At 44.3% G+C, this 57671-nt stretch carries 49 protein-coding genes and 1 tRNA gene (2 of these 50 running past the window's edge); 32 read left to right on the top strand and 18 right to left on the bottom strand.

The features are described 5' to 3' along the window. Positions 1-1176 carry the 3' portion of a PQQ-dependent sugar dehydrogenase gene (locus tag ACKWCA_RS04995; protein ID WP_413977040.1) on the top strand. The gene continues 99 nt to the left of window position 1, outside the view, so the window shows 1176 of its 1275 coding nt (coding positions 100-1275); the start codon falls outside the window, past its left edge; the stop codon is at positions 1174-1176. Positions 1177-1204: 28 nt separating this feature from the next. Here ACKWCA_RS04995 and ACKWCA_RS05000 read toward each other — a convergent pair whose 3' ends face one another. The 10 genes from ACKWCA_RS05000 to mce all read right to left on the bottom strand — a co-directional run bounded on the left by ACKWCA_RS05000 (position 1205) and on the right by mce (position 9509). Beyond that, a complete protein-coding gene (locus tag ACKWCA_RS05000; RefSeq protein ID WP_413977041.1) occupies positions 1205-2623 on the bottom strand; it encodes a purple acid phosphatase family protein in 1419 nt (472 codons plus the stop codon). A gap of 568 nt (positions 2624-3191) precedes the next feature. Next, complete coding sequence (locus tag ACKWCA_RS05005; RefSeq protein WP_413977042.1) at positions 3192-4064, bottom strand: dienelactone hydrolase family protein; 873 nt, start codon at positions 4062-4064, stop codon at positions 3192-3194. Positions 4065-4392: 328 nt separating this feature from the next. Next, positions 4393-5184 carry a hypothetical protein gene (locus ACKWCA_RS05010; RefSeq protein ID WP_413977043.1) on the bottom strand — a complete coding sequence of 264 codons (792 nt, stop codon included), beginning with the start codon at positions 5182-5184 and terminating at the stop codon, positions 4393-4395. 202 nt (positions 5185-5386) lie between these two features. After that, complete coding sequence (locus ACKWCA_RS05015; RefSeq protein WP_413977044.1) at positions 5387-5668, bottom strand: hypothetical protein; 282 nt, start codon at positions 5666-5668, stop codon at positions 5387-5389. Between the two features lies 1 nt (position 5669). After that, positions 5670-5963 carry a hypothetical protein gene (locus ACKWCA_RS05020; RefSeq protein ID WP_413977045.1) on the bottom strand — a complete coding sequence of 98 codons (294 nt, stop codon included), beginning with the start codon at positions 5961-5963 and terminating at the stop codon, positions 5670-5672. A gap of 217 nt (positions 5964-6180) precedes the next feature. Next, positions 6181-6654: an SRPBCC family protein gene (locus ACKWCA_RS05025; RefSeq protein ID WP_413977046.1), complete on the bottom strand. Its 474-nt coding sequence runs from the start codon at positions 6652-6654 to the stop codon at positions 6181-6183. Positions 6655-7013: 359 nt separating this feature from the next. Continuing rightward, positions 7014-7595 (bottom strand): hypothetical protein, encoded by a 582-nt coding sequence (locus ACKWCA_RS05030; protein ID WP_413977047.1) that lies wholly within the window; start codon positions 7593-7595, stop codon positions 7014-7016. Between the two features lie 198 nt (positions 7596-7793). Continuing rightward, a complete protein-coding gene (locus ACKWCA_RS05035; RefSeq protein WP_413977048.1) occupies positions 7794-8444 on the bottom strand; it encodes a hypothetical protein in 651 nt (216 codons plus the stop codon). A 530-nt stretch (positions 8445-8974) separates the two neighbouring features. Next, a tRNA-Ile gene (locus ACKWCA_RS05040) sits at positions 8975-9048 on the bottom strand. A 56-nt stretch (positions 9049-9104) separates the two neighbouring features. After that, positions 9105-9509 (bottom strand): methylmalonyl-CoA epimerase, encoded by a 405-nt coding sequence (gene mce / locus ACKWCA_RS05045; protein ID WP_413977049.1) that lies wholly within the window; start codon positions 9507-9509, stop codon positions 9105-9107. Positions 9510-9560: 51 nt separating this feature from the next. Between mce and rbfA the strand changes: the two genes are divergently transcribed. Then, positions 9561-9953, top strand: coding sequence for a 30S ribosome-binding factor RbfA (gene rbfA, locus ACKWCA_RS05050; protein ID WP_413977050.1), 393 nt, complete (start codon positions 9561-9563; stop codon positions 9951-9953). A 1-nt stretch (position 9954) separates the two neighbouring features. Further along, positions 9955-11154 carry an ABC transporter permease gene (locus ACKWCA_RS05055; protein WP_413977051.1) on the top strand — a complete coding sequence of 400 codons (1200 nt, stop codon included), beginning with the start codon at positions 9955-9957 and terminating at the stop codon, positions 11152-11154. A 50-nt stretch (positions 11155-11204) separates the two neighbouring features. Here the strand turns inward: ACKWCA_RS05055 and dusB are convergent, their stop codons facing one another. Then, positions 11205-12209, bottom strand: coding sequence for a tRNA dihydrouridine synthase DusB (gene dusB / locus ACKWCA_RS05060; RefSeq protein ID WP_413977052.1), 1005 nt, complete (start codon positions 12207-12209; stop codon positions 11205-11207). Positions 12210-12450: 241 nt separating this feature from the next. On the opposite strand from dusB, the gene ACKWCA_RS05065 reads away from it, so the two are divergent. The 10 genes from ACKWCA_RS05065 to ACKWCA_RS05110 all read left to right on the top strand — a co-directional run bounded on the left by ACKWCA_RS05065 (position 12451) and on the right by ACKWCA_RS05110 (position 23739). Beyond that, positions 12451-15723: a DUF1553 domain-containing protein gene (locus ACKWCA_RS05065; protein WP_413977053.1), complete on the top strand. Its 3273-nt coding sequence runs from the start codon at positions 12451-12453 to the stop codon at positions 15721-15723. A gap of 5 nt (positions 15724-15728) precedes the next feature. Further along, positions 15729-17210 (top strand): DUF1501 domain-containing protein, encoded by a 1482-nt coding sequence (locus ACKWCA_RS05070; RefSeq protein ID WP_413977054.1) that lies wholly within the window; start codon positions 15729-15731, stop codon positions 17208-17210. A 169-nt stretch (positions 17211-17379) separates the two neighbouring features. Beyond that, on the top strand, positions 17380-18537 hold the full coding sequence (locus ACKWCA_RS05075) for a hypothetical protein (protein WP_413977055.1): 1158 nt from the start codon (positions 17380-17382) through the stop codon (positions 18535-18537). A gap of 96 nt (positions 18538-18633) precedes the next feature. Next, positions 18634-19407: a prolipoprotein diacylglyceryl transferase gene (locus tag ACKWCA_RS05080; RefSeq protein ID WP_413977056.1), complete on the top strand. Its 774-nt coding sequence runs from the start codon at positions 18634-18636 to the stop codon at positions 19405-19407. After that, entirely contained in the window at positions 19379-20770 is a 1392-nt protein-coding gene (locus ACKWCA_RS05085) for a radical SAM protein (RefSeq protein ID WP_413977057.1), read from the top strand. Before ACKWCA_RS05080 ends, ACKWCA_RS05085 begins: the two co-directional genes overlap by 29 nt. After that, on the top strand, positions 20770-20961 hold the full coding sequence (locus ACKWCA_RS05090) for a hypothetical protein (protein WP_413977058.1): 192 nt from the start codon (positions 20770-20772) through the stop codon (positions 20959-20961). The genes ACKWCA_RS05085 and ACKWCA_RS05090 overlap by 1 nt, the downstream gene beginning before the upstream one ends. A gap of 91 nt (positions 20962-21052) precedes the next feature. Continuing rightward, positions 21053-21253 carry a hypothetical protein gene (locus ACKWCA_RS05095; protein WP_413977059.1) on the top strand — a complete coding sequence of 67 codons (201 nt, stop codon included), beginning with the start codon at positions 21053-21055 and terminating at the stop codon, positions 21251-21253. Positions 21254-21274: 21 nt separating this feature from the next. Further along, on the top strand, positions 21275-21481 hold the full coding sequence (locus tag ACKWCA_RS05100; RefSeq protein ID WP_413977060.1) for a hypothetical protein: 207 nt from the start codon (positions 21275-21277) through the stop codon (positions 21479-21481). Positions 21482-21579: 98 nt separating this feature from the next. After that, positions 21580-23376 carry a translation elongation factor 4 gene (lepA, locus tag ACKWCA_RS05105; protein WP_413977061.1) on the top strand — a complete coding sequence of 599 codons (1797 nt, stop codon included), beginning with the start codon at positions 21580-21582 and terminating at the stop codon, positions 23374-23376. 129 nt (positions 23377-23505) lie between these two features. Then, positions 23506-23739, top strand: a complete 234-nt coding sequence (locus tag ACKWCA_RS05110; protein WP_413977062.1) for a GTP-binding protein LepA — start codon at positions 23506-23508, stop codon at positions 23737-23739. A 15-nt stretch (positions 23740-23754) separates the two neighbouring features. On the opposite strand, the gene ACKWCA_RS05115 is transcribed toward ACKWCA_RS05110, so the two are convergent. Together ACKWCA_RS05115 and ACKWCA_RS05120 are read right to left on the bottom strand one after the other, a co-directional pair. Beyond that, positions 23755-25599, bottom strand: coding sequence for a cation:proton antiporter (locus ACKWCA_RS05115; RefSeq protein ID WP_413977063.1), 1845 nt, complete (start codon positions 25597-25599; stop codon positions 23755-23757). A gap of 107 nt (positions 25600-25706) precedes the next feature. After that, positions 25707-27911, bottom strand: a complete 2205-nt coding sequence (locus ACKWCA_RS05120; RefSeq protein ID WP_413977064.1) for an amino acid permease — start codon at positions 27909-27911, stop codon at positions 25707-25709. 109 nt (positions 27912-28020) lie between these two features. Between ACKWCA_RS05120 and ACKWCA_RS05125 the strand changes: the two genes are divergently transcribed. Genes ACKWCA_RS05125 through ACKWCA_RS05140 form a run of 4 tightly spaced genes read left to right on the top strand, consistent with a single transcriptional unit; the run spans position 28021 to position 33298 of the window. Next, positions 28021-28881: an MBL fold metallo-hydrolase gene (locus ACKWCA_RS05125; RefSeq protein WP_413977065.1), complete on the top strand. Its 861-nt coding sequence runs from the start codon at positions 28021-28023 to the stop codon at positions 28879-28881. Continuing rightward, complete coding sequence (locus ACKWCA_RS05130; RefSeq protein WP_413977066.1) at positions 28865-29770, top strand: SMP-30/gluconolactonase/LRE family protein; 906 nt, start codon at positions 28865-28867, stop codon at positions 29768-29770. The genes ACKWCA_RS05125 and ACKWCA_RS05130 overlap by 17 nt, the downstream gene beginning before the upstream one ends. Before the next feature lie 17 nt (positions 29771-29787). Beyond that, complete coding sequence (locus ACKWCA_RS05135; RefSeq protein ID WP_413977067.1) at positions 29788-31419, top strand: S8 family peptidase; 1632 nt, start codon at positions 29788-29790, stop codon at positions 31417-31419. Positions 31420-31438: 19 nt separating this feature from the next. Further along, positions 31439-33298 (top strand): M1 family metallopeptidase, encoded by a 1860-nt coding sequence (locus ACKWCA_RS05140; RefSeq protein ID WP_413977068.1) that lies wholly within the window; start codon positions 31439-31441, stop codon positions 33296-33298. Between the two features lie 61 nt (positions 33299-33359). On the opposite strand, the gene ACKWCA_RS05145 is transcribed toward ACKWCA_RS05140, so the two are convergent. Both ACKWCA_RS05145 and ACKWCA_RS05150 read right to left on the bottom strand, forming a co-directional pair. Continuing rightward, positions 33360-34559, bottom strand: coding sequence for a succinylglutamate desuccinylase/aspartoacylase family protein (locus ACKWCA_RS05145; protein WP_413977069.1), 1200 nt, complete (start codon positions 34557-34559; stop codon positions 33360-33362). Positions 34560-34562: 3 nt separating this feature from the next. After that, positions 34563-36413: a CBS domain-containing protein gene (locus tag ACKWCA_RS05150; RefSeq protein ID WP_413977070.1), complete on the bottom strand. Its 1851-nt coding sequence runs from the start codon at positions 36411-36413 to the stop codon at positions 34563-34565. Between the two features lie 5 nt (positions 36414-36418). On the opposite strand from ACKWCA_RS05150, the gene rnpA reads away from it, so the two are divergent. Continuing rightward, positions 36419-36922: a ribonuclease P protein component gene (rnpA, locus tag ACKWCA_RS05155; RefSeq protein WP_413977071.1), complete on the top strand. Its 504-nt coding sequence runs from the start codon at positions 36419-36421 to the stop codon at positions 36920-36922. After that, the gene (locus tag ACKWCA_RS05160; protein WP_413977072.1) at positions 36915-38543 is read left to right on the top strand and encodes a S41 family peptidase; all 1629 of its coding nucleotides are present in this window, start codon (positions 36915-36917) and stop codon (positions 38541-38543) included. The genes rnpA and ACKWCA_RS05160 overlap by 8 nt, the downstream gene beginning before the upstream one ends. A 2-nt stretch (positions 38544-38545) precedes the next feature. Here the strand turns inward: ACKWCA_RS05160 and ACKWCA_RS05165 are convergent, their stop codons facing one another. After that, a complete protein-coding gene (locus tag ACKWCA_RS05165; RefSeq protein ID WP_413977073.1) occupies positions 38546-39082 on the bottom strand; it encodes a DinB family protein in 537 nt (178 codons plus the stop codon). Between the two features lie 47 nt (positions 39083-39129). Here ACKWCA_RS05165 and ACKWCA_RS05170 point away from each other — a divergent pair, with 47 nt between their 5' ends. From ACKWCA_RS05170 to gloA2, 3 genes are read left to right on the top strand one after another with little or no spacing between them, the layout of a single operon-like run. Then, positions 39130-40014 (top strand): SMP-30/gluconolactonase/LRE family protein, encoded by an 885-nt coding sequence (locus ACKWCA_RS05170; RefSeq protein ID WP_413977074.1) that lies wholly within the window; start codon positions 39130-39132, stop codon positions 40012-40014. Then, complete coding sequence (locus ACKWCA_RS05175) at positions 40011-40793, top strand: SDR family NAD(P)-dependent oxidoreductase (protein ID WP_413977075.1); 783 nt, start codon at positions 40011-40013, stop codon at positions 40791-40793. Before ACKWCA_RS05170 ends, ACKWCA_RS05175 begins: the two co-directional genes overlap by 4 nt. A 1-nt stretch (position 40794) precedes the next feature. Continuing rightward, on the top strand, positions 40795-41181 hold the full coding sequence (gene gloA2, locus ACKWCA_RS05180; protein ID WP_413977076.1) for an SMU1112c/YaeR family gloxylase I-like metalloprotein: 387 nt from the start codon (positions 40795-40797) through the stop codon (positions 41179-41181). Positions 41182-41187: 6 nt separating this feature from the next. Here the strand turns inward: gloA2 and ACKWCA_RS05185 are convergent, their stop codons facing one another. Next, positions 41188-42069: a 3-keto-disaccharide hydrolase gene (locus tag ACKWCA_RS05185; protein WP_413977077.1), complete on the bottom strand. Its 882-nt coding sequence runs from the start codon at positions 42067-42069 to the stop codon at positions 41188-41190. 99 nt (positions 42070-42168) lie between these two features. Here ACKWCA_RS05185 and ACKWCA_RS05190 point away from each other — a divergent pair, with 99 nt between their 5' ends. Beyond that, positions 42169-44268 (top strand): glycoside hydrolase family 20 zincin-like fold domain-containing protein, encoded by a 2100-nt coding sequence (locus tag ACKWCA_RS05190; protein ID WP_413977078.1) that lies wholly within the window; start codon positions 42169-42171, stop codon positions 44266-44268. A gap of 215 nt (positions 44269-44483) precedes the next feature. Here the strand turns inward: ACKWCA_RS05190 and ACKWCA_RS05195 are convergent, their stop codons facing one another. Beyond that, positions 44484-45590, bottom strand: a complete 1107-nt coding sequence (locus ACKWCA_RS05195; RefSeq protein ID WP_413977079.1) for an acyltransferase family protein — start codon at positions 45588-45590, stop codon at positions 44484-44486. Positions 45591-45676: 86 nt separating this feature from the next. On the opposite strand from ACKWCA_RS05195, the gene ACKWCA_RS05200 reads away from it, so the two are divergent. From ACKWCA_RS05200 to ACKWCA_RS05240, 9 genes are all read left to right on the top strand, one after another. Next, positions 45677-46822, top strand: coding sequence for an SGNH/GDSL hydrolase family protein (locus ACKWCA_RS05200; protein WP_413977080.1), 1146 nt, complete (start codon positions 45677-45679; stop codon positions 46820-46822). Between the two features lie 13 nt (positions 46823-46835). Further along, positions 46836-48332: a S10 family peptidase gene (locus ACKWCA_RS05205; RefSeq protein WP_413977081.1), complete on the top strand. Its 1497-nt coding sequence runs from the start codon at positions 46836-46838 to the stop codon at positions 48330-48332. 10 nt (positions 48333-48342) lie between these two features. Beyond that, positions 48343-50373 (top strand): glucosidase family protein, encoded by a 2031-nt coding sequence (locus ACKWCA_RS05210; RefSeq protein ID WP_413977082.1) that lies wholly within the window; start codon positions 48343-48345, stop codon positions 50371-50373. 10 nt (positions 50374-50383) lie between these two features. After that, positions 50384-51307 carry an MBL fold metallo-hydrolase gene (locus tag ACKWCA_RS05215; RefSeq protein ID WP_413977083.1) on the top strand — a complete coding sequence of 308 codons (924 nt, stop codon included), beginning with the start codon at positions 50384-50386 and terminating at the stop codon, positions 51305-51307. Between the two features lie 5 nt (positions 51308-51312). Further along, a complete protein-coding gene (locus ACKWCA_RS05220) occupies positions 51313-52176 on the top strand; it encodes a fructosamine kinase family protein (RefSeq protein WP_413977084.1) in 864 nt (287 codons plus the stop codon). 36 nt (positions 52177-52212) lie between these two features. After that, positions 52213-54354, top strand: coding sequence for an outer membrane protein assembly factor BamB family protein (locus tag ACKWCA_RS05225; RefSeq protein ID WP_413977085.1), 2142 nt, complete (start codon positions 52213-52215; stop codon positions 54352-54354). Between the two features lie 6 nt (positions 54355-54360). Beyond that, complete coding sequence (locus ACKWCA_RS05230; RefSeq protein WP_413977086.1) at positions 54361-55422, top strand: Gfo/Idh/MocA family protein; 1062 nt, start codon at positions 54361-54363, stop codon at positions 55420-55422. A gap of 4 nt (positions 55423-55426) precedes the next feature. After that, on the top strand, positions 55427-56920 hold the full coding sequence (locus ACKWCA_RS05235) for an acyl-CoA synthetase (RefSeq protein WP_413977087.1): 1494 nt from the start codon (positions 55427-55429) through the stop codon (positions 56918-56920). Positions 56921-57101: 181 nt separating this feature from the next. Continuing rightward, a protein-coding gene (locus tag ACKWCA_RS05240) for a sodium:solute symporter family protein (RefSeq protein WP_413977088.1) crosses the window boundary here: on the top strand, positions 57102-57671 show its beginning. Its footprint extends 963 nt past the window's final position; only the first 570 of its 1533 coding nucleotides appear in the window; the start codon lies at positions 57102-57104; its stop codon lies beyond the right edge, outside the window.

Here is a 57671-nt window from a genome sequence, read left to right on the forward strand (position 1 = left end):
CCTGCAGCGCCCATCAATGAAACCCTGTTAGAGGCGCCTGAAGGCTTTTCGGTATTCGAAATCGGTACCGAATTAGGCGCTGTTCGACATTTGACCGTAGCCAATAATGGGGATGTCTATGCCAATCGCTCCGTACTCAAGAACGGAAAGAGCATCGTTCGGTTAAAATATACCAACACCGAGGAATCTCCTTATGAACAAGAGGAATTTGCCGAAGTTCCCGGAACTGGAATCTTGGCAACGGATAACTACCTGTACGCCTCTTCGAATTCCGGTGTGCATCGTTATGCCTTGAACGAAAACCATGAAATTGTCGATGCTAACAATCCACAAACAATCGTAGATGGCCTCATCGATATGGGACGCGACAATGCCAAACCGTTTACTGTCGATAGTGATGGCAACCTTTATGTCACCATCGGTTCGTGGAATGATGCCTGTCGCGATACGGAATCGGATGCGGGCATGATCCCTTGTACGCTCTTGGATTCTGCTGGGGGTATTTGGAAATTCAAGGCGGATCAGCTCAACCAGACCTATGCCGATGGCACCCGATATGCTACCGGTCTTAAAAATGCTGTTGGCATCACATGGAACTTCCAGACCAACTCTTTATTTGCCACCGATCACGGACGGGGCGGGTTGCACAATTTTTATCCGGATCTTTATAGCAAAGAACAAGACGATGCACTGCCTGCCGAAACTTTTTACGAATTACAGGAGAACGACAATGCCGGTTGGCCCGAAACCTATTATGACCCTATCCAAAAGAAACGGATTCTCGCACCGGAGTATGGCGGTGACGGAATACAATCAGGAGGCGAAGATGCCATTGCCCCCATCATGGCATTCCCTGCACATTTAGGTCCGAATGACGTGTTGTTCTATACCGGTGACCTATTTCCGGAACGTTACAAGAATGGGGCCTTCATTGCTTTTCACAATCAATCGAAACCACTTAACAAAGGCTTCTTTGTAGCCTTTGTTCCCTTTAAGAATGGAGCTCCTGATGGCGATTGGGAAATTTTCCTCGATAACTTCGCGGGAATGGATTTGGCCAACCCAACGGAAGGCGACGGACTGAAACATCGCCCCTGCGGACTGGCTCAGGGGCCTGATGGCGCCTTGTATGTCTGTGATGACTTTGGCGGCAGTATTTTTAAGGTAACGTATTAGCAGCAGGAGACCGCCTCCTTAACCATTGTTACTCTTCCTTTATAAAGTCCTTTCGTAGTCGAACCGGGCTGTCCGGCACCTTGTTGATCAGCTGCCTTTTCCCGTTCTTTTTAACCAATTCAAAGGCATCATACAGTGTTCCGATAGGTGTGTACGCGCCATACGTAATCGTGTCTTCAGAAACTGTTATGATTTGGAACAATTGGGTGAACTCTCCCCTGCGTACCATCCAATCTTGGTCTTTTGATTCGTACATTTTAGGTCCGCTTACCGAAACGGCATACATGGTTCCCACATCATTGACAACGGTCAGTCCCTTTCCTTCATTCTCGGCAAAGCCCCTGGAATAGGTATGATCATGGCCCTGCAAGACCAAGTCGACCTTATAGGTATCTAGTAGTGGTTTTAGCGTCTCCCGGAGCACTTTGTTGTCTCTCCCCTTGGCCGTAGAGAAAATGGGATAATGCAAGGTGATGGCCGTCCATTTTTTGGTATTGTTCCGTAATATCGAATCAAGCCATTTCACCTGGACCTCACGCGATTCTTCATACTCATCGAACGCCACCGCGTCTAGTGAGATCATTTTCAAATTTTGGTAGTCGATGGCATAACAGGTCTCTTTTACGGCGGTTGTTGGTCCGTTTTCAGGCAAGGTAAACTGGGGTTTCCATAAGGAAGACAAGACCCCGTCTCTATATTCGTGGTTTCCGGGAGTCATTATACTAGGAATCGTAGCATGGATGAAACTTCCGGCATAAAACCATTCGCCCCATTCCACATTGGCATCCCTATCGTTGATCAAATCCCCGGCATGTAACATAAAATCCACATCGGGGAATTGACGGTATGAATTGCGGATAACACGTGACCACATGGATTTTACACTATTCTGGGCATCCCCAAAATAGATAAAACTGAAGGGTTCGTCAGCGGTATCACTTGCGGTGGTCGTCTGAAACCACTCACTCCAAGTCCCCAACGCTTTCGATCCATCGCCTACCCGATACACATAAGTGGTATTGGGCTGAAGTCCTGAAACCACGGCCGAGTGAAAAACAGCCTTGACCAAGGGTTCTCGACTGTTCTGATTTTCAAATCGCTCAGAAACCGCTTTCACATGGCGTATCCCACTTAACAAAAACCCAGGGCCATCAGTGGCCTCGGCAATCTCTACATATCCCGTAGCTATTTGCTGGTCAGTACGCCAATTTACGGCAAAACTATGGGCAGGGTCTGCCGTAAGGTTCGCGATGATCCGATCCGGGGTTTTGGAAGGGAACAGCAGCTTATGTGAAACTATGCTGTCATGGCTATGATAATGTGAATGTCCTTCTGCTACGGGCGTCTGACCGTAAGCCGTATCGTGGTTTAGAAAAGAAGCGAGTAACAGCGCGATCAGGCTACCTACACCAGAAAAAAACCGCACGTTCATTGGATTTGATTTCATACGCACTAAAGTAGTTTTATTTGGAATACAAGGCCAACTTTCAATGCCATGTTGTTGTTAAGAAATTGAAATAGTTGGAAAGGTGGTTTTGTGGGCCGGGTTACACAGTCAAGAAAACAAATTGTCGAAATCAACACTTGGCAAATGGTACTATCTAATTTTGAATAGTCCTAAAAAGCGTAGATTTTTCGGGACTACTTGTAACGGTTTGGCTATGAACAGTATGGGAGCAAACTAGCGTTTGCTTTCCGCTAAGCTCAAAGCGAAATCTTTTTGCCTGCCTGCCGGCGAGGCAGGTTTTGTTTTTTTCCTGTCTAAAGCAAAATCCCATCCCGATAGCGATAGCGATTGCGGTCTTCATAAAAATACACAAATCCTGTGATCCTGCAGGCAGGGAGGTAAGCCCGAAGCCCGTATTGTTTATAGGTTGTGTTGTGAGTAGTTATTTTGTATTTATTTTATTCCGATGCTTTTATGATTTTCGGATTTCTAAAGCATTAGTAAAAAAAGTTTTCCGTTCTTATGAATGTTCAATAAAATTCTAGTCCAGCAGTTTCCAGAGCTGATTCTATAAATTGCTTTTCACGAATGCAATTACATCTTGTTCGTATTTTTCGAGTGCTTCATCATTTGCTCCTTGATAAGCAACAAATGCAATTGTATCGCCTCTTCTTACCGTAACTTTTTCTAGAGGGCCTTCAAATAATAAGTGTCCTGCATTTTCATAAAAAATTAGTTTAATAGGACGATTTTTTTCTTGAAGCGATTTCGTCCAACTTTCTATTGAAATAGGTGAAGTAGGGTAAGTTCTTGCCCACACATAATCTGTAGCTGATTTTCCGGCCCAGGTATCTAATTCACCAAAGGGAATAATTGTGGGAATCTTGAAATCTCCAAGAGGATATCCTGTAGCTGCCGGAGCTTCCGATATAATTCCCTTAATATTATTGTTTTTTAGCTCACTACCTGCATATAAAACCACCCTGCCACCATTTGAGGCGCCATAAAGGAAAATATTTTGATTATCCCAACGGTCATCATTTGCAGCATAGTCAACCGCTCCTTTGAAAACATTCCAAATTAGATTTTGCTTGCCATTGTTTGTTACTTTACGAGTAACAAATTCCCAATCTAAACCGTTCATTTCGTATGCATCAAATGATATAGTAGCAAAACCATTTCTCCTAAACATCTCAACCCTGGCACGGTCATCGTCGCGATAACCAGCACCACCATGTGCGTATATTATTATAGGTGCTTTTTTTTCTTTATCAGGAATCCAAATATCAACGGACTTGTGGTCGTGTTCAAATTCCGAAAATGGTTCTAGGGTCGTATACCAGCCTCTTGAACCTACTTGTTTAAGTTCTGCCATTTGAGGAACAACTTTGCATCCAAAAATTATGAATGCAAAAAAGAGAATGAACAGTAGTTTTTTCATTGTATCGGTCTTTGAAGATATCTTAAAGACTGATTTTTTTATAAAGCGTTGCAAAATTGTTTGCAACCTTAATCTTTGCTTGTTTTATTGTTTGACAGCTGGTCCAAATAGGGTTTGTAGATTCAATCGTCCCCTTTTTTGTAATTACCCACAACGGTTGGGCTAAGCGTAGTGCGGAGGCAAGGAAACTTTTCGTTTCCGTCTACGCACGAAGCTAAAGCTTATTGTTTTGCTTTTTCTTTTTTTTGTCCAAAGCTAAATCCATAAGATTTAGCGACATTCTAAATATACTCAAACATTCCTTTTAGCTCTAAAGCCCTCATTACGTTTAGGTTTTGTCAGCAATAGTTTTTATCTCTTTACCAGCTAAGGTTTCGAAATTATAATAAGTATTAGTCTCGTACATTCTGAAGACTTTTTTTAAATCGCTTTGATTAATTCTTTGAATAAGTTTTTGAATTTCTTCATCTGAAATTGACTTATCCGCAAATACTCTCAAATGCATGTCAGATTCTAATTTTAGTTGATGATATTCATCTAATGGCTTGAGGTTTTGTTTGAATTTAATAATGTCGTTTTTAATTGAATCTAGTCCATTACCATATTCTGAGACAATAGCACTTTTATTATTAATGGTTCCAATAAAAATTTTAAGACCATATTCACTAGATAGACCAATACGTTCAACTTTGGTGTCATTGGGTAATGTAAATTTCACTCCACTTTTTTTACTCAAGAAATCAAAATAGTTTTCTGCTCTTAGTAAGTTGAAATTTCTATCTATTGTTGAATCGTTAATCTTTTTAAAGGAAAGAGTATTGTTGTTTTTAGAAAGAAAATATTCTATAAACATTGTTTTTGTTGAATCTTTTTTAAAAGTCTGATAAGGCCATTGTTCAATGTAATCAAATTCAATTTTGGATTCGTCCGCTGTCCATTTTACAGTCTGAGTATTGCCCTCCATAAATATTAGACTATCTGGGTGAAAGTACATTCTGGTAAATCCATCATTCTCCAGTCCGTACCACTTTCCATTTATTTCTTTTTCAAAAGAATTTTGTCCACACGATAAGAGTGTCAATATTGGGCTAAGAATCAATATGTAAATTTTCTTTTTCAAAATTATTGCTAACGTCTCGGCTATGATTAGTGCGGTGCGGAAATCCGAGGGATTTCCAGCTAAACGCTAAGCAAAAGCTTTTGGTTTTCTTTTTTCTTGTCCAAAGCTAAATTCATAAGATTTAGCGACTTCATAAATATACACAGACCTTTCGGTTAAGCCCTAAAGTCCACATTACGTTTAGGCTTTGTTGTAACACGTTTTATTCCGCAAGTATTGTGTCCGTCATTTTTGTTAAGTCTTCGGCTAATATTTTGTCCAACCCGAAATCTTTTGCTAATTCTAGATATTTGTCCAAGTCTCCGTTGTTTATAATAGCTGTAATTTCTTGCTTTAACTCTACAAATTCTTTTTCGCCTTCTAGTTCTTTATACATTTCAATCTGTTCTTTTACACCATCTGTATCGAATTCTGGAAAGTTAACAGATAACATTGCAACCCAATGACTGAATAGTTGTTCAGGATATTTTTTATCGAGTTTCATTTTATCTATTAGAGTATATTTTTCCCGTTATTTTGTTTGGAATCCAATTTCGTAAATCATCAATTTCTTTTTCATTTAGGCAATCAATCATAACCCCAACATTAGGTTTTCCTTCTTCAACTCTAATTCCAGTATCAATTCCCTTTATTTTTCGGTCTAATATTTGTCCGTTAAAGTCAAATCTGATTAAATCTCCAGTCATAAAATCGCCATCCAAAATATGACCTGAGAAAACAATTCCTCTTCCAGTTATTTTAAAAGTATCGTGAATTTGGTATGTTGCAATATGTTTCATTAAATGTGTTACAACGGCTGGGCTAAGCGTAGTGCGGGGGCAAGGAAACTTTTCGTTTCCGTCTACGCACGAAGCTAAAGCTTATTGTTTAGTTTTATTTTTTCTTGTCCAAATCTAAATCCATGAGATTTAGCAACATTATAGACTTACACAGACCTTTCGGTTTCGCTCTAAAGCCCGCATTACGTTTAGGTTTTGTTAGCATACGTACTTTTTTCTACGCAACTATTTTTTTCCATTTGTCCGTTTCCGCAAAGTCTTTTACGATTCTATTCCGTTCCGTTAGTAAGTCCGTCATATATTTTAGTAAAAACAGCTTGTCCGCCAATTTTCCTAGGATTCCAAAAGGTGATTCATAGTCAAAATAGTCCGTCATCAAAGTCTCTCCATTCAAGTCCTTAAAATGATGTTCGTGTCTGAAACTTTTGAAAGCTCCTTTAACCATTTCATCTACGAACAGATTTGGGCGTTCAAATTCCGTAATCTTTGAAGTCAATTTTTGATAAATTCCAAAGTGTTTTGCTCTCCACGTAACCGATTCATCCATTCCAATTAGTCCGCTGGTTTTTCCAGCGATTGCAGTTTCGTTTGTATGTTCCGTAGAGATTTTATGTAAGTCAATACTCCTTGAAAGGTCGAATACGATTTCTTTGCTTGCTTTGATTTCTGTTTTTAGTGTGATTTTTGGCATTTAACCTTTCAGATAAAGTATTAATATAAATAACAAAACAGTTCCTAATCCAACTTCAAAAGAATATTTGTGCCTACGATAGTCTTTCCAATTTCCTTTAAACAAGTTGAAAGCCCAAATCACTAGACCGCCTAAACTGCTTAAATTTCCAAATCCTCCTCCCATAGGTTTTTTTTCAGTATGTGTGCTAACGGTTCGGCTATGATTAGTGCGGTGCGGAAATCCGAGGGATTTCCAGCTAAACGCTAAGCAAAAGCTTTTGGTTTTCTTTTTTCTTGTCCAAAGCTAAATTCATAAGATTTAGCGACTTCATAAATATACACAGACCTCTCGATGCAGCCCTAAAGTCCGCATTACGTTTAGGTTTTGTTGTATGCAGTTTTTCTTCCAATATTTTTATGTCTCCAAACTTCATATAAATAACAATCAGCGTGATGTTCAGCAGGATTGTTAATCGGCAATTTCGTTTGAATTTTTTTTACTTTCTCGTAATCAGAAATCAGACCGAATTCATTTAAGTCAGTTGGTGCAAATGTTTCGTCAAATCCGCCACAATTAGTTAAAGCACTAATGTCTCCATCTTTTTCAATTAGGTCGTATCCGACAAATTCAAATTCAGTTTCTAATTCCGCTTTTTGTTCGTTCGGTTCTTTGATTACTGCTAAAAAATTAAAGTGGTCTAAATCCTTTACTTTGCTTAAAACATATTCTCTGGAATTGAAAAATACAGTTACTATGTTTTCATCAGTTACGATATAATTCCAATTGTCTTTTGAGTCAAAATCAGGTTTAAACGCAAGTCCATTAAGCATCCCATCAAGGGAGACTAATTCGGTCAGATGAGTCAGTTTTGACCATTCTATATATTTCCCCCAACTGAATTCATCTCCTGTTTCGGAATCATAAATTTCTAACGCGGTATAGTATATTTCGTTGGTCATTCAAATTGCATACAACGGCTGGGCTATGATTAGTGCGGCGCAGAAATCCGACCGATTTCCAGCTACGCGCTAAGCAAAAGCTTTTGGTTTTGTTTTTTCTTTTTTTGTTCGAAAGCAAAATCCCAAAGATTTTGCGACCTCATAAATATACACAGACCTTGGCGTAAAACCCGAAGTCCGGATTAATTATAGGCTTTGTTACCACACGTTTTTATTTATTCCGATTAGTTTTTTTATTACTTGATTATATCGGAACATAATTCTAATTTTTTCACGAGTTGGGTCAAAATAGTACCTGTACTTTACTCCGTATTCAGCCTCTATTTGTTTTCTTCTTTTTGCTGACTCCTCTGATGGCCAACATACAGCAATACCAAGAAGTTCACGCTTTCCATTGTTGAAATTTGTTTCTGCTTGTTGTTCATTGAAACTACTGAAAAAATTAGGTTCTAAAATAGAATCTCGGTAAACAGCTAATTTTTTATCAGATATTCGAAGTTTTAAAGTGTCTCGAATTTCGTTAAGGTCAAAATGAAATTCTCCATTGAGAATAGGTGAGTGGTCATTTACCGTAATTCGGATGGAATCGTTTAATGTGGTTCTGATTTTAAAAAGTCCAGAAGAATCAGTTTTGAAGTCAGTTGTATTATATTCATCCTGAACCTTAATTTGATGCTCCTTGTTGGTCAAGTTCTCAATTGTCCCATCAGAAGAGGATTCCAAAATTTTCCATTCGTTTTCAACTGACTTATAGATTTCAACCTTTCCGACAACTTCTTTTTGTGAGTAAATATTTTGCTGGAAATAGAAAAGAATAAGTATGTAGTAAATGTTTTGCAACTCCTTCAATTGTTTATACTATTGGCACAAGTATAGTGCCAGAATCTGAATGTTAATTCTTTTCTCGATAAGTTGAAGTAAATGTGTGGTAACAATTGGCTAAGAGTACCTAGGTACTCTTATATCTATTTTAGCCATAAGTTATAAATAATCTCAATTATCCGAGCATTAGGGAGAATAGGTTATTGTAAACGGTTAATATTCGTTTACAAATATTTGTAACGTGATAACTTTACATTACCCAAAAATCGCAAAAAAAGTTCGTTTTAGGGAACTATCAAAAAATAGCTGCCAACGGTTTTGGCTATAATACCGTTGTGGGCTTGAAGTAGTCTCATTAATTCACCTTTTACGGGAGAATTCTTAAATCTCTGTGGCACAAAGTAGAGCCAAACCATTTGTCAAACAAAGTTTTGTTTAACTACTTTCCTTAAAAAACAACCGCAGAATTTGAATTGAAAAATTTGTTGTTCAGATGTTGTACTGCCAAAGAAAACAAGAAACCCCTCAATTTCTTGAAGGGCTTATTGACATTGATGTGGTCCCACCTGGGCTCGAACCAGGGACCCTCTGATTATGAGTCAGATGCTCTAACCAACTGAGCTATAGGACCAAAAATCGGACTGCAATATTACAGCTATTTTTAAAGATTGCAAAGTATTTCAACCGCTAGTCTTCTATTTCTTGACAAAGCTCGACCAACACCCCATTCGAAGATTTGGGGTGTAAAAAAGCGACCCACTTATTGTCTGCACCCCGTTTGGGTTCTTCGTTCAATACGACAAACCCCTCCGATTGCAAGCGTTTGATTTCGGCTTTTATATCGGTCACGGAAAAAGCGATATGGTGCACCCCCTCGCCTTTCTTCTCCAAAAATTTGGCAATCGGGCTTTCCTCGTTCAGGGCTTCCAGCAATTCGATTTTGTTGGGTCCGGATTGGAAAAAAGAGGTGCGTACCCCTTCCGAGGCGACCGCCTCGATTTTGTAATGCGGAGTGCCCAGTAGTTTTTCGAACAAGACGTTCGAAGCCTCTAGGTCTTTCACCGCAATTCCGATGTGCTCTATTTTGTCCACTATCTTCGTTTAAACCCCTAAAATACACAATATTGTACGTATTTTTGCCCTATGGAAACACAACGTCAGAAAAAGATAGCCACCGTTATTCAAATGGATATCGTTGATATTTTACAGCGTGCCGCCATTGATGGTGGCTTAACGGGAACGTTGATTTCGGTGTCAAAGGTGTCCGTTACCTCAGATCTTTCCATCGCAAAAATCTATATCAGTATTTTCCCTGGAAAGCAAGCTCAGGAACTTCTTGAGGGGATCCAATCAAATACACCCCTCATTAAACATGAATTGGCACAACGTACCCGAAATCAATTGCGTCGGGTGCCAGAGCTGCTATTCTATCTATATGACTCATTGGACTATATCGAGGGTATTGAGCAGTCGTTAAAGGGCGAAGAGAACCCGGTAAAGAATCCTGATTTATTGGAGAAGCGCAAAAAGTCATAGGTTGAACTTTCCGTTATACATAGCGAAGCGATATGTGCGCTCAAGAAGTAGCCAGAATGCCGTAAATATCATCAACTTTATCACCTTCTTGGTTATTGTCATCGGTTCGGCAGCCTTGTTTCTCGTGCTATCGGGCTTTGCGGGGCTAAAGACCTTCAGTCTTTCCTTTACCAACGCTTTCGATCCCGACCTGAAGGCACAACCGGCCATCGGAAAGGTATTTTCAATTACTCCGGAACAAGAAGAACGTTTGGCGAATATCGCCGGCCTTGCTTCTTATTCAAAGGAAATCGAGGAAAAGGTAGTGCTGTCCTTCGATAAAAAAATGGACATCGCGAATATCAAAGGGGTCGATTCAAACTATACCGTAACCACCGGAGTGGACAGTACGGTCTATTGGGGCTCTTGGAGTACGGATTATCAACAAGGTGTTGCGGGCAATGGTATCATGCGGACATTGGGGTTGGCCATCGATCGAAAGCCGGTTAAGGTCCTAGCCTTAAAACCGGGTACGGGTTCTTTGGTACAGGGCTCGACTACTACCGATATGTACAATGTACTACCCTTGCAAATCAGTGGAGTCTATTCGGTTGAGGCTTCTTTAGACGATATGTATGTCTTTTTAGACTTGGGCCTGGCACAAGCACTGTTGGAAAAAGACAGTACCCAGGTCTCAGGAATCAGTTTTAAAATGAAGCCCGATAGCGACGAGAATTCCGTTCGGGAAGCTATAGGTACTATTCTGGGAGATGACATCCTATTAAAAAATAGACAAGAACTCAACAGCAACCTCTATCGCATGTTGAATACCGAGAACATTGCCGCTTACCTCATTTTTACCCTGGTGTTGATTATCGCCCTCTTTAACGTGGTCGGTGCCATTATCATGATGATCCTTGATAAACAGGAAAACTCCAAAACCCTCTTTAGTTTAGGAGCTACTTTAAGGGAATTGCGCCGTATTTACTTTGTGCAAGGGGTATTGGTCACTACTTTCGGTGGCCTTATTGGGGTGCTGTTAGGGTCTATCCTTATTGGTTCCCAATTGGCTTTTGGCTGGGTCAAAATCGGAAGTATCGACTATCCGGTGGAATATCAATTACAGAATGTACTGATTGTACTGGGTACAATCATTGTTTTAGGTGTCATCGCTTCTAAAATCGCTAGTAGTCGTATCAATCAGAAGCTTTTAGCCGCCTAGAAATTACGGTTTTAATCAGATAAAAGAAGCGCTCGGTTCTCCTTTCCAAGCTAGGAGGCGCGGAGTTCAAATTCGTAATCCCCAAACTTCTCGAGCACCTCATCAAAAGCGGCGAACACATCGAACGAATCATCACTGGTCACCATTTTCATTCGATAGGGTTTGAAGTCGGGAATTCCTTTAAAATAATTGGTGTAGTGTCGACGTGTTTCGAAAACCCCCAATTTTTCCCCTTTCCAATCAATGGCCATTTGCAGATGGCGCCTGGCAGCTTCAACACGTTCCGACATCGTTGGTGGGGCGGCATGCATTCCCGTTTCAAAGAAGTGCTTCACCTCTTTGAAAAACCACGGATAGCCGATACTGGCACGGCCGATCATCGCCCCATCAAGACCAAATTCATCGCGCATTTTCATGGCCGCTTCCGGAGAATCGACATCCCCATTTCCAAAAACGGGAATGTGCATTCGCGGGTTGTTCTTTACCTCGGCTATAGGTATCCAATTCGCATGGCCCTTATACATCTGGGCCCGTGTACGCCCATGAATGGCTATGGCTTGGCAACCGACATCTTGTAATCGCTCGGCCACTTCAACGATTTTAATAGAATCATCGTCCCATCCCAAACGGGTTTTCACGGTGACGGGTAATTTGGTGTGGTTTACCATGGCCTTGGTCAAGGAGACCATTAGATCAATATCTTTTAAGATTCCGGCGCCGGCGCCTTTGGAAACCACCTTTTTTACCGGACAACCAAAATTGATATCGATGATATCGGGTTTGGAGGCCTCAACGATTTCTACCGAACGGAGCATGGAGTCTAAATTCGCACCGAAAATCTGAATCCCTACCGGACGCTCTTTTTCATAAATATCAAGTTTCATAACGCTTTTGGCCGCATCGCGGATGAGTCCTTCCGAAGAGATGAACTCCGTATACACTACGTCGGCCCCCTGCTCTTTGCACAAAGCGCGAAAGGGAGGATCGCTTACATCTTCCATGGGTGCGAGCAACAAGGGGAATTCCGGAAGTTGTATATCTCCTATTTTGGGCATTTTTCCTTTAGTACTTTTTCGGGGGGCAAATTTAAGCAAAAATGTCTGAAAATCCTTGAATTCCCTATTGCTATTGGACTTGTGGCTTTTTTTCAATTCGCCAAGCCCTGTAGGTGCCGTCTGAGCAGTTTAACAACCGGGCCATTCCAAATACTGCCTAGAATCCTTATATTTATGGGGATTCCGCTTTGAGTGAAATTCAATCAAGCGAAAAATAAGATGTAGAAGCGACCGGAAAGCTATGTGGAAAAGAAACAGACTGCCCTTCGCCTTGTTCATGACACTATGGTTCGTGAGTTGTGGGGTAGACAAGCCAAAGGAAGTACTAGTTGTGGAAGCCCAACTACCTGAGGTCATTGATTTTAACTACCACATCAAACCTATTCTTTCAGATCGTTGCTTTGCCTGCCACGGTCCTGACAAACAGCATCAGAAGGCAAGTCTTCGATTAGACATTGCCGATTCGGCCTTTGCCCCCCTCAAATCGGGAAACGGGTTTGCCATCAAGCCCGGTAGCTTACGAAAGAGCGAGGTTTACCACCGCATGGTCACTTCCGATCCAGAGCTCGTCATGCCGCCCCCTGAATCGAACTTGTCGTTAAGCCCCTTGGAAATCGCCTATATTTCTAAATGGATAGAGCAAGGAGGGGAATACAAAAGGCACTGGGCTTTTGCCAAACCCGAAAAAAAAGAAGTTCCCATAAATGGTAAGGACTGGGGCAAAAATGAAATCGACAGGTTTATCGCCGCAAAATTGGACGCCCATACGATTGCGCCTTCTCCCGAGTCACGTAAAGAGGTGTTGATCCGAAGGCTTTATTTTGACCTTATCGGACTCCCACCTTCCCTTGCGGATATTGACCGATTAATGGCCGATCAACGCCCCGATTATTACGAAAAATTGGTCGATAGTCTGCTGGCGCTTCCTGCCTATGGCGAGCGCATGGCCGCACACTGGCTTGACGTGGCCCGTTTTGCGGATAGCGAAGGCTATCTCGATGATTTTCACCATGAGTTTTGGCCCTACCGAGATTGGGTCATCAAGGCCTATAACGAAAACCTTCCCTATGACGATTTTATTCTTTGGCAGGTCGGTGGTGATCAACTTCCCGGGGCCCGCGCCGAACAACGTCTTGCTACAGCCTTCAATCGGCTGCACAAACAAAACTCGGAAGGTGGAGTCATTCCTGAGGAGTTCCGGGTAGAGTATGTCGCGGATCGTACCAACACGGTCGGGACGGCATTTCTAGGGTTGACCGTGGCCTGTGCCCGATGTCACGACCACAAGTATGACCCTATTTCGCAACAAGATTATTTTGAGCTTTTCAGTTTTTTCAATAGCACTGTAGAGCGCGGAGATGCCATCTTTGCCTACAATGCCGTAGAAAATGGCAATGATATCCCGAACGAACTCGCCATGAACGCAGGCCCTGTGATGCCCGTGCCCAGTGATGAAAACGTAGCTGACATCTATAAGTTTCTTCAGCGAGAGGTGCAACAAAAATCGTCTGGAATTATAGAAAAGCGCAAAGCAAACGAACCACTGGCCCTAGACTGGATCGCTGAAAAGCCCAGTAGAAAAACCCTCGAAAAGGTAGTCGATGAAGCCACTATGGTGGCGTTGGATTTTGAACACTCGGCCAATGGAACCAGTAAAGACGGTGCCAAGGGTTCAAAAGATGCACGGTATTATGGTCACGCCTTTGTACCTGGAAAAAAAGGGCAGGCCTTACAATACCAAGAAGGACAATTGATTGCCGACGGCAGCCGCATAAGCTTCGAGCGAATGGATCCTTTTACGGTCAGTTTTTGGATCAAGACCCCGAAACAATTCGATGAAGCGCGGGTGTTCTACAATGGAAATGGTCGTATTCAAGGGTATCGCGGCTGGGAAGTCGTGCTCGATAGTGCTAAACTTTCCTTTCGCCTCAATCATGCCCATCCTTATCAGTCCATCGATATTCGCCTAAAAAAAGAGCTGCCCTTAAACGAATGGCATCATTACGTTTGGACCTATGATGGCTCGAGTAAGGCGGCCGGAATGAAAATATTCGAAAACGGAAAGCGTATCGCGGTGGATACCATCAGAGACCATCTGTACCGTTCCGCAAAACCGTATGAAGATAAGAGGGCTACGGTATACATGCATTATCAAGGGCTTATCTTAGGAGCCAGTCATTATGATCAACACTTTGACGGAGGATATATTGATGATTTTCAAGTGATGAATCGGGAAGCAGGCGAACTGGTGGCCAACTATTTGTATGATAAAACACAGGGGGTCCGTTCCTTTGAGGAAGCTGTGAGTAGCAAATCGAAAAGCGCCAAGGAGTTTTTTGCCCTGCACCTAGATCAAGAATTGGAGACGGAAAGAAAAGAGCTGCAGGTACTGCAAAAACGCGAGTTGCAAACGATAGATACCGTTCAGGAAATTATGGTCATGGGCGATTTGGACCGCGAACGACCTACTTTTATTTTAGATCGAGGTGTTTACGATGCCCCTAGCAAACAGGTGTCTAAAGATGTCCCGGAACGTATTCTTCCATGGCCCGAAGAACTGCCCCGCAACCGCTACGGCCTAGGAAAATGGCTCATACATGAAGATCATCCGCTCACGGCCAGGGTCGCAGTCAATCAGTTGTGGTATTTGATGTTCGGTAGAGGTCTGGTAAAAACAAATGGTGATTTTGGCAATCAAGGAGCACTACCCAGCCATCCGGAACTATTGGATTGGCTAGCGGTCGATTTTATTGAAAATGGATGGAACGTAAAACGCCTGCTTCGACAAATGGTGACCTCAGCAACCTATAGACAGTCTTCGGTGGTGCGTGAAGACCTGAAAGATATTGATCCCGATAATGTATTATTGGCCCGGAGTCCCCGCTATCGAAGATCCGCAGAAATGGTCCGTGACAATGTATTGGCCGCGAGCGGCCTACTCGATTCCGTAGTTGGGGGGAAATCGGTATTTCCTTACCAGCCCGAAGGATTGTGGAGCGAGACCATCAGTCACCCCTTTTTTCCCGATTACGAGGTCGATTATGAAAAGGGGCTCTACCGTCGAAGCTTATATACGTTTTGGAAACGCAATGTTCCTGTCCCAGCCATGTTGGTCTTCGATGCTTCAAATCGAAGTGAATGCCAGGTACAACGACAACGAAGCAACACGCCGTTGCAGGCCATGGTCTTGTTGAACAGTCCGCAAGTCATCGAGGCGTGTCGGGTGCTTTCCGAAAAGACTTGGAGGACAAGCGATAACAAGCTTTCCATGGCCATAGACCGCATTTTTATGTCGCTTACCGGTCGTCACCCTACGAAAAAAGAACAGCAAATATTGCTTCGACAGTATCAAGAGGAAAAGGATTATTTCACAAACGCTCCATTGGAAGCCAGAAAGTTTTTGGCGATTGGAGCTCAGCAAACGAACTCCGACCTACCGGTGAACACCGTCGCAGCTTTGGCCAGAGTGGCGAACACGGTATTGAATTCTACCGAAGCCTATTATAAAAACTAAGGATGATGGATTACGAAAAAGAAATCAAACAGGCACAGTATTTTCAGAATCGTCGAGAATTTCTAAAGACCACTAGCCGCGGACTGGGTAGTCTGGCCTTGGGCAGTCTGCTTTTTCCTGATATTATGAGTGCTCAAAAGTCAAAGACCGCCCAATTACCATTTTCAAATGGAGGAGGGGCTCTCCCGCGATTGCATCACACGCCGAAAGCAAAACGAGTGATCTATTTATTTCAAAGTGGAGGGCCGAGCCAATTAGAGCTCTTCGATTATAAGCCCGAACTGATCAAACGTTGGGGTGAAGAGATTCCCGATTCCGTAAGAAACGGACAACGGGTATCGGGTATGTTGGCGGCCCAGTCGAGCTTTCCCCTAGTGGGGTCTAAGTTCAATTTCAAGCAACATGCGACTACCGGTGGTTACTACAGTTCGCTAATGCCTTACACTTCGGAGATTGCGGAGGATATCTGCATGATCAATTCAATGCATACGGAAGCGATTAACCACGAGCCTGCTGTGATTTTTATGCAGACCGGATCCCAACAAACGGGCCGGCCGTGCATCGGGTCGTGGATGAGCTATGGGCTTGGGAGTTCAAACAAAAACCTGCCCTCGTTTGTAGTGCTACTTTCGCAGGGGAAAGACGATGCCCAAAGCCTGAACATGCAAGCCTGGAATAGCGGCTTTTTACCCTCGCATCATCAGGGGGTACAGTTTCGTTCCGGAGCCGATCCGGTGCTCTATTTAGGGAATCCGCCAGGAATCGACCGTAAAAGTAGAAGAAGGGAGTTGGACTATTTGGCCGAACTGGAGGCGGAGCAAAAAAAGGTCTGGGGCGATACTGAAATCGATTCCAAGATCAGCCAATATGAAATGGCCTATCGCATGCAAACCAGTGTGCCCGACATCGCCGATCTATCAAAGGAACCAGAACATGTGTTTGACCTCTATGGTCAAGATGCCCGTATTCCCGGCACCTACGCATATAACTGCCTAATGGCTCGCCGCTTGGCGGAACGTGACGTGAATTGCATTCAGCTCTATCATATGGGTTGGGATCAACATGGCAATCTTCCCCGGGAAATCGTACGCTTGGCCAAATCTACCGATCAAGCATCGGCAGCCCTCGTAAAAGACCTCAAACAAAGAGGTTTATTGGAAGATACTTTGGTCATCTGGGGAGGAGAGTTTGGCCGTACCAGTTTCTCTCAAGGAAAATTGACCCAAGAAAATTATGGAAGGGATCACCATCCAAGGTGCTACAGCACCTGGATGGCAGGTGCCGGAATCAAAGGAGGTCAAGTCTATGGCAAAACCGACGATTTTGGATATAACATTATTGAAAACCCGGTACATGTACATGATTTTCAAGCAACCATGCTGCATCTATTGGGTATTGATCACGAAAGATTCACTTTTAAGCACCAAGGCCGCCGCTACCGCCTGACCGACGTTCATGGTCATGTGGTGAAGGATATTCTGGCTTAAGTAGCAATGACAAATAACACTGAACATTTTAAAAATACGCACTGCAGACCCTTTCTTAATCCCCAACTAATAATTGATTTCCCGTCCATACTTTTAAACCTTATTAGGAATTTCTGCCTAATCATTACGTATCTTGCCTTCAATTTCTTTTTTCAAAAGAACGAGTAAGATGAAAAATACCTATTTACTCTTTTTGTCCATGTTTTTCTTATCTAGCTGTTCCAAAAGCGAGGATTCCTCTATTCCTGAGATTGAACAAATAGAAGAAGTTGTAATAGAAGAAGTTGTAATAGAAGAAGTTGTAGTTGAAAATATATTCGAGGGGTCGGTAAAACTAACAACACAACTTGAGGTAGATAAGTTCGGGGAATCCGAATATACTGGCATTTCAGAAACTCTTAGAATAGAAGGTACCGATATCAAGGACCTATCCGGTTTGAACACACTTAAATCCGTTAAGGATTTATTTATATTGGATTGTGAAAATTTGACTTCTCTTAACGGATTGGAAAATATCAGTGGCCGATTGGACCTGGTGATTTTGAGCGACAACGACGCACTGACATCCCTTAGCGCCTTAAATAATATTATTGAGGTTCTGTCGCTAGAGATTAAGGGCAATGATGGATTAGAGAACCTATCTGATTTTGACAACCTTGAAAAGGTTGGGGGAAATTTGATCATATTGGCAAATCAGGGACTAAAATCAATTGATGGGTTTAAGAATATAGAAACGGTTGGTGGAGACTTTGAAATATTTAATCATTATGAATTAGAAGTAATAAACGGACTCCAAAAACTTAAATCGATTGGCGATAAGTTTTGGATTGCACATAATCTGAAGTTAATTTCAATTGATAATTTCAAAAATTTAGAAACTGTAGGTTCTGAAATCGAAATAAGACGAAATGAGCTCATCACTTCTTTAGAGGGTCTTGAGAAAATTACCATCTTGAAAACACTTCAAATTTCGGAAAACAATGCACTCAAAAGCCTTAAGGGACTTGAGAACTTAAAGCAGGTATTATCCGATTTAGGTATACATAACAATGCTACTCTAGAAACATTAGAACACTTAGCAAACCTTGAATCAGTAGGGTTTATAATGGGCGTTACAGCTCACGACAAGCTAAGTACTTTGGATGGGCTGAACAATCTGAAGGATTTTGGATCTCGATTCAACTTAAAACTGAATTCATCCTTAGCCGATTTCTGTGCTATTAAACCTCTTCTTGAGTCTACTGAGGATTTATCCAAAGTTGAAATAGAGTCTAACCTGTTTAATCCAACCCCACAAGAAATTATTCAAGGAAATTGTACTCAATAGGATTTTATGGCATAAGAATCTTTGTACTTCAACTAGTGGTTTAGTACATTCATTTTCTGAATATCATCGGAAGTCCCTAATAAAGTTGAGCTGCCCATGCCGTTATCTTTTTCCTTACCTTTTGAACCCATACTGTTCGGTATAAAATTGAACATGCACCTGATACTGGAGTATCTGGCGTTTTTCATTGCTTTTCGGTACTATGTGGTGCTTCGTAAGAAGAGTTCTGATACCATCTCGTCGAACAATCGATTGTCCATCATTATCGGGGCAATTTTCGGGGCGTTGTTTCTTTCCAGATTGGTCGCTTTCTTTGAAAATCCACCATTGCATCTGCAACAGGGGTGGTTGGTTTTATTGAACAACAAGACCATTATGGGCGGACTATTCGGAGGCCTTCTAGGCGTTGAACTAGCGAAAAAGATCATTGGTGAAAAACAATCTTCCGGAGACCTGTTCACCCTTCCCATTATCGTTGGAATCGCTATCGGACGTATCGGTTGTTTTTTAGCCGGCGTCAAGGAATTCACTTATGGTAAAGAAACCGATTCGTTCTTGGGTATGAATTTAGGTGACGGCCTACTTCGACACCCCATTGCACTCTATGAATTGGTCTTCTTGACCGTACTCTTCATCGCCATCGGAAGAATACAAAAACTATCCGAGCCTCCCCAGCCCGGAACTTCCTTTAAAGTTTTTATGATCGCCTATTTCGGATTCCGGTTTTGCATCGAGTTTCTCAAACCGAATACCTTTTTCGTTCTCGGTCTGAGCAGCATCCAAATATTATGCTTAATTTGTTTTAGCTACTATTCTAAAACCATTTTTCAAGGAATGCTCTATGCCGGAAAGAAACTACACCTATTATGATTTTACATTAAGCTTATGCCCGGATTGCCTTCGCCGGGTCGATGCTAAGATCATCTTTGAAAACGACAAGGTGTATCTCTTGAAACAGTGCAAGGAACACGGGAGAAGTAAAGTGCTCATTGCCGATGATATCGAGTACTACAAGAATATTCGTAACTATAACAAAAAATCGGAATACCCCAAGACCTTCAATACCAAAACACACTATGGCTGCCCCTATGATTGTGGCCTTTGTCCGGATCACGAGCAACATTCTTGTTTGACCGTGGTCGAAGTGACCGATCGTTGCAATCTGACTTGCCCGACCTGTTATGCGGGGTCATCACCCACCTATGGAAGACACAGGACCCTTGACGAAATCAAAAAAATGCTCGATGCGATCGTAAAAAACGAAGGGGAACCCGACGTGGTGCAGCTCAGTGGTGGTGAGCCGACCATTCACCCTGATTTCTTTGATATTTTAGACTATGCCAAAACGCTGCCCATACGGCATTTGATGGTCAATACCAATGGCATCAAAATCGCTAAGGATTTTGCCTTTGCGGAACGCTTAGCGACCTACGCCCCAGACTTTGAAATTTATCTGCAATTCGATTCCTTGGATAATCAGGTGTTGCAGACCTTACGTGGGGCCGACTTAGCGGAGGTTCGGCTCAAAGCGATCGAAAACCTCAACAAACTCAACTTATCGACGACCTTGGTAGTCACCCTACAAAAGGGATTGAACGATCATGAAATGGGCCAGACCATCGACTTTGCCCTGAAGCAAAAGTGTATTCGTGGTGTTACCTTCCAGCCCACACAAATTGCAGGTCGCCTAGAAAATTTCGAAGTCGACGAAAACCGGATTACCCTGACCGAGGTACGCCGAAAAATATTGGAACAATCGCCGATCTTTGAGAGTGACGATCTGATTCCCGTACCCTGTAATCCTGATGCGTTGGTCATGGCCTATGCCCTGAAGTTAGGGGATGACGTAAGCCCACTGACGCGATACATCAACCCGGACGACCTACTGAACGAAGGGAAAAATACCATTATCTATGAGCAAGACGAGCAGTTGCACGGTAAGATGATCGACCTCTTCAGTACCGGAAATTCGGTGGAAAAAGCTTCTGAGAATTTAAAGAGTATCTTGTGTTGTCTTCCAGAAATCGATGCGCCCGAACTGGGCTATGACAACCTCTTCAGAATCATCATCATGCAATTCATCGATGCCCATAATTTTGATGTGCGTGCCGTCAAAAAATCATGTGTGCACATTGTAAATAAAGATTATAAAATTATTCCGTTCGAGACCATGAATCTATTCTATCGCGATGATAAGATAGCGCGATTGAACGAATTAAAAGCAGAAGTGTAATGGGGTTATTGGTGCTTATCGTATTAATGCTAGGGCCTCCCGTTATTTTTTTGATTTTGGCCATTGTCTTCTTTGCTCAAAGAGATGCTAAAAAAGGCAAGTTGTTTCTCATTCTCATGGGTGTCTATCTATTGATCTCCTTTGGGATTTGCGGCATCATGTTGGCCAATTTCAGTCTGGATACAAAGTGAACTGCCTCGCAGCATTGAAAGAAAACAAATTGAGCACATCCGCCTTAGCGTCCAAGCTGGTACATCTCGATTATCGAATACATCGAATCTTATGAAATCGACCCTACCTCTAGAAATTTATATCAGTGATTTAGCGGCAATCGGATTTTTTCTTTTCTTTCCGGCAGCTTTATTTTTGGTCATCGCCGTAATCCTGTTGATCGCGAAACAAAAGAAGGCAGCAAAGGTCTTGTTCATTATCGCTAGTTGCCTATTTATAATAGCTATAGGTGCCTGCGGATTCGGGGCCTAACATCACTTTAAACTCAACCCTATGATACTCCCCTTGGAAGTTGGAAATTTAGACGGACTTGTATTCTTGATCGTACTGGTCATGTTCGGACCTGCCCTTTTACTATTGGGCATTGGTCTTTTGGTCCGAAGGTCGAACAAAAAAGCTGCAAAGGTTTTTTATATATTGGCCGGTATTTATCTACTGGTCAGTTTGGGCATATGCGGCACCATGCTTACCGGGTATTGAGCCCCATCTAAGGTGCCCCTAACTTACTTCACCCTCCATTTAATGGGCACCTTCATATTTTGCGCTATCTTTGCAGCGCTAAAGGAGGAATAGAATTTATGAAGCATATCCGAAATTTCTGCATTATTGCCCATATCGATCATGGTAAGAGTACCTTGGCGGATCGATTATTGGACTTTACGGGGGCAGTAACCGACCGTGAAAAGAAGGAGCAGTTACTTGATAATATGGACCTTGAGCGTGAACGTGGTATCACCATTAAAAGTCACGCCATTCAAATGGAATATAGTTACAAAGGTCAAGAATATGTGCTGAACCTGATAGACACACCGGGGCATGTGGATTTTTCTTATGAAGTATCCCGGTCAATTGCGGCCTGTGAAGGGGCGCTTTTGGTGGTCGATGCGGCCCAAAGTATACAGGCTCAGACCATCTCAAATCTATACCTGGCCCTCGAGAACGACCTTGAGATCATACCCGTATTGAACAAGGTCGATCTACCTAGTGCCAATCCGGAAGAAGTTACCGATGATATTGTGGATCTTTTGGGCTGTGATGCCGAGGAAGTCATCCCGGCCAGTGCCAAAACAGGTATCGGAATCGAGGATATTCTTACCGCAATAATCGAAAGGATCCCTGCTCCGGAAGGTAATCCGGATGAACCCTTGCAAGCCTTGGTTTTTGATTCGGTTTACAACCCTTTTCGCGGGGTTGAAACCTACTTTCGGGTGATTAATGGGGAAATTAAAAAAGGACAAAAGATCAAGTTCGTAGCGACGGACAAAGATTACTTTGCCGATGAGGTAGGTACCCTGAAACTCACACAGCAAATCAAGCAAAGTATCAAGGCTGGTGACGTTGGCTATTTAATAACGGGAATCAAGGATGCCCGCGAGGTAAAGGTGGGTGATACCATCACGGATGCGGCCAATCCGACCCAAAATGCCATTGCCGGTTTCGAAGATGTGAAACCTATGGTTTTTGCCGGTATTTACCCAGTGGATACCGAGGATTTTGAAGAATTGCGTTCCTCGATGGAGAAACTGCAATTAAATGACGCCTCTTTGGTATTCACTCCGGAAAGTAGTGCAGCACTTGGTTTCGGTTTTCGTTGTGGCTTTTTGGGAATGCTACACATGGAGATCATTCAAGAGCGTCTGGAACGCGAATTCAACATGACCGTTATTACTACGGTGCCTAACGTAAGTTATCATGCCTTTACTCGCAAGGATCCAGAAACGCCCTTAATCGTAAACAATCCTACCGATTTGCCCGACCCTTCTAGTATTGATCGGGTAGAAGAGCCGTACATCAAAGCGACGATTATCACCAAATCCGATTTTGTAGGTAACGTCATGTCATTGTGTATCGAAAAAAGAGGGCAGATCACGAATCAGACCTATTTGACTACGGAACGCGTAGAATTGAATTTCGATATGCCTTTGGCAGAAATCGTCTTTGACTTTTACGATCGACTCAAAACGGTATCGAAAGGGTACGCCTCTTTTGACTATGCCCCTATCGGTATGCGAAAATCTAAATTGGTGCGTGTCGATATCCTACTGAACGCCCAGCCCGTGGATGCCTTATCGGCCTTGATTCACGCGGATAACGCCACTAATATCGGCAAAAAAATGTGCGAAAAACTGAAGGAGCTGATCCCTCGGCAACAATTCGATATTCCGATCCAAGCGGCTATAGGTGCCAAAATTATCTCTCGGGAAACTACTAAAGCCCTGCGAAAAGATGTGACCGCCAAATGTTATGGAGGTGATATTTCACGTAAGCGCAAGCTCTTGGAGAAGCAAAAAAAGGGTAAGAAACGTATGAGACAAGTGGGTAATGTCGAAGTTCCGCAGGAAGCATTTATGGCCGTGTTGAAGTTGAACGATTAATTTTCACACATCGGTTTTAACACTAGTTCGCAACGGGAAACTGGTTTTTTCCTACATTTTTTATGCTAATGGAATTGATTTTCCTATTTTGAGACGATATATAATTTCAAAATTCCGTCTCCTACCAAAATGACCACCTACATTGCACAGTTTACGGCAAAACACCGCCTGATACAAATCGAACAAAATTCCATTTTTACATGGCGCCAAGAAAGCGGCGAAATAGACGAGCGATTGCTTATCGATAAAATCAAAAGGGAATCGTCATTGCTCTTTTATCGTCTGGTCGCCGGAAATCACTATCCCGTTCCTGAAGATGACGTGGCCATCACTATATGGAAAACCATGCCGTTCAAAGGATAATCCGTAATTCTATTTTTAAGGGGTCGTACTAGGTTCGAGAACTTCAAAGGGTTTTCCTAGATATACCAACTCATACCCTTCTTGAATATCGGTAAACTCCTTGCTATAGGAAGAAATAATCTTAAGATCACCATCCAAGGTTTTGACAAATATGGGGATAATGTCTTCATCGGCCTTGGTGATTTCAATTAGCCCTTCATAATGCTCTTGATCTTTCAGTGCGATTTCATGCATGGCAGGGTTTTTTCTAGCGGCCTCCATCAACTTTATAAAATCGTCGGTATGGGAAAACAGCCCTTCTTTAGGATTGTTCTCGGGATCGTTCATTTCATCAGGAGTGACCAACCGGAAAGACCCGTTCTCACCGAACTGATCTTTAAACTTGGCTATCGCAAAATTATTGATGTCGGCATTTCCGGTCAGCGACATCAGATACCCTACATCGTTCAATTCAATATTATCGGAAAGCGAATCGGAATAGATATTGGCATTAAATGCTTCCAACCCCAGTTTTTGAGCCTTTTCAATATTGGTTCGATTGTTATCGACCAAAACTACATGGCGATTGTTTTTTTGTAAATAACTACCGATCAAACGGGAAACTTTCGAGGCCCCGATAATCAATATTCCCTCTGATTTGGTCAAGAACACGCCTACCATCTTTGCGAATACCCGAGCCGTTGTGGCATTCAAAAGCACCGTACCCAATACGATCATGAAAACCAAGGGCGTGATATACTCCGCGCCGGGTTCTCCTTTTGATATGAGTTTCGATCCAAAAAGAGAGGCAATACCCGCTGCCACGATACCTCTAGGACCCACCCATCCTATAAATAGTTTCTCCTTCAATGTTAGATTTGAACCTGAGGAACTCAAAAATACCCCCAAGGGCCGTATCACAAACACCACGGTAGCGAAAAGCGCGAGTGTCTTCCAGTTCGCGATAAGCTCCATGTCGGAGATATTGATATTGGCCGCTAAAAGAATAAAAAGAATCGAGATCAGAAGTACGCTCAGCGATTCCTTAAAGTAGAGCAGTTCTTTGATGTTGGGCAAATCCATATTCCCCATAACCATTCCCATGACTACGACTGCCAATAGCCCTGATTCATGGGCGAAAATATCCGATTCCACAAAAACCAGAAGCACCACGGATAGCGATACCACGTTTAGCAAATAGTGCGGAATAAAATTCTTTTTTATGGCAAATGCCAATGCATGGGCAAAGGTGAAACCAAAGGTGAAACCGAACAAGAGAATCTTACCAAACTCTATCAATGCGGTTTGGGTATACCCTTGACCCTCACCAACACTGATAAATTCAAATACCAATACCGCGGCCAAGGCCCCAATGGGGTCAATGAGAATACCTTCCCATTTTAAAACGGCGGAAACGTCTTTCTTTAGGGGAATATTCCGTAAAATAGGAGTGATTACCGTGGGTCCTGTAACGATAATCAAGGCGGAAAACAAAAATGATATCTGCCAGTTCAATCCGAAGATATAGTGTGCTGCGATGGCCGCGCCAAAAAAAGTAACGATACTGCCCAAGGTAATCAGCTTGGTGATTACGGGTCCCACGTTACGAATTTCGGAACGTTTTAGGGTCAAGCCGCCTTCAAAAAGAATGATACTAATGGCAAGGGAGACAAAATAATAGAGCCCATCGCCAGGGAATAGCCCTTTTTGACCATCCCATATCGGCTCGATGAGCTTTTGCCCGTTTTCGGTGTAAAGTGTAGCAATTGGCCCGACAAGCAACCCGATAAGAATCAATGGTAAAATGGCAGGTAATTTGAAACGCCAGGCGACCCATTGGGCAATGATACCTAAAATGATAATTCCGGCCAGTTCGAGCATTCCTATTTGGGTTTTGGCAAAAATAGTGAATTTCGAAGGAGTAATTTTTTAAGAAGATGTGATTTTCCAAAAGTTATTTTCCCAAGCAAATTTGACCTTGGGCAAGATTAATCCCGCATAGTCAGACGAAGTACGGAGCAGGCGGATTTCTCCGTAAACTTGTCTTTGCCAGTGCCAAACAACACACTGATCCAATTGTCTTTCTGGGGTGTTCCCAATATCAACAAATCAAAACTGGCCGACGCCTTGGAGATTGCGCCAATGGAATCGTCGTTCTTTTGTACAAAGACCATACTTTGGGTTTCCACTTTACTGAGTAAGGTTTCCGATTTTTGCTCCATTTCATGAATGGTCTCTGAAGAGGTGCTTTCCGGCACAACATGGAGCAAGGTCAAGGTAGCCCCATAAAATGTGCAGATCCTATCGGCTACCGCGATGAAGTTCTTGTCTTTTCTGCCTGGGCGTAACGCCAATAAAACCTTACTGATGTACCGCACCCCATTATCTTTAAAAAGGGCGAAATCAGAATTGATATGCGTAAGCAACCAACCTACGGGATTGCTCACCAAAATACCACTGTGTGCCCTTCCGTTCCAACCCATAACAAGCCAGTCACAATGCGTTTGATCGCTAAGTTCATGAATGGTATCCGAAATTTCATGGGTCACTACGGCTTCAAAATCAATTGAAATATTCTTGGAAGCCGCCAGACTAGTGATACGGCGATCTAAAGAGGTCACCTGAGGATTTTCCTCTTCCTCAAAGGCATCCAAAAAGGTTTGGTTCGGTACCTCGGTAATATTGACTGCCTGAATTTTATCCCGTTTGTTGATTGCGGCAGCTATTTCAACCAACATTTCGGCAGATTTCTCATTTCCTAAAAGGGGAACGACCACCCCAGCATCGGAGACCAGTTGCCCGTCTAGGTTCTGTTCGGCGATAGGTTGGTTTTTACGATAGGCCAGCTGCTCGCGCTTTTTTCGCTTGTAGAACAAGTATAGGGCGGGGCGATGCCCGTATTTTCTTAAAATCCCGGTACGTGTGGCATTTTTTCCAAATTTGAGATAGATTAGAAAACCGAATACAAAAATGCCTAAAATGGCCAAAAAAGGGCCTAGACCCAAGAATACCAACAAGGCTATTCCGGTGCCGATTCCGAAGAGTTGAACAAAAGGATAGAACGGCGACCGATATGGTGGATTATACCATTGGGCCGCAGTCTCCCTCAAGACAATAACACAAGCGTTGACCAACATGAACATCATGACCATAAAGGCGCTCGCTAATTTCGCGATCTTTTCAACATCGAGAAATAGAATGACCAAGGCCATTGCGATACACGTCATTACTATGGTCACGACTGGGGTCAAGTATTTCGAATGGATCTTCGCCATGAAAGACGGCAGCAACTTATCTATCGCCATCGCGAAAGGAAAACGCGACGAGGCCAAAACACCTGAGTTCGCCATGGACATCAGCGTGATGATTCCGACCATGGCCGCGGCATAACCCACATATTCACCGCCTAATATATCGGCGATGGTGTAAATGGGCTTGATATCGGTACCCAGCGATTCCAGAGGAATGTTGCCGACCAAGACAAAGGCAACGGACACGTAAATGGAAGTCATAATGAGTAAAGACAGAATCATGGCCCGTGGCAAATTCTTGCTCGGGTTTTTGATTTCGCCCGCGATTGCCGCGACTTTGGTAACACCCGCATAGGAGATATACACAAAAGCCACCGTGGCAAACAGGCCCATTTGACCTTCCAATAAAAAAGGTTCCAATAGGTCGGGTGAAGTTCTCGGTAATCCGAAAATCAAAATAAAGGCGAGTGTCAATAGGCTGATGGTCACGATGATGACCTGTACTTTTCCAACTTTTTTCACTCCCATGATGTTCAAAAACAAAATAATGGACAGAAAGAGCAACGCGATATACTTGGTCAAGCCAGGAGCGATATTGACCAAAATGGACAAATACGCCCCAAAACCGACAAGTGCGAAAGCGCTTTTAAAAAGTAGGGACAACCAGAGTCCTATACCTGCAATCGTTCCGAAAAGAGGGCCAAAGGCTCGTTCAATGTAAACATAGGTTCCGCCTGAAGAAGGCATTGCCGTAGCCAATTCCGATTTTGAAAGTGCAGCGGGCAAGATACACACCGCGGCCAATAGATAGGCCAACCAAAGCGAGGATCCGGTCTTTGCCGCGGCAATACCCGGCAACACGAAAATTCCACTACCTAACATGCCCCCAATACTTATGGCAATGACCGAGGTAAGTGTTAGGCTGCGTTCTAGTTTTTTCAAATCCTAAATTTGGTTGGAGGATAAAAATAGGCTTTTTCATAGAATTAGCCCGTTGCGATATTTTATTAATTTCGGAGGGTTTCATTCTTGTTTTAGTATTTTGCGTACGATGAAACTTTACCCTGTAGAAACCGGCAACTTTAAACTTGACGGCGGCGCCATGTTCGGCGTGGTGCCTAAGGTCATTTGGCAAAGAACGAATCCAGCGGATGCGAATAACCGCATCGATATTGCGGCCCGTAGTCTTTTAATAGAAGATGGCGACCGTCTGATCTTAATCGATACGGGCATGGGCAACAAACAAAGTGATAAGTTCTTTGGGTATTATGACCGTTGGGGCGATCACACTATAGATGACTCGCTCAAAAAAATAGGATTTCATAGAGATGATATCACCGATGTGTTCATGACCCATTTGCATTTTGATCACTGCGGGGGAAGCATACAATGGAACCACGACCGTACGGGTTTCGAACCCGCCTTTAAGAATGCATTGTTTTGGACGGATGAACGTCACTGGAATTGGGCCGTAAACCCGAATGTTCGAGAAAAAGCTTCTTTCTTAAAGGAAAATCTATGGCCCATGAAAGAAAGCGGACAGCTCAAGTTCGTTTCGAGGGGTGAAGACTCCTTTGTTGAAAACTCCGAACTAGGTTTCGATATCCTCTTTGTCGATGGTCATACCGAAAAACAAATGATACCCCATATTCGGTATCAAAATACCACCTTGGTCTTTACGGCCGATTTGATCCCGACCGTAGGGCATATTCCAGTACCATATGTAATGGGCTATGATACGCGCCCGCTATTGACGTTATCGGAAAAAGGAGCTTTTATGGACAAGGCCGTTCAGAATAACTACGTATTGTTTTTCGAACATGATGCGCACCATGAAATTTGTACCTTGCGCGAAACGGAAAAAGGCGTACGCCTTAAAGAAACGCTACCATTTAATGAACGCTTTGCTTAAATCTTCATTTACCATACCTTTCGGTATTTTATTTCTTTTTCAAGTATCTTTGTGTACCTCTCAACAACTTCAAAGCGTAGATTTTACTGAAGAAAACGCATTCACAGGAGGTATCGAAGGGCCTGCCGTTGATCAGGAGGGAAATCTTTACGCCGTAAATTTTGCCGAAAATGGAACCATCGGCAAGGTCACTCCAGACGGAGAAGCTTCGGTTTTCGTAAAATTACCCGGTAAAAGTATCGGCAATGGCATTCGTTTTGATACGGAAGGAAATATGTTTATCGCGGATTATACAGGTCACAATGTATTTCAGGTCAAAAAAGGGACTGCAAAGGTTTCAGTTTGGGCACATCGGTCTGACATGAGCCAACCCAATGATCTGGCTATTTCACCAAATGGCACCATCTATCTCAGTGATCCCAATTGGGTTGAAAACACCGGTCGTCTATGGATGGTAGACGCAACGCGGCAAATTGTGCTTCTAGAAGAGGGTATGGGAACCACCAATGGTATTGAAGTAAGTCCTGACGGACGGCATCTATATGTCAATGAATCCGTTCAACGTATCGTTTGGAAGTATGATATCACAGCCGAAGGAAAAATCGCAAACAAAACCAAATTTCTTACTTTTGCAGACTTTGGAATGGATGGCATGCGGTGCGACGAAAAGGGTAATCTCTACATTACACGATATGACAAGGGTACCATAGCCATTGTATCCCCGGAAGCAGTGCTGATAAAAGAAGTACAGCTGAAAGGTAAGAAGCCCTCGAATATTGCATTTGGAGGCGCAAATGGCAAGACCTGTTACGTGACAATGGCCGATCGCGGTTGTTTTGAATCATTCAGGGCGGATTATGCCGGTGCACAGTATAAAAGAATACACTAACGCAAATAATACGAATAATGACACGATCAATTTTTAAAACTTTTTTCGGACTGTCCGCAGCAGCGCTGTTCACAGCTTGTGGTGCGACAACCTTGGTCACTACTCCCATTGAAAATATCGATACGACTCCGCTCAAGGTCAGTGACCTCACCGAAGCTGAAAAAAAGAATTGGGGACATTTGGATCTCGTAAACGATACCATTCCCGGAATGAGCGTTGACAAGGCCTATAAAGAAATCATTGGCAACAAAAAGGGGAAAACCGTCATCGTTGCCGTGCTCGATTCGGGCATCGATTTAAAACATGAGGATCTCGATGATGTTCTTTGGACCAACAAAGGAGAAAAAGCGGGCGACGGTAAAGACAATGACAACAATGGCTACGTCGATGACATTCACGGGTGGAATTTTCTCGGTGATTCCTATAATGAGCAGTTGGAGGCAGCGCGCATCGTTCGCCTTAAAATAGGTGATGCGGCTACGCAGGCAAAAGCCAAAGCCAAGGTGGACGAGGGCTATAACAAAGCGGTTCAAAACAAACAACAGTACGAACAGATCCTTCAAGCGGTCAACAGTGCCGATGCTGCCGTTCAAAAACAATTGGGCAAGAAAGCATATACCAAAAAAGATGTTTCGGGAATTAAGACCGAAGATGAGAACATGAAGCAACACATCAACGTCTTGATGCAGATGTACACCTTTAAGGACACTATTCCGGAAGTTATCGAAGAATTGAGCGATGGCATCAAATACTTTTCAGATCAAGCGAATTACAACTACAACGCTAGCTTTAATGGTAGGGAAGTCGTAGGAGATGACCCTTATGATTTCAACGATCGTGATTACGGCAATGGAAACCCGCAAAGCACCGGTATGGATGAAAGTCATGGAACCCATGTCGCCGGAATCATCGCAGCTGAACGCAATAATGGTAAAGGTGCCAATGGGGTCGCCAACAATGTGAAGATCATGAGCATCCGTGCGGTACCCAATGGCGATGAATATGACAAAGATATCGCCCTTGGCATCCGATATGCGGTTGACAACGGTGCTAAAATCATCAATGGAAGTTTCGGCAAGGGCTTTTCGCCCAATGCCGATTGGGTTTACGATGCTATCAAATATGCCGCTTCAAAAGACGTGCTGTTCGTTCATGCGGCCGGTAACGACGGGGCCGATCTCGATGACCCAAGTAATCCGAACTTTCCCAACGATCAGATAAACAACGGGCCTGAGATAGCGGATAATGTCATAACTGTCGGGGCACTTGACCCCAACTATGGCTCAAGCTTATTGGCCGATTACTCCAACTATGGTAAAAGCAATGTGGATGTTTTTGCTCCAGGTACCGATATTTATTCTACCTATCCGAAAAACACTTACGAATACTCACCAGGCACCTCTATGGCGGCTCCGGGTGTTGCCGGTATTGCGGCGTTAATTCGTTCACAGTATCCAAAGTTGTCGGCTTCCCAGGTGAAGCGAATCATTATGGAATCTGGTTTGTCGATAAAGGCAAAGGTCATTTTAGGCGGTGAACAAGGCAATTCGGCAACGCTTGCCGATATCTCCACCTCAGGAAAAATCGCGAATGCCTACAACGCTCTCATTATGGCCGGAAGAGTATCTGCCGGAAAAATCAAAATCTAATATTTTACAAACGCTTGCTATGAAAATACTTCCCGTCCTTGTACTTCTTGCATCATCATTTGGGATAGCCCAAAACACCCCCTATTGGCAACAACATGTCGACTATACTATGGTAGTTGACATGAATGTCGAAAACTTTCAATATACGGGTACTCAAAAATTGGTGTATACCAATAATTCCCCAGATGAATTGACCAGGGTATATTATCATTTGTATTTCAACGCCTTTCAACCGGGCAGTGAAATGGATATCCGTTTACAAAACATTGCGGATCCCGATGGCCGGATGACCAAGGAAGATAAATCGAGTAGAATCGCCGACTTGACCGAAAGTGAAATCGGCTATTTACATCCTACTTCCTTGAAACAAGATGGAGTGAACGTGACGTATACCGAGGAAGGTACGGTTCTAGTGGTCGATTTGGCTAAACCGCTTGCCTCAGGGGCAAAAACTACCTTCGATATGGAATTCAAAGGGCAGGTGCCCGTTCAAATTCGTCGGTCTGGACGAAACAATAAAGACGGGGTAGCGCTCTCGATGAGCCAATGGTATCCGAAACTGGCCGAGTATGACTTTGAAGGGTGGCACGCCCATCCGTACATTGCCCGGGAATTTCATGGTGTTTGGGGAGATTTTGATGTCAAGTTGACCATCGACAAGGATTACATCGTTGGAGGAACGGGGTATCTGCAGAACCCCCAAGAAATAGGCCATGGTTATGAAACAGTCGGTTCCAAGGTCAAAAAGCCGAAAGGGAAAACCCTGACCTGGCATTTCAAAGCACCTATGGTACACGACTTTATGTGGGCCGCGGATCCAGAGTATGTACACGACACTTTGCAAATGGAAAATGGACCTACCCTACATTTTTTATACAAGAACGATCCCAAATTCGCGGAAACCTGGAAAGCCGTTCAACCTTTGACGGAAAAGGCCATGAATTTTTTCAATAAAAACATCGGCGAATACCCGTATCAACAATACTCGGTCATTCAAGGTGGGGATGGTGGAATGGAGTATGCCATGGCGACCCTGATTACTGGTGGAGACAAACCCGGTAGTGTTATTGGCACCATGATCCACGAATTGGCGCATTCTTGGTTTCAGCATGTATTGGCGACCAATGAGGCCAAACACGAATGGATGGACGAGGGGTTCACTTCTTTTATCTCGGCACTTTGTAGTAACGAAATACGGGAACAGAACAAAGACAATCCTTTTGAGAACTCCTATAACAGCTATTACTACCTAGTGAATTCAGGGAAGGAGCAACCGCAAACGACGCATGCCGATCGCTACGATTCAAACACCCCATATGGTATTTCAGCCTACAGTAAAGGGGCGCTATTTTTGTCACAATTAGGATATGTGATAGGTCAAGACAAGCTTATGGAGACCATTGCCAAGTACTATGATGATTTTAAATTCAAGCATCCGGTACCGAATGACGTCAAGCGAACTGCTGAAAAAGTCTCTGGAATGGAATTGGACTGGTATTTAACGGATTGGACCCAAACGACAAATACAATCGACTATGGAATCAAAACAGTGAACGCGGCTGGTGACAAAACCAAGATTACTTTAGAACGCATAGGCCTGATGCCCATGCCCATAGATGTTTTGGTCGTATACGAGGATGGCACAAAAGAAACCTTCTATGCTCCGCTACGTATGATGCGCGGTGAGAAGGACAATCCGTATCCGAATTTAAAAAGGACGGTTTTAGACGATTGGCCATGGGCCAATCCGTCTTACGGGTTTCAGATTGACCGTCCGATAGAAGACATCAAGGGTATTATGATCGACCCTTCGCAACTCATGGCCGACGTGAATCAGGAAAACAATACGTGGCAACCAAAAGAAATGCCTAAAGACTAGCAAACCGCCTGGGAGCAAATCTGTCCGTCGAAAAAGTCTGATATACATCTCGATTATCGCGTCAATACCAAGGTTCATTTCGGTATATTTTGTTTTTTGCTGCCCGTTCGCGGTTGTGCATCACTAAATGATTTTCATCCACTTGTCGGTTTCGATACCCTAAGAGATGAAAAAAGGATTTGGTAAAGAAGCGGGCGATGGAAAGATTGACCATTAGACTTTCCCTTTTGTCATTTTGCCAAGAAATTCCCGGCAGGAACGTCAGTAGGACGTCTGATTTCGATTTACGGAGCCATTCGGATAATCGCAATGCCCATTTTGGGGTTTTTCGAATCAGAAAAAACCCTTCCGCGCCTTGTTTTTGGTAGAGTGGCATGAACAGAATAGTGGCCTCCTCAGCATGGATCTTTTCTTTGTTCTGAATGGCCAAAAAGGTTCCTTCACTGATCTTTTGAAAACTTTTAAACCCATTGAGCATTCTAAAATCATCCGTATTTTTCAACTCGTGTCGATGTACCACTTCGTAAAAGCTATTATTTCCCGCAGCCGATTTTTGGAGTTCGTTGTAGTAAAACTCAAAATCGGGTACCGTTATTTTATCCAATACTCCCGCAAACACCAATGCCAACCAAAAGAAGGCGATAGTATTCTGTACGGCATCATGTTCATTGTGCTGCCCAGATTCAAATCCTAAGGAAACATAACCCAACTGATTCATGCGACTCAATAACGGCCCCTCTAAATATTCCTCGATGCCCAAAATTATCGGAACCGGAAAACACTGTGAAAACTTGCGGTTGATGAGTGCATCGTTGATGGTAATAAATGGTAATGTTCTGCTCGAAGTCGTATGGAAATCGATAAAGTAAAAAGGAGGTGATTTCACTTTCAAAAGTACGGTCAGGGTCTGTTTGATTTCCAGCAGTTCGATTTCTTCAGCGTTCAGATCCGACCGGTCTTTCTTTTCAATAGCGGCGATACTAACGGAAGACCACAACCTATTAAGGTCTTGGTCGATAAATCGCTTCTTTCGAAGCAGGGCAGGAACATTTCCACGGATTCCAAAAATCGACCCCTTGATGGCTGCTTTGGAATGCTGCAACTGCGAAAAAACCTGTTCCAGAGCTTTTACTCCGGCCGGTTCATTGCCATGGATACCTCCGAAGAAGATTAAAGTCGGGCCTTTTTCCTGGCCTTCTAGGCTTCCGATATATCTTTTAGTCTGTGAAATCGAAATGGGTTCTTCCAGTGATCTGAGCATTTGTTACACATCTTTTGAAGTAATGATTCCCACCAGTTTATTCCCCTCAACTACAGGTAGGCAATTGATTTGCTGGGTTTGCATCTTCATTTTAGCGGCCTCTAGGGTGGTGTCTTGACTAGTCGTTATCACTTCGGTTCTCATGATATCCTTCAAGGGTGTATGAAGTCCCTCCAAGTGAGCGCGGTGACGCTCCACATCGGTCCAGGTCAATAGACCGACCAAGTCGAAATCCGTATTTACAATAGGCACATGGTGAATGTTCTTCCATTCCATCATTTTCAATACCAAGGCTGCGCTGTCATTTTCTTGGGCCGTCACCAGTTTTGTGTTCATATAATACCGCACTACCCTTGTAGAGGGTTCTGGCACATATTCATAGCCTCTCGCCAATTGCCATGCGTCAATAGTGTATCCTTTTCGCTCGTGTTCGTACATACTCGCCGTTACGATTCGCAGCGCATCGGACGTGCTGCGGCTTGCGCTGAGATTTCTAAGACTCTCCACCATCCATCGTGCCCCATTTCTTCCTTTGATTCGATTTTCAATGATCCCCAGGTACTTTTCCACATCCTCAGGTTTGACATTCATGCGATACAGACCACGATAGGCCATGGGGAGTAGCTCATTGAGCAACAACTCCTTACAGGGTACTAATGCTCCGTTCCAGTAAAACTGCGCTGCCGTACCGTATCTCGCCGCATTGTAAAAATTACTTTTGGCATCTTTGAAATGCATTTTTTCATGAATGTTATCATAATGCTTGGTGCGCCCTTTCATAAGGCCTACCCAAAACATAAAATTGGCAATTTCGTCGGCCGTAGTGGGCCCTGCCGGTAGGTAACGGTTCTCAATACGCACATGGGGCTTGTTGTCGGAAATACCATAGCAGAGTCGGTTCCATTTGTATACCGTTCCATTGTGGAGTTGCAAGGCCTTGAGCTTCGGTACTTTTCCTTTCTGCAGTTGCTCGAAACTGTTCATCTGGGAATCTCCGGTAATCCAACTTCTGAAATTCACCACACTGTCTTTATAAAAATCGACTAAAGTCCCCCTGACCCAGTCATTCCCAAAACCTACACGGGCATCGCGTTCTCGGGGCAGATAGGTGCTCGCCCTTGTATCGACACTTTGCCTAAAGAGTGCAATACGCGATTCTTGCCATAGTTCCCTGCCCATCAAAATGGGAGAGTTGGCACAAATGGATAATATAGGACCGGCAATGGCCTGTGCCCAGTTATAATCACTAGCGAAATTTTCAGGTTCTAATTGCAAATGCCCCTGGAAGCTTGTATTGCAACCCTCATACAGGATAGAGTCGTGACGTAGTTTGATTTCATCTACCCCTTTGATGTGTAGTTCGAGATCATCGCCACGTAAATCACAGATAATCTGGTTGAGCACCTCGTAGCGCTTCATCGGTGTCATGTATTCCGTTTTCAGGTGCCTTGAGTCGATAGTTGGCAATATACCGGTCAGAATAATTTTTAACCCTTGTTTCGCAGCTTCGCTCCGGGCCTTTGCCAACAGCTGATCCAGTTGATCGTGCAGCTTTGAAAAACAATCGCCTGAAAGTACGTAAGGGTCAATATTGGCTTCTAAATTGTAGCGCGCGATCTCTGTTGTAAAATGGTCATCGTCAATCGCTCTTAACACTTCCATAGCCCGGTTGGAAGGCTCCCACTTAGAATCGACCAAACAAAATTCCTGTTCGGCGCCGATACGTATGGTATCCTTCTCGAACAGCCCTTCTTCCAACATCGATTCAAGAGCATCAAGGTCGGTCAAAAGCTGTTGAACATACGAAACCTTCGAAGCACCGTCAGTAAGCTTTTCTACTTTTAGTTCTCCCATAATGAATGATTTACCGAGCCCCCGGCCGAGGCGTTCATGGCCCGAACTCTAAGGTAACGGCTTCATGTATTGGGAACTATGACAAATGTCATGAAGTGATACTCTGGCTTTTGACGTACTTTTACGAGATGATGCGCTATGCCTTTCCAAGACAAGAGAAACTAAAGAGCAAGAAACTGATCGAGAAGCTTTTTGCCGAGGGAAAGTCCATTAACACCTATCCCATCAAGTTAATCTATCTAAAAGTAGAGCTTCCGTATGATGTGCCGGTTCAGGCTGGGGTTACCGTACCCAAAAAAAACTTCAAAAGTGCCGTCAAACGCAATCGTATCAAACGTTTGATGCGCGAAGGATATCGTTTGAACAAAGGCGTGGTTTTTAACAATAGTGAGGGAAGTTTTGCGTTCCTGTTTTTATATCTTGGGAAGGAATTGCCTGAATTTCACCAAGTGGAGGCAGCAATGAAATCCGTATTGAAAAAATTCATAAAAAAAACCAGCAATGAGTAGCACTTTGAAAAAGCGAATATTGATTCCCGTGATTGCAGTACTGTTTTTGGCCATGGGGAGCAGTTTTAAGAGTGATTTCTTCGAGATTGCCAAGCAGATTGAAATCTTCACCACCTTGTTCAAAGAATTGAACATGAACTATGTAGACGAGACCAACCCTGCCGAATTGATGGATACCGCCATCAAGAATATGCTTGATGACCTCGACCCCTACACGAAATTCTTGAACGAACAGGATGTTGAAGAGTACCGAATCAATAATGCCGGAGAATATTCGGGCATCGGCGCCACCGTTCGCTCGTTTAAGGATAAGCTTTTGATTATCGAACCGTATAAAGACTATCCGGCGGACAAGGCCGGTTTAAGGGCCGGCGATGAAATCATTCAAATCGGGGATATCAAGGTTTCCGATTTCGATGACAATGCAAGTGAATTACTGAAAGGGGCCAATAACACCTCGGTCGCTGTTACTTTTAAAAGACAGGGTGAAACCAAAACCGCCACCATAACACGTGGAGCCGTAGAAGTCGATGCCGTGCCTTTTTACAACATGGTCGATGACAAAACAGGTTATATCGTTTTGGCAAAGTTCAACGAAAAAGCATCGGGACAAACCAAAGAAGCGCTATTGGATCTCAAGGGAAAAGGCGCTGAACAGCTAATCTTGGATCTAAGGGGAAACCCTGGAGGCTTACTCTCCGAGGCCATCAATGTCACTAATCTCTTTGTGCCCAAAGGAGAATTGATCGTAACCACCAAATCAAAAGTCAAAAAATTCAATCGCGAATACAAGACCAAAAATAAGGCGGTCGATACTGAGATTCCGCTGGTTGTACTAGTCAACGGAAGCAGTGCCTCAGCGAGCGAAATCGTTTCAGGAAGTTTACAAGACTTAGATCGTGCCGTAGTGATGGGCGCCCGAAGTTTTGGCAAAGGCCTGGTTCAACGACCTATGAAATTGACCTATGGAACACAGTTAAAGGTGACCATCTCAAGATACTTCACCCCCTCGGGAAGGTGTATTCAATCTTTGGACTACTGGAACCGTGATGCAAACAACAAGGCCGTACGCAATACGACCTTCAATGATTTCAAGACCCGAAACGGGCGACCTGTTCAGGACGGGGGCGGGGTTTTACCGGATATTGAAATTGCTGCCGTAAAGGCAAATCCGTTAACTGCAGCCCTAATGAATAACAATGTCATATTTGACTTCGCCACGGATTATTATTACAACAACACCGTCGCGGATGTCAAGGCATTCAAATTTACACCCGCAAATTTTCAACAGTTCAAAACCTTTGTTTCCGATAGTGACTTTTCTTTCGAGACCAAAACAGAAAAAGTACTGAAGGAGGTCATGACCAATCGCGAAGAAGTTATTTTCAACGAAGCCATAGAAACCGATTTCAAGAACCTATTGGCAGATATTGAAGACAGCAAAGCCACCGCCTTGGAAACCCATCAAAAAGAGATTCAGAGCAAGTTGGAAGATGAAATCGTCAAACGCTACTTTTATCGTGAAGGGCTCTATAACTATTACCTCACCAATGACGATGCGATTTTGGCGGCTACGGAGCTTCTAGGAAACACTTCTAAATATACCGGTATCTTACAGTAGGTTCACCAGGTATACTCAGGTGGTTCAATACCGTTCATCCGCAAATATAAGTTCGATTTCGCGCGATGGTTCGCCAAATGATCTTGTACATAAAAAAGGGCAAAGGCACGGCTGACCACATTCCCACTGTGATACATGGTACACATCTCATCAAGTTTTTCTTGATGAATGGTCTGCACGATTCCTTTGGTGTAATCCAAATTGCCTTTTAACAATGCCATAATTTCGTTCTTATCCATTTTCGAGGCGTCCGGAGTATTGGGTTTCACCTCCATACCCAATACATACCGTTGTGTCAACAACTTCGTTGAGGCAGCAATATGAACCATCTGTTCGCCAAAGGTCTTACTCACTTCAGTGGGTCGATAGGAATACAACTCAGCCGGCATAGCCTCGGCCACTTCTAGGCAATGGGAAGCCGCTTCTTCCCAAACGGGAAGGTACATCTTCGTAAATGCGGTCTTTGGCAGGGTGTCCTGTTGCGAAATGCCCATTTGCATCACACAAAATACCATCAAAAGTGTCAAAATGGCTTTCATAATCTTATCTTTAAATACTGTTTCTGGCTGCTTGAATGTCTGCATTTATGGTGAGAAAAGCTAATTTATTGCATGATACCAAGTCTATACTGGGTGAAGGCCCGGTCTGGGATCACCGCGCGCAACGCTTATTTTGGGTCGATATCGAAGGGTATGGATTGCATCAATACGATCCGTCTACGGAAAAATACGAAACTTGGCATTTCGATGAAATGATCGGGGCTGCCGTTCCTGCCGAAGATGGAAAGCTGCTCTTGGCTATGGAAAAAGGACTGGCCTTATTTGATATGAAAACGGCGGAGGTGAGCCGGTTGCGGATTTTGGAGAATTCCGATGACCACATTCGCTTTAATGATGGAAAAATAGGGCCTGATGGGGCCTTTTGGATCGGTACCATGGATAAAAACTGTGCGCCAAAAGCAGGTAACTTGTTTAGAGTGACCCCTGCTCTTCAAACTTCGTTACAAGTCTCGGATACTTCCATTTCAAATGGACTGGCCTGGACCTCTGATTACAAAATATTCTATTATATCGATAGTGCTTCTTATTCGATTCAAGCATTTGATTTCAATCTGAAAAATGGGACCATCACCAATGGAAAAACCATTGTAAAGGTCCCGGAAACCTATGGAAGTCCTGATGGTATGTGCATCGATGAAGAAGATATGCTTTGGGTAGCGCATTGGGGTGGAAATTGTGTAAGACGGTGGAATCCGAAGACCGGGGCGGTCTTGGCGACCATAGAAGTGCCGGCGCCCCATGTGACCTCGTGCTGTTTTGGTGGTAAACATCTCAATACCCTGTACATCACCACGGCCAGAAGCGGATTGACACCCGAACAACACAAAGCGTTTCCCAAGAGTGGCGGACTTTTTAGCACGGAGTTGGACGTCAAGGGAACTCCTATACATTATTTTAACCCCGAGTCATGAACTATTCAGGAATACAAGATAAGGTTGCCATAGTAACCGGTGCAGGTGAAGGGATCGGCTTCTCCGTCGCGCAACTTTTGGTCAAAGCGGGAGCTCAAGTAGTATTGAATGATCTAGATGCTGAAAAGGCCCAACGGGCGGCAGAAAAAATCAATGGAGGCAACGCTACTGCCTGTTTATCCTTTCCTGGTGATGCGAGCGTCATAGACACCATCAACGCCTTGGTGGATTTCACCATCGAAAAATTCGGAAAGGTGAATTTTATCGTACCTAATGCGGGCATCACCCTGTTCGGAAGTTTTTTGGACTTTACACCCGATTCGTTTCAAAAGGTCATCGACCTCAACCTCAAAGGGGCATTTTTCTTAGCACAACGCGCGGCCAAGGAGATTATCAAGCAAGGAGATCGTGGGAGCATGGTATTCATGTCTTCACAGGTCGGTATTCAAGCCTATCAACATTTGACCGCCTATGGGATGACGAAGGCAGCACTTCGAATGATGTCCAAAAACTTGGCTTATGTGCTCGGAAAACACCAAATCACGGCAAATGCAGTAGCTCCCGGCGCCACACTAACCGAACGCACGGCAAAAGAACAACCTGATTATGAGGGTATATGGGGACAACTCAACCCCAATAATCGGGTCGGGACACCTGAAGATATCGCCAAAACCGTATTGTTCTTGTTATCGGAAGAAGCTTCGCACATCAATGGACAAACCATCCCGGTGGATGGTGGGTGGACCGTCGGTGGGAAATACCCTGAAGACATACACTAAAATGCACTTTACTAAAATACATCATATCGCCATTATCTGCTCGGATTATGAAACATCAAAACGGTTTTATACGGATATTCTGGGTTTTGTGCCAATCAAGGAGACCTACAGAGCGGAGCGCCAATCGTATAAATTGGATTTGGCCCTTAATGGGAGCTACAGTATCGAATTGTTTTCATTTGTAAATCCGCCCAAAAGGCCTTCACGACCTGAAGCAAGCGGTTTACGGCATTTGGCCTTCGAAGTGGATGATATTGAGAAGGCGGTTTCGTATTTGAAAAAGAAAGGCGTCACCACCGAACCCCTTCGAACGGATGAAATCACCCATAAGCGATTTACCTTTTTTCAAGATCCCGATCAGTTACCCTTGGAGATTTATGAACATTGAAAATCACTATTCATATACGCAGGAATCCGGATCCGATGCAATGAAGTATTTTTTGTAATTCTTGGCTTTCGGATCCATACAACCTTTCAGGTTTTTGATTTTGATCCGTCTGAAATCAATCGGCTGTCCTTCACTCTGGAGGGCTATAAAACCTTCTTTGAGCAATTCCCCTTTTTTATCCATCTCCGGGCGGGCGCCTTTGACCACCCCTGTTCGGCCCAGTTGGGGTTTCGTATATTCAAGAACTGTTTCTCCATTGATGATATGGGTCACTACTGAATCGCCTCTCACAATCAGTTCGGCCTTTACCCATTGGTCGCCAAAATAGGTTTTTGACGAAGAACTAATGCAATGCCTGGGGTCTATTTTTCCTTGATACACGACGTCGGTGCCTGGAGAGCACATATTGCCGGTCGGGCGGGACTTCCCCTCCTCAACACCGGCCAAGAACTGCATCTCCACCGATATGGGCCAATTCTGTTCTTTCAGCATTTTTCTAGGGTCTTCGGAATGATACATTACTCCGCTATTTTTCTCTACAAATACGGGGGCACTTGGATGTACCTCTCCTAAAAATCGATATTCCATAGATAAGTGAAAATGGGAAAAAGGCTCGTCGTAGTACAAATGGGCATAGCGGTCATTGAAATCACCTTCATACTGATCATAGCGGACCTTGATAATACTATCCTCTACCCTAAAGGTATCCCCATAATTATCCCCCACGTCGTAGTGATGTATTTTGGTCGTCCAACCGCGCAGGTCATCTCCATTAAAAAGCACCTGCCAGTCGTCATCTTGCCCTTGAGCCCAGAAAGTGCACAACAGCACCCAAACGAAAACGATTGAATTTTTGAAAATTCCCTTTGTCTTGGTAAATAGATTCATATCTTTCTGTTGTAGTAACCTATGTTCGTAAGATACCATTTGTTTTCTACTTTACAGCGATTTCCTGTTTCCCGAAAAGTTGAACCAATACCCTAAAAGATGAAAAAACGCTACTTCTTACCTATTTTGGCCGGTCTCTTATTTTCGTGTCAAAGCCCTCCAAAGAAAACAGGCGAATTCGCTTTACTCCCCCTTCCACAGGAGTTTGAAATCGTTGGAACGAGCGATTTCAATTGCGCTAACGTGAACCATTATTTTAATGCCGCCGATCAATGGCTTCCCGTTTTCGATGACCAGCTAAAATCCCTCCGTGAAACCGATGACCGCTCCGAAGCCGATATCGTGCTCGATGTGGACACCACTATGGTCTTAAAACCTGAAGGCTATACCCTTGCCATTACCGGCGATAAGATCTCGATTACAGGAAAAGACAAAAAGGGCTTGTTCTACGGCTTGATGAGTTTGAGTCAATTGATGGAAGACGCCTGCGAACAAAACGCCAACCTGCCGCTCATCAAGATTACGGATTTTCCCGAACTGGCCTACAGGGCCATTCATTTGGATGTGAAACATCATTTGGAAAAAACCGAATATTACTACAAGCTTATCGATAAACTGGCACGCTATAAAGTGAATGGTATTATAGCCGAAATGGAGGATAAACTCGGATATCAACGACAACCTAAAGTAGCTTCCGCTGATGCGCTATCGATACAAGAATGGAAAGATATCAGTACCTACGCCGAGACCCGGTTTATCGACTTTAGTCCTTTGATCCAAGGTCTAGGCCATGCCTCCTATATACTAAAACACCCAGAGTACCATGCCTTACGGGATACCCCAGAGAGCGATTGGGCGTTTAATCCGCTTGACCCGAAGACCTATGAGGTGCAGTTTGACCTCTACCGCGACGCGATGGAGGCCACCCCAAATGGAAAATACCTGCATGTGGGAGGCGATGAGGTACATACCACAGGAAGGAATAGCGGAAAATCAGCCTTGGAACTACAATTGCTATGGTTGGGTCAGGTCAGCGAGTTTGCCGAGAAGCATCATCGTATTCCCATTTTTTGGGACGATATGCCCTTGAAGCAAGCGGATGTCTACCGACCGATGTTTCAACCGGAACTAAGCCAAAAAGAAGTGGATAGTATTTGGCAATTGAATGAACATAAGCTTACCGCCTTTCTAGATCAATTTCCAAAAAACTGTATTTATATGCGCTGGAACTATAGCGCTCCAGAGGCCATTGGCAATACCAAGGCCATGGAATGGTTCAGAAGTCATGGCCTTGAGGTCATGGGGGCCACTGCCGGACAGACCCGCTGGACACTCATGCCACAAGAGGAAAGCAATATGGAGGCCATTAAAACCTTTGCGGTGAATGCTATTGAAAGTGGTACTGGCGGTCTGCTATTGACTTTGTGGGACGATGATTCGCCTCATTTTGAACTGTACAAGCGCGGGATTGTCGCCTTTTCGGAATATACGTGGTCAGGCCACAAGCGAAACAAGGAAAAAATCAAGGCCGCCTATCGACAACGGGAGTTCTCACATGCACTGGCCGATACTGCCTATGCTTTTATCGATGATTTAGAGCGCCCTGTAACCTTTTGGAAAAATGCCTTGCTCAAAGGCGACAAACGTAATTTTCTGGCCACCATGGACCACCCGCTGGAGGACGGCGTTATCGATTTGCCCGACATAAACGTTAGCGGCGAATGGACCGAAAAGTATCAGCAACGATTGGTGGAGGCGGAACGACTATTGAAAAGCACCGATAGCATTGCAAGGAAAATCAACGAAATGAAAACCATGGCGGTCCGAAATGTCTATACCCTGGATATCTATGATCAAGTGAACAAGGTTGTTGGTTTTTCGCCAAAAACGCTACTGGCTTTGCAAGAATTAGATCAGGCGGATAATCCAACCAAACGACGGGAAGCCATTCAGCGGCTTCAAGCGTTGCAAAACGAGTTTGCGACTATCCGTGAGAATTTAGAGTCGGTCTATAGTAAGGTGCGCATTCTTCATAAGCCCGAAAACTATATTCTTGATCAAGACCATCATCATCATATGGCGAATCAATCCGTGAATTTCGACTGGCAGTTTCGAGCGGAGTCACTATTCTTTGAAAAACTATCGAAGCACCTTGAAAATGCCATTTATATCGAGAACGCGGATCAACTGTCAAAGTAAATCCCTTTTCATCATAAAAAAGAAGGGGAAATTTAGGGTGCCTTGACCGACCCAGCGGTTTGTCAACTGCTCCTTTTGTCGATAACACCCCCAGAATAGGTCTTTTATCCAGATTTAGAACCCATATGTCTGTACTATTCCCAGCTAAGACTTCCATTTTGGTTCAAAAAACCGACTGTCTGGTCGGAACACCCTTAATCGGTCGTCCTTGGCTCTTACACCTTGAAATAGACCTTATGCTTGTCCAAAAAGTAAGTGATGTACCAAAAAATGAAGAGCACAAACAGTGAATTGATAACCAAGATCAGCTGTTCAGAAAGGCCCAAAGGCGCTAACAGGCCTTCGGTCCATATTCGTCCAAAATCACGAAACCACTGCACCCCTACGGTTTCGGCAAAAAGATAGATAAAGATGGAGTTAGTGCCTACTACGGAGAAAATCCGCAACCATTTTGCCTGCTTGTTTTTGATATCGATTGCCCAATAGAACAATGCCAAAGTCAGTATGGCGAAGCCTCCTGAAGCCAAGGTAAATGAAGATGTGGCTATTCTTTTGATGATCGGGGTGATCTGTAGCCAATCCATGGCAAAGCCCACGACCAGAATAACGCTTCCCCAAAGTAGAAAGGGTTTCAGTTTTTCTTGGGGTGATTTATGGGTTAGCAATAGCTGTCCACAGATAACGCCCCAAATGGTGTGGGCAGCGGTCGGTATAAAATTAACGAATACCCAATACCCGCTATTGACTTTTCCCATGGTAAGCATATCGCCCCAAGATCCGAAACTCTCGTGACCTTGCGCATAGGGCGCTTCTGGGTTATACAACCGATACAGTAGCTCGGTAAGCAATAACAGGCCCATGGAAATACCTATTTGAAATTTATGGGGCAGATTCATGATTGCGTAAGCGATCAAGATGGTAAACGCCAACTGTACCAGAACGTTCCACAATTCCCAGACTAGGGCATGATTATACACACAGTGCAAAAGCACCCCAAAACAAAAAAGCAAAAAGCAACGTCTTAAAATATGTTTGGTTACAGCGCTGCGACTCCCTGAGGCCAATCGTTTACGCAGTGAAAACGGCATCGCCACCCCAACGATAAACATGAAAAAAGGTTGTATCAAATCCCAAAAACGCAGACCGTTCCATGGGTGGTGGTGTAATTGATGGGCGAGTCCGGAAACAACGGTGCCTTCCGTCAGGGTACCGAAGTTCTCATGAAACCCAGCGGCTTCGGCAATCAATAAAAACATGGTCAGTCCTCGAAATACGTCTAGAGAAAACAATCGTTTCGAGACATTTGCTGCTAATTGTGACATGGTAAACGTTTAGATTGGCTATTCTTCATCAATTTAAGCAATAATCTGGCAACCGGGCTTATCCTGATAAAATCATGCCTATCGGAATGAATTATTCTTTACCTTTCGTTGCCGATACTAAAAATATGGTCCTCTCGATGCGTTTCATTGGCTTATGGCTCTTATATGGTCTCTCGTTCCTATCCGTTTCCGCCCAAGAAACCGGAGACTATGTATGGTTTGATCCTCTCGAACAGCTCAACCAGATCGAAGGCCAAGGTTGGCCCGATATTGGGTTTAACCGTTTGCCTGACAAGGCGGAGCATGCCGTTAGGGACGCTGTTTGGTCATTATCAAAGCATGCTGCGGGACTATCCATTCGTTTTGTGACCGATGCCGACAGCCTAGAGATTACCTATGAGGTCGATGGAAATTATGCCATGAACCACATGCCGGCCACAGGTGTAAGTGGGGTCGACCTATATGGAAAAGATGACGATGGGCGATGGTTGTGGTACCGAGGGAAGAACACCTTTGGCGATAAAGTGGTATTTCATTTCAAAACCGAAAAAAGCGGGCCGGAAGGGCGGCGCTATCAATTGTACCTTCCCTTATACAACAACTGTAAAAACTTGAGATTCGGTATCCCTAAAGGAAGGGAAATCACGTTTCTTCCCGTACGAACGGAAAAACCGGTCTTGGTGTACGGCACTTCCATCGCCCAGGGCGCCTGCGCTTCAAGGCCCGGAATGGCATGGACGAATGTGCTAGGCCGAAAATTGAACTATCCCATTACCAATTTGGGGTTTTCAGGAAATGGCCGCCTAGAACCCGAAGTCATGGAATTCATTACACAGGTAGATGCTGCGGTTTATGTACTTGATTGCCTTCCTAATCTAGGTCCGAACGAAACGCGTAACGAAGCGGAAATCAAAAAACGCCTGTACGCCAGTATCAAACACATTCGTGACCAAAAGCCAAAAGCCGATATTTTATTGACACATCACGCTGGATATAGTGACGGGGAAGTCGATTCGGCCCGAAAAGCCATTTACGAAACCCTCAATCGCTGGACGACCGAAGTTTTTGATGAGTTACGGTCAACGGGTGAGGCCCACCTTTTTATGCTAACCAAAAAGGAAATCAACCTTTCAAATGATGCTTTTGTAGACGGAACCCACCCCACTGATTTGGGAATGGAACAGTACGCAAAAGCCTACGAAAAGAAACTAACCGAAATAGTAACCCACTAAACCATCCCAAAAGATGAAAGAGATCATATGTATCATGCTGCTATGCGCCCTGCAAGTGACCGCCCAAAAGGAGAAAAAAGAGGAGATCAAGCCCATTCCGAAAGCTAAATCTTTCGTCACCTCACATCAAGGAGTTTTCGGGGGTAAAACCATCAACTATAAAGCTACGGCCAAAGAAACTTTTCTTACCAACAAGATGGGGGATTCGATCGCAACTTTTTGGTCAGTAGCCTATACCAAAACACCTATGGGCGATGTTGGTAAAAGACCGGTTACCTTTGTTTTCAATGGAGGTCCCGGCTCAGCTTCCATGTGGTTGCATATGGGATTTTTCGGCCCGAAAGTGGTTCAGGTAGATTCCGATGCGATAAAGGATGACGGTGCCGCCCCCTACGACCTTGTTAAAAATGAACACGGATTACTGGACCTTACCGATTTGGTTTTTATCGATCCCGTAGGCACAGGATACAGTCGTCTGGTTGGAAAGGGGAAGGGGAAAGACTTCTATGGCCTGAAGGAGGATGTGGACTCCTTTGCCCAATTTATCCGTAAATGGGTAACCGAAAACCAACGTTGGTTCTCTCCAAAATACCTGGCCGGGGAAAGCTACGGTACCACCCGTGCCGCATACTTAGGAAAAGCATTGGAAGGTTCAGGACAGAATATGGCCCTCAACGGAATGATCCTGATTTCGCAAGCCCTAGACTATGCCGGCTCAACCTCGATACACCACAACATGACATCTTATATTACGTATCTGCCCAGTATGGCCGCTACGGCCTGGTATCATAAAAAAGCGGGGCAAGGGAAAACCTTGGAGGACTTTGTAGCCGAATGCCGTAAATTCACCTATGAGCGCTATTCGCCAGCACTGTACAAGGGAAATCTTTTGGCGGATTCCGAAAAAGAAGCCATTGCCGATAAACTGAGCTATTTCACTGGCTTGGACAAAACCTATATTCTAAACTCCAATTTGCGCATTCTAATGGGGCGTTTTCAAAAAAAGCTTTTAGAAGATAAAGGTTTGGCCGTTGGACGATTAGACGGTCGATTTATGGGCGACGAGGTCGACAAGGTTGCCGAACGTCCTCATTTGGGGGATCCTGCGAGCTATCAGATCAGTGCGGCCTACACCGCGGCCCTAAATCACTACTTCGCCTCGGAACTCAATGTAAAAATGGACAGGCCATATATTACCTCCGGAGGTGGTAGCGGATGGCGCTGGCGTACCGTGCCGGATGGTCAATATTGGGAGCCAATGCCCGTCAATACCGCACCGCATTTAGGAGAAACAATGCGTCGAAACCCGGCCATGAAAGTCATGGTCGCCAGTGGATATTATGACCTCATCACTCCGTTCTTCGACGCTGAATATACCTTTGCCCGCAATGGTATTGCCACCAGCAGGGTAGAAATGACCTATTATGAAGCTGGCCATATGATGTATACCCACCAACCCGATTTGATTAAACTCGCTAAGGATATCCGCACGTTCTTAACCGCGCAATAGCCATTTATCCATGGGTCCAAAACATGTATTGACTACAGTAGTCACCTTTCTCTTTGCATTCCTCCTTTCGGGGCAAGAAAATGCATGGCGCATCGTTTCGAAAAACGAGATTCAACGCGAGTTTTCCGAAGATCGTACCCAAATCTACTCCGATAACATTGAAATGGCCGGAAAGCGAGTTGCGGCCATCGTGAACTATGCTATAGATTCGATGGGAAATCTCGCAGTGGAGCGCGAGGTGTTTTTCCCCCAATTGCATCCCTATATCAAAGAAAATGATCCGAGCTGGTATGTATATCGCTCCTATCTAAAGGATACTCATACAGATGCTATTTTACCGCAATTGTTTATCGGAGAAAAACAATTTGCGCCCGGGCCCATTAAAAAAAGTACTATTGATGGGATGTTACATTTTGAGCATCACCCCGCTACATCAGGTATCGTACTGAAGCGGTCTTTTTTACCCTCGATGAGCGAGCGGCTCTTTTTAGAGCGCGTTAGCCTAACCAATACCACGGATAGCACTATTCGCCTGCGCGCTGCACAAATGAGGTTAGAAACGAAGGATAGTGGTCAGAAAGGCACTTTTACAACGACTGTTTGGTCTGATGTACCGGATGCGGTTCAATTGAAGGCGGGGGAGACTTTTTCATTTTCCATTTCAATCGCTGCCCAATTGAATGATGAAGTACTACCTGCTTCGGACTTCGAGAAAACTTGGGCCGAACGAACCGTGTTTTTGAATTCCATATCCGGTTCTTTACAGTTGGAAACTCCAGATAAGGTGCTCAATACCCTTTTTGAATTCTCTAAAACAAGGGCTTCAGAGAGTATTTTCGAATCCAAATTGGGGTTGATCCATTCCCCCGGAGGAGGACGGTATTACGTAGGTATATGGGCCAATGATCAAGCCGAATATATCAGTCCCTTTTTTCCATATCTCGGGTACGACATTGGTCACCGGTCAGCTATGAATATGTATCGGGCCTTTGCCAAGGAAATCAATCCTGAATATACAAAGTTGCCCTATGCCTTCGAAGTAGAAGGTTTGCCACCTCCCAGTCCATTAGATCGAGGTGATGCCGCTATGATCGCATATGGCGCGAGCCAATATGCGCTGGCCACTGGTGATACTACGGTAGCGCATGAATTATGGCCTTTAATTACATGGTGTCTCGAGTACAATCGGCGACAATTGAATGAAGCCGGAGTGGTTCGCTCTGAGTCGGACGAAATGGAGGGTCGCATCGAAACCGGTGACGCGAATCTTTCTACCTCCTCATTGTATTATGGCGCCTTACGGCATGCAAGCGATTTAGCAAAATCACTCGGCAAATCAAATACCACTATTAAGCGCTATCAAAAACGGGCCAAAAAGCTGCGCAGTGCTATGGACAGCTATTTCGGAGCCGCTATCGAAGGTTTAAATACCTATCGGTATTATGATGGGCACACCAAGTTGAGGCATTGGATATGCCTGCCTTTGGTGGTAGGCATTGACGACAGAAAAGAAGATACTATCGAGGCGTTGTTCGATAGGCTGTGGTCGGGAAAGGGTGGAGTTCATGTTGAAAAAAACAACCCCAACAAATCGGTTTCCGAGATATTTTGGGATCGTGGAACCCTATATGCCTTGCGGGGCACTTTTATCGCCGGGGCCACTCAAGTATACCTTGATAAACTACAGCAGTTTTCAAAAGAACGTCTTTTGGGCAATCGAGTGCCTTATGTTGTAGAGGCATATCCTGAAGGGGGTATGGCGCACCTTTCTGCCGAAAGCGGACTTTATTGTCGCGTTTTCATCGAAGGGCTTTTCGGAATCAACCCCACCGGTTTTGACCGCTTCACTCTTACCCCTAGGCTACCGAAAGAATGGAACACCATGGCACTAAGGAAAATCAAGGCCTTTGGAAAAGACTTCGATATCGAGGTATCACGGACCGCTACAGGCGCCAACATACAGATCAAAGAGGGCCAAACCGGGAAGTTACTCCTAGAAAAGAATTCAAATCTTCAACAACCGATTTCGTTTCAATTTTAATTTTTCCTCTATGTACAAGTCGTTCGTTTTTTTTCTCTTCACCTGTCTGTTCACTCAAGGCCAAGAAAAAATCGTATCGATTCATGTGCTGGGAATCGTTCAAGATGCGGGCGCTCCCCATATTGCCTGTGAAAAGGCCTGCTGTTCTACCCTATTCAAAAATTCGGAGCTATCGCCTGAAGTAGTTTCCTTAGGTGTCATAGATGAAGCAACACAAAAAACCTTTCTTTTTGAAGCGACTCCCGACATCACCACCCAGCTTCGTGCCTTGAGGGGCAAAACAGATTTCAAGACCAACGATATTCCCGATGGCATTTTTCTGACCCATGCCCACATCGGTCATTATACCGGTTTGATGTACTTGGGCAAGGAGGCGACCAATGCTAAAGCCGTTTCGGTCTACGCGATGCCAAAAATGAAACGTTTTCTCGAGGAAAACGGTCCATGGAGTCAGTTGGTGCACAATTCGAACATACAGATCGAAGCCTTAAAAAATAAGGCGGAGATCCAACTTACTTCCGCCCTAAAAGTCATTCCCTTTACCGTTCCACATCGTGATGAATACTCTGAGACCGTAGGGTATACGATTATCGGGCCGCAAAAGCGCATACTCTTCATTCCTGATATCGACAAATGGGAAAAATGGAAAACTAGTATCGTCGCAGAAATCGCAAAAGTAGATTACGCTTTTTTGGATGCCACCTTTTACGACGCCCAAGAAATCAACAATCGTGCTATCTCGGAAATACCACATCCCTTTGTCATAGAGAGTATGGAGCTCTTTAAAAACCTGCCAAAAAGCGAAAAAGCGAAAGTATATTTCCTCCATTTAAACCACACCAATCCGTTGTTGAACCCGAACAGTGAAGAGTCTAAAGAGGTCTTAAAGAAAGGGTACCACATTGCGCGTAAGCATATGCGCTTTGAACTTTAAAAAGGGTGGAAACCAGTATAAAAAAACATATCGAATACCTACTTTGTATTCGAATTCGAAAGATACAGGGTCTTTCTGGAGGTGATATTTCCCGAGCCTATCTACTGGAAACCGATATGGAGCGCTTCTTTTGCAAAGTCAATGATCATGCCGATGCTTTTGATATGTTTCAGGCCGAAAAGTCGGGCCTTGACGCCATTGCCAAAACCCACACCATTGCTACCCCGAAGGTACTACTTTGCGAAAAACTGGAACAAGGGGGACTCTTAGTGATGGAATATATTGAACCTAAAAGGAGTGGTTCGAAAGATATGGAACTACTAGGGCATCAATTGGCAGCCTTGCATCGATTTTCAGGTGCTTCCACTTTCGGGTGGAAGACCGATAACTATATCGGAAGTCTTCCACAATCGAACCATATGCATTCGTCATGGCCTCAATTCTATGCACATGAACGGCTCCTTCCGCAATTCAAAATGGCATATCAACAACAGTTGCTTTCCTTTAATGAAGTACCTACGGAGACAACGCTTCTCGACATCTGCGAAAAGTGCCTGCCCAAAACCAAACCTTCCTTACTACATGGGGATTTATGGAGCGGCAACTATTTAATCGCCTCGGATAATACGCCTTACCTTATCGATCCTGCAGTCTATTTTGGCCATTTTGAAGTAGACTTGGCCATGACCCGTCTTTTTGGCGGCTTTGATTCCTCTTTCTATCGGGCTTATTCCGAGCATTTCCCAAAAGTAGGTGGGGAAAAGGCCCGAAACGATCTCTATCAACTTTATTACTTGTTAGTTCATTTGAATCTGTTCGGCAAATCTTATTATCGTCAGGTAAAAAGCATCATAGGTGCCTATTTCTGACATTTTTCCATATTTTTAAGGAAACCTTCTTCAACTATGAGTACAAAAAAAGGCTTGGCTTTTCTATTGGTATCGATATTTCTCGGAGGTTGTTTGATCCGTTGTACTTCGGACAAAAAGAAGGAAGTCGACCCAAGTCCACAGTACAGAACTTGGTCATCTTATTTGGGCGACCCGGGCCGCAGCCACTACTCAACACTTTCACAACTAACCAAAGAAAATGTAAAGGATTTAAAGGTCGCATGGTCATATGAAGCCGATGATTGGGGCCAAATGCAAATGAACCCTCTTGTGGTCGACTCTATCTTGTATGGCGTTACCGCTGCTTTACGCGTAGTTGCCTTACATGCCGAGACCGGTGAGGAAATCTGGCAGTTTGGTGATTCGGTCAAGGTGTGGCATTCCACTTCACGCGGAGTTTCGTATTGGGAAAAAGGCGACGACAAGCGCATCTTGTGCACACGAGGTTCTGACCTTTTTGCCTTGAACGCACTCACGGGAAAACCTATCGCATCCTTCGGAGATCAAGGAAAAGTAGATATGCGATCGGGAATGCCAGAATCCGCTAAAAATAAGTTTGTCATTTCAAACACTCCAGGAACGGTGTACAAGGATATTATTGTAATGCCTTTGCGTTTATCCGAAGGACCGGGAGCTCCCCCTGGAGATATTATAGCCTTCAATATCCTAACGGGAGACGTAGCATGGGTGTTTCATACCTTGCCAGAAAAAGGTGAAGAAGGATATGATACCTGGAGCACAGATCCAAGGGAAAGCCGTACCGTTGGCGCAGCAAATAATTGGGCAGGTATGGCTGTGGACGAGGAAGCAGGAATCATCTACGCCCCTACGGGTTCGGCCGCACCCGATTTCTACGGTGGAAATCGATTGGGCAGTAATCTTTTCGCGAATTGTCTGTTGGCTTTGGATGCCGACTCTGGAAAACGCTTGTGGCATTTTCAGTTCATACACCACGATATTTGGGATAGGGATGCACCCGCACCGCCCAATCTGTTAACGGTCACACAAGACGGGGAAAAAATTCCGGCAGTGGCTCAGGTCACCAAACAGGGTTATGTATACCTGTTCAATCGACTTACCGGGGCACCCCTATTCGATATTGAAGAAGTTCCTGTACCCCAATCGACCATTGAAGGAGAGGAAGCTTGGCCCACCCAACCGCTACCCATAAAACCAAAACCCTTTGCGAGACAATCCAAAGACCTTACAGAGGCCGATATTGGCACCTTTGCGGAAAACAGAGACGAATTACTGGAATTTTATGCCTCCGCCGACAAGCATCAGTATGCACCTCCGGCGTTGACCCCTAAGTTTCTTTTGCCGGGATACGATGGAGCTGCTGAGTGGGGCGGGGCGGCGGCCGATCCAGAAGAGGGAATACTCTATGTGAATGCGAACGAAATGGCATGGAATTTACAGATCGGACCCCAAGATAAGATTGCTGAAGATACGCCTATGGGTCAAGCCGCCTACCAAAAATATTGTGTCACTTGCCATCAAACGGACCGAAAAGGATTGGAGGCTAGTGGATTTCCTTCCTTGCTGGATTTGCAATTGCGCAAAGAAAAAACAGAGGTGAAAGAAATCATTACCAACGGTAAGGGAATGATGACGGGCTTTCCCCAAATCGAAAAAAAGGAAATGGAGGCGTTGCTACGGTTTTTGTACGAGGAGGAGATACAGCACAATGTCGTTGAAAAAGTAGCTTCGGATACCGATGAAACGGAAGGAAAGCCTAGCTATAAACACACCGGTTACAACAAGTTTTTGGATAGTAACGGACTGCCTGGCATAAACCCTCCTTGGGGAACAATGCACGCTATAAACTTAAATACCGGCGAATTTATTTGGTCTATTCCCTTCGGCGATACTCCACAATTAGGAGAGCGCGGGAAAGGAACCGGTTGTGAAAATTATGGCGGGCCCATCGTTACGGAAAATGGTCTCCTTTTTATCGCGGCAACCAAAGACGGTTACTTTCGGATTTTTGATAAACATACGGGCGATTTGCTTTGGGAGTATGCCCTTCCGGCCGCTTCATTTGCCACACCCGCTATGTATGAAGTGAATGGCAAACAATATATCGCTTTGGCCTGTGGGGGTGAAAAATTGGGAACGGAGAAGGGAAATCAAATCATTGCCTTCGCGCTAGAATAGTTGAATATGAAACGTCTTCGAATACTCGTTGTCGGTTGCGGAAATATGGGAACATCACATGCCCGGGCCTACAATCAAATGGATGGTTTTGAAATTGTCGGTCTGGTCAGTAGACAACCGAATAGTCGTGAAATGCTTTCCAAGGAACTAGGAGGTTATCCTGCTTTCGAGGATTATGAAAAGGCCTTACATGAAACACGGCCTGATGCCGTTTCCATCAACACCTATCCAGATACCCACGCCACATATATTCGCATGGCCCTAGATGCCGATGCCCACGTCTTTGTGGAAAAACCCTTGGCCCTTACTGTTGAAGATGCCCAAGAATTAGTTGATCTCGCCTTCAAAAAAGACCGAAAAATGGTCGTCGGGTATATTCTTCGCGTGCACCCTGCCTGGGCTACCTTTGTCAAGGTCGCACACACGCTAGGAAAACCTTTGGTGATGCGGATGAACCTCAACCAACAAAGTTCAGGTGCCAATTGGTATACGCACAAACAATTGATGAACAGCATGTCGCCCATCGTGGATTGTGGAGTACATTATGTGGATATCATGTGCTTAATGACCCGATCAGAGCCTATTTCGGTAAGTGCCATCGGTGCTCGACTTTCGGAAGAAATCGATCCGAAAATGTATAACTACGGCCAACTGCAAGTGCGGTTCAAAGATGGGTCAGTAGGTTGGTACGAAGCCGGATGGGGGCCTATGATGAGCGAAACGGCGTTCTTTGTCAAGGACGTTGTCGGTCCTAAAGGCTGCGTTTCTATAACCGATGAGGCCAAAGGCGATTCGGATAGTGTCGATGACCATTCAAAAACGGGAGGCTTGAAATTGCATCACAGTGCCCTAGACGAAAACGGAAATTTCATTAAGACGGATGAGTGGATAGACACTTCCGATGAACCCGACCATGACGGACTCTGTCGTTTGGAGCAGGACTATTTTTTACAAGCGATACAGCATAACGTAGATCTAAGCGATCATTTGCGGGATGCGGTGAACAGTCTGCGAATTGTGTTGGCTGCCGATCAATCGTTTCGAACGGGCAAGACCATAGAACTATAGGCTTATGATTACACTTCTTAAACAATCGGAATCCTTCAAGAATCGCATTGCAATTGTTTCCAAAGGAAAATCCTATTCGTATGGGCAACTTTTAAAGACCTCCAAAGCCGTAGCCGCGAATCTCTTGCGAGAAACCACTGACCTCAACGAAGCACGTGTCACGTTCTTGATTCCTCCTTCATTTGAATATACGGCTGTGCAATGGGGCATTTGGGCAGGAGGTGGAATTGCGGTTCCACTTTGCATATTGCATCCCTTACCGTCTATTCAATACGTGCTGGAAGATACCCAGGCAAGAATCGTCATCGCCGATGCCGCCTACTACGACTTTCTAAAACCCCTAGAAGACCATATGGGTATTTCGGTAATCACTTTAGAGTCTATTCTAAAGGAAACCATCGTACCATTACCCGACATCGACTCTTCAAGACGTGCGATGATCCTGTATACCAGTGGGACCACAAGCAAACCCAAAGGGGTGGTGACTACCCATGCCACTATTGAAGCGCAAATCACCACCTTGGTCAACGCCTGGGAGTGGCGAAAAGAAGATCACATACTAAATATCTTACCTTTACATCATGTGCATGGTATCATTAATGTGCTGAGTTGTGCCCTTTGGAGTGGAGCGTGTTGCGAATTTTTGCCAAAGTTCGATGCGGATAAGGTATGGGCCACGATTGCCTCCGAGCGATTGACACTGTTCATGGCCGTGCCCACGATTTACTATAAATTGATTTCTTTTTGGGAAGAGCTCCCAGCCACAACACAAGAAGTATACTCGCGGGCCGCCTCACAACTTCGTTTGATGGTTTCGGGTTCCGCCGCCTTACCAGTCCCTGTTCTGGAAAAATGGAAAGAAATCACAGGACAAACCTTATTGGAGCGCTACGGGATGACCGAAATCGGTATGGGATTATCCAATTCATACCGCGGAGAGCGACGGCCAGGGCATGTGGGATTACCCCTGCCGGGGGTGGAAATGCGATTGGTCGATAGTGCGAATAGGCCCGTACCCGAAAATACACCAGGAGAGTATCAAATCAAGGGACTAAGCGTGTTCAAGGAATATTGGCAAAAACCCGAAGCTACAAAAAAGGCGTTCACGGAAGATGGTTGGTTCATTACGGGCGATATTGGAATGTTGAGCGATGGACTTTATAAGATTTTAGGTCGTGATAGTGTAGACATTATTAAGTCTGGCGGCTATAAAATATCGGCTTTGGAAATCGAAGACGTGCTTCGAAAACATGATATGGTAGCCGATTGTGCAGTCGTTGGGTTACCTGATGAAGAATGGGGTGAAGTCGTATCCGTTTGCTTGATTCCCAAAAGCAAGGAACTTGATGTTGAGGAGGTCTCCAGTTGGCTCAAGACCCAATTGCCCGCCTATAAAATTCCTCGAAAATACATGCTCAGTGCCGAGTTGCCCCGTAATGTTTTAGGGAAGGTGACCAAAAACGAACTGAAGAAGCGGTGGCCTGCTATCGCTCCTTAAGGAAACGTATAACCTCCCTCCTTTTTTAGGATGGAAACATTGTAAAAACACTATTTTTAACTATGGATTTCTTCACCTTATTTCCGTATATAGGTATTCTCATTTTGGTCATTATTAATGCGGCTTTGGTGCTTCGTCGAAAGGTGACCATCGACGAAAGTGACCATACCCCGGAACACTGATGACATACTTCAGCGAACATTATGTCACGATTCTTTTGACCATATTATATGTGGGAGGATGCTTGTATATTGGATGGTATTTTAAAAAGAAGGCATCTCAAGGTGTTGAAGGCTATTATGTGGCCAAACGCGAAATTCCAGGATGGGTCATTTCACTGGCGTTCTTTTCTACCTCCGCTAGCACCAATACCTATATCGGGCAGGCCGGGAAATCTTTTCAATATGGCTTATCTTGGGCATGGATGGGTCTGATTTGGACGGTGTTCTGCATTATTTCCTGGCAATTATTGGGGCCTAAAATGCGCTTTCAAACGGCCCGTCTAAAATCCTTTACGATTCCCGATTATTTTCATTTGCGGTACAAAAGCGAGCTCGCCAAAAGTATTCGTGTGCTCTCTGCGGTCATTATACTGTTTGCCACCCTCTGGTACATGATCGGTATTGCCAAGGGTTGTGCCCATGTGTTGACGTCGGTTTTGGATATTCCTTATGAATATGGGTCGTTCGCGATAATCGCGATTACCTGTGCCTATACCATTTGGGGTGGAATGTACAGCGTATTATGGACC

This window comes from Maribacter corallii, assembly GCF_047345415.1.
Lineage (GTDB): Bacteria > Bacteroidota > Bacteroidia > Flavobacteriales > Flavobacteriaceae > Maribacter_C.

What these genes read in the sequence shown, in the direction of transcription:
- ACKWCA_RS05000 (WP_413977041.1), bottom strand. Translation starts at nt 2,623, where the DNA reads ATGAAATCAAATCCAATGAACGTGCGGTTTTTTTCTGGTGTAGGTAGC.
- ACKWCA_RS05005 (WP_413977042.1), bottom strand. Translation starts at nt 4,064, where the DNA reads ATGAAAAAACTACTGTTCATTCTCTTTTTTGCATTCATAATTTTTGGA.
- ACKWCA_RS05015 (WP_413977044.1), bottom strand. Translation starts at nt 5,668, where the DNA reads ATGAAACTCGATAAAAAATATCCTGAACAACTATTCAGTCATTGGGTT.
- ACKWCA_RS05020 (WP_413977045.1), bottom strand. Translation starts at nt 5,963, where the DNA reads ATGAAACATATTGCAACATACCAAATTCACGATACTTTTAAAATAACT.
- ACKWCA_RS05025 (WP_413977046.1), bottom strand. Translation starts at nt 6,654, where the DNA reads ATGCCAAAAATCACACTAAAAACAGAAATCAAAGCAAGCAAAGAAATC.
- ACKWCA_RS05030 (WP_413977047.1), bottom strand. Translation starts at nt 7,595, where the DNA reads ATGACCAACGAAATATACTATACCGCGTTAGAAATTTATGATTCCGAA.
- rbfA (WP_413977050.1), top strand. Translation starts at nt 9,561, where the DNA reads ATGGAAACACAACGTCAGAAAAAGATAGCCACCGTTATTCAAATGGAT.
- dusB (WP_413977052.1), bottom strand. Translation starts at nt 12,209, where the DNA reads ATGCCCAAAATAGGAGATATACAACTTCCGGAATTCCCCTTGTTGCTC.
- ACKWCA_RS05065 (WP_413977053.1), top strand. Translation starts at nt 12,451, where the DNA reads ATGTGGAAAAGAAACAGACTGCCCTTCGCCTTGTTCATGACACTATGG.
- ACKWCA_RS05070 (WP_413977054.1), top strand. Translation starts at nt 15,729, where the DNA reads ATGGATTACGAAAAAGAAATCAAACAGGCACAGTATTTTCAGAATCGT.
- ACKWCA_RS05075 (WP_413977055.1), top strand. Translation starts at nt 17,380, where the DNA reads ATGAAAAATACCTATTTACTCTTTTTGTCCATGTTTTTCTTATCTAGC.
- ACKWCA_RS05080 (WP_413977056.1), top strand. Translation starts at nt 18,634, where the DNA reads ATGCCGTTATCTTTTTCCTTACCTTTTGAACCCATACTGTTCGGTATA.
- ACKWCA_RS05085 (WP_413977057.1), top strand. Translation starts at nt 19,379, where the DNA reads ATGCCGGAAAGAAACTACACCTATTATGATTTTACATTAAGCTTATGC.
- ACKWCA_RS05090 (WP_413977058.1), top strand. Translation starts at nt 20,770, where the DNA reads ATGGGGTTATTGGTGCTTATCGTATTAATGCTAGGGCCTCCCGTTATT.
- ACKWCA_RS05095 (WP_413977059.1), top strand. Translation starts at nt 21,053, where the DNA reads ATGAAATCGACCCTACCTCTAGAAATTTATATCAGTGATTTAGCGGCA.
- ACKWCA_RS05100 (WP_413977060.1), top strand. Translation starts at nt 21,275, where the DNA reads ATGATACTCCCCTTGGAAGTTGGAAATTTAGACGGACTTGTATTCTTG.
- lepA (WP_413977061.1), top strand. Translation starts at nt 21,580, where the DNA reads ATGAAGCATATCCGAAATTTCTGCATTATTGCCCATATCGATCATGGT.
- ACKWCA_RS05110 (WP_413977062.1), top strand. Translation starts at nt 23,506, where the DNA reads ATGACCACCTACATTGCACAGTTTACGGCAAAACACCGCCTGATACAA.
- ACKWCA_RS05115 (WP_413977063.1), bottom strand. Translation starts at nt 25,599, where the DNA reads ATGCTCGAACTGGCCGGAATTATCATTTTAGGTATCATTGCCCAATGG.
- ACKWCA_RS05125 (WP_413977065.1), top strand. Translation starts at nt 28,021, where the DNA reads ATGAAACTTTACCCTGTAGAAACCGGCAACTTTAAACTTGACGGCGGC.
- ACKWCA_RS05130 (WP_413977066.1), top strand. Translation starts at nt 28,865, where the DNA reads ATGAACGCTTTGCTTAAATCTTCATTTACCATACCTTTCGGTATTTTA.
- ACKWCA_RS05135 (WP_413977067.1), top strand. Translation starts at nt 29,788, where the DNA reads ATGACACGATCAATTTTTAAAACTTTTTTCGGACTGTCCGCAGCAGCG.
- ACKWCA_RS05140 (WP_413977068.1), top strand. Translation starts at nt 31,439, where the DNA reads ATGAAAATACTTCCCGTCCTTGTACTTCTTGCATCATCATTTGGGATA.
- ACKWCA_RS05145 (WP_413977069.1), bottom strand. Translation starts at nt 34,559, where the DNA reads ATGCTCAGATCACTGGAAGAACCCATTTCGATTTCACAGACTAAAAGA.
- ACKWCA_RS05150 (WP_413977070.1), bottom strand. Translation starts at nt 36,413, where the DNA reads ATGGGAGAACTAAAAGTAGAAAAGCTTACTGACGGTGCTTCGAAGGTT.
- rnpA (WP_413977071.1), top strand. Translation starts at nt 36,419, where the DNA reads ATGATTTACCGAGCCCCCGGCCGAGGCGTTCATGGCCCGAACTCTAAG.
- ACKWCA_RS05160 (WP_413977072.1), top strand. Translation starts at nt 36,915, where the DNA reads ATGAGTAGCACTTTGAAAAAGCGAATATTGATTCCCGTGATTGCAGTA.
- ACKWCA_RS05165 (WP_413977073.1), bottom strand. Translation starts at nt 39,082, where the DNA reads ATGAAAGCCATTTTGACACTTTTGATGGTATTTTGTGTGATGCAAATG.
- ACKWCA_RS05170 (WP_413977074.1), top strand. Translation starts at nt 39,130, where the DNA reads ATGGTGAGAAAAGCTAATTTATTGCATGATACCAAGTCTATACTGGGT.
- ACKWCA_RS05175 (WP_413977075.1), top strand. Translation starts at nt 40,011, where the DNA reads ATGAACTATTCAGGAATACAAGATAAGGTTGCCATAGTAACCGGTGCA.
- gloA2 (WP_413977076.1), top strand. Translation starts at nt 40,795, where the DNA reads ATGCACTTTACTAAAATACATCATATCGCCATTATCTGCTCGGATTAT.
- ACKWCA_RS05185 (WP_413977077.1), bottom strand. Translation starts at nt 42,069, where the DNA reads ATGAATCTATTTACCAAGACAAAGGGAATTTTCAAAAATTCAATCGTT.
- ACKWCA_RS05190 (WP_413977078.1), top strand. Translation starts at nt 42,169, where the DNA reads ATGAAAAAACGCTACTTCTTACCTATTTTGGCCGGTCTCTTATTTTCG.
- ACKWCA_RS05195 (WP_413977079.1), bottom strand. Translation starts at nt 45,590, where the DNA reads ATGTCACAATTAGCAGCAAATGTCTCGAAACGATTGTTTTCTCTAGAC.
- ACKWCA_RS05200 (WP_413977080.1), top strand. Translation starts at nt 45,677, where the DNA reads ATGAATTATTCTTTACCTTTCGTTGCCGATACTAAAAATATGGTCCTC.
- ACKWCA_RS05205 (WP_413977081.1), top strand. Translation starts at nt 46,836, where the DNA reads ATGAAAGAGATCATATGTATCATGCTGCTATGCGCCCTGCAAGTGACC.
- ACKWCA_RS05210 (WP_413977082.1), top strand. Translation starts at nt 48,343, where the DNA reads ATGGGTCCAAAACATGTATTGACTACAGTAGTCACCTTTCTCTTTGCA.
- ACKWCA_RS05215 (WP_413977083.1), top strand. Translation starts at nt 50,384, where the DNA reads ATGTACAAGTCGTTCGTTTTTTTTCTCTTCACCTGTCTGTTCACTCAA.
- ACKWCA_RS05225 (WP_413977085.1), top strand. Translation starts at nt 52,213, where the DNA reads ATGAGTACAAAAAAAGGCTTGGCTTTTCTATTGGTATCGATATTTCTC.
- ACKWCA_RS05230 (WP_413977086.1), top strand. Translation starts at nt 54,361, where the DNA reads ATGAAACGTCTTCGAATACTCGTTGTCGGTTGCGGAAATATGGGAACA.
- ACKWCA_RS05235 (WP_413977087.1), top strand. Translation starts at nt 55,427, where the DNA reads ATGATTACACTTCTTAAACAATCGGAATCCTTCAAGAATCGCATTGCA.